General features: G+C 61.9%; 58 protein-coding genes (2 of these 58 cut by a window edge). 39 read left to right on the top strand and 19 right to left on the bottom strand.

Annotated elements, in window-relative coordinates; translation table 11 throughout:
- The 8 genes from EOI86_RS12810 to cobM form a co-directional block, all read left to right on the top strand.
- Positions 1-785: the 3' portion of an ActS/PrrB/RegB family redox-sensitive histidine kinase gene (locus EOI86_RS12810; protein WP_240035662.1), read on the top strand. It extends 544 nt beyond the left edge of the window; 785 of the gene's 1,329 nt are visible here — the last part of the coding sequence; its start codon lies off the left edge, out of view; it ends in the stop codon at positions 783-785.
- Between the two features lie 8 nt (positions 786-793).
- A complete protein-coding gene (locus tag EOI86_RS12805) occupies positions 794-1,363 on the top strand; it encodes an ActR/PrrA/RegA family redox response regulator transcription factor (protein WP_275668589.1) in 570 nt (189 codons plus the stop codon).
- A 183-nt stretch (positions 1,364-1,546) separates the two neighbouring features.
- Complete coding sequence (locus EOI86_RS12800; RefSeq protein WP_150132800.1) at positions 1,547-2,737, top strand: CbiX/SirB N-terminal domain-containing protein; 1,191 nt, start codon at positions 1,547-1,549, stop codon at positions 2,735-2,737.
- Positions 2,737-3,408 carry a precorrin-8X methylmutase gene (locus EOI86_RS12795; protein WP_127765581.1) on the top strand — a complete coding sequence of 224 codons (672 nt, stop codon included), beginning with the start codon at positions 2,737-2,739 and terminating at the stop codon, positions 3,406-3,408. Before EOI86_RS12800 ends, EOI86_RS12795 begins: the two co-directional genes overlap by 1 nt.
- Positions 3,405-4,631, top strand: a complete 1,227-nt coding sequence (gene cbiE, locus EOI86_RS12790) for a precorrin-6y C5,15-methyltransferase (decarboxylating) subunit CbiE (RefSeq protein WP_127765580.1) — start codon at positions 3,405-3,407, stop codon at positions 4,629-4,631. Before EOI86_RS12795 ends, cbiE begins: the two co-directional genes overlap by 4 nt.
- 2 nt (positions 4,632-4,633) lie before the next feature.
- Positions 4,634-5,389, top strand: coding sequence for a precorrin-2 C(20)-methyltransferase (gene cobI / locus EOI86_RS12785; RefSeq protein ID WP_127765579.1), 756 nt, complete (start codon positions 4,634-4,636; stop codon positions 5,387-5,389).
- Positions 5,386-7,200: a precorrin-3B C(17)-methyltransferase gene (cobJ, locus tag EOI86_RS12780; RefSeq protein ID WP_127765578.1), complete on the top strand. Its 1,815-nt coding sequence runs from the start codon at positions 5,386-5,388 to the stop codon at positions 7,198-7,200. The genes cobI and cobJ overlap by 4 nt, the downstream gene beginning before the upstream one ends.
- Positions 7,197-7,961 (top strand): precorrin-4 C(11)-methyltransferase, encoded by a 765-nt coding sequence (gene cobM, locus EOI86_RS12775; protein WP_127765577.1) that lies wholly within the window; start codon positions 7,197-7,199, stop codon positions 7,959-7,961. Before cobJ ends, cobM begins: the two co-directional genes overlap by 4 nt.
- A 424-nt stretch (positions 7,962-8,385) precedes the next feature.
- On the opposite strand, the gene EOI86_RS24485 is transcribed toward cobM, so the two are convergent.
- The 7 genes from EOI86_RS24485 to cobA form a co-directional block, all read right to left on the bottom strand.
- Positions 8,386-8,550: a hypothetical protein gene (locus EOI86_RS24485; RefSeq protein WP_153811694.1), complete on the bottom strand. Its 165-nt coding sequence runs from the start codon at positions 8,548-8,550 to the stop codon at positions 8,386-8,388.
- A 140-nt stretch (positions 8,551-8,690) separates the two neighbouring features.
- Positions 8,691-9,914 (bottom strand): multidrug effflux MFS transporter, encoded by a 1,224-nt coding sequence (locus EOI86_RS12770; protein ID WP_127765576.1) that lies wholly within the window; start codon positions 9,912-9,914, stop codon positions 8,691-8,693.
- Between the two features lie 4 nt (positions 9,915-9,918).
- Positions 9,919-10,671, bottom strand: coding sequence for a M48 family metallopeptidase (locus EOI86_RS12765; RefSeq protein ID WP_127765575.1), 753 nt, complete (start codon positions 10,669-10,671; stop codon positions 9,919-9,921).
- A 104-nt stretch (positions 10,672-10,775) separates the two neighbouring features.
- The gene (locus tag EOI86_RS12760; protein WP_127765574.1) at positions 10,776-11,711 is read right to left on the bottom strand and encodes a dihydrodipicolinate synthase family protein; all 936 of its coding nucleotides are present in this window, start codon (positions 11,709-11,711) and stop codon (positions 10,776-10,778) included.
- Entirely contained in the window at positions 11,708-12,277 is a 570-nt protein-coding gene (locus EOI86_RS12755) for a YcgN family cysteine cluster protein (RefSeq protein ID WP_127765573.1), read from the bottom strand. The genes EOI86_RS12760 and EOI86_RS12755 overlap by 4 nt, the downstream gene beginning before the upstream one ends.
- 25 nt (positions 12,278-12,302) lie before the next feature.
- A complete protein-coding gene (locus EOI86_RS12750; RefSeq protein WP_205032191.1) occupies positions 12,303-13,655 on the bottom strand; it encodes a cobyrinic acid a,c-diamide synthase CobB in 1,353 nt (450 codons plus the stop codon).
- 10 nt (positions 13,656-13,665) lie between these two features.
- On the bottom strand, positions 13,666-14,508 hold the full coding sequence (gene cobA / locus EOI86_RS12745; protein WP_127765572.1) for a uroporphyrinogen-III C-methyltransferase: 843 nt from the start codon (positions 14,506-14,508) through the stop codon (positions 13,666-13,668).
- A 126-nt stretch (positions 14,509-14,634) separates the two neighbouring features.
- On the opposite strand from cobA, the gene EOI86_RS12740 reads away from it, so the two are divergent.
- The 3 genes from EOI86_RS12740 (at position 14,635) to EOI86_RS12730 (ending at position 17,186) form a co-directional block, all read left to right on the top strand.
- Positions 14,635-15,714, top strand: a complete 1,080-nt coding sequence (locus tag EOI86_RS12740) for a cobalt-precorrin-5B (C(1))-methyltransferase (RefSeq protein ID WP_240035661.1) — start codon at positions 14,635-14,637, stop codon at positions 15,712-15,714.
- Positions 15,715-15,717: 3 nt separating this feature from the next.
- Positions 15,718-16,476, top strand: a complete 759-nt coding sequence (locus EOI86_RS12735; RefSeq protein WP_127765570.1) for a cobalt-precorrin-6A reductase — start codon at positions 15,718-15,720, stop codon at positions 16,474-16,476.
- A 137-nt stretch (positions 16,477-16,613) separates the two neighbouring features.
- Complete coding sequence (locus EOI86_RS12730; protein ID WP_127765569.1) at positions 16,614-17,186, top strand: ankyrin repeat domain-containing protein; 573 nt, start codon at positions 16,614-16,616, stop codon at positions 17,184-17,186.
- A gap of 7 nt (positions 17,187-17,193) precedes the next feature.
- Here the strand turns inward: EOI86_RS12730 and EOI86_RS12725 are convergent, their stop codons facing one another.
- Together EOI86_RS12725 and EOI86_RS12720 are read right to left on the bottom strand one after the other, a co-directional pair.
- Positions 17,194-17,541: a RidA family protein gene (locus tag EOI86_RS12725; RefSeq protein WP_127765568.1), complete on the bottom strand. Its 348-nt coding sequence runs from the start codon at positions 17,539-17,541 to the stop codon at positions 17,194-17,196.
- Positions 17,542-17,563: 22 nt separating this feature from the next.
- Positions 17,564-19,627 carry a transglycosylase domain-containing protein gene (locus tag EOI86_RS12720; RefSeq protein ID WP_127765567.1) on the bottom strand — a complete coding sequence of 688 codons (2,064 nt, stop codon included), beginning with the start codon at positions 19,625-19,627 and terminating at the stop codon, positions 17,564-17,566.
- 329 nt (positions 19,628-19,956) lie between these two features.
- Between EOI86_RS12720 and irrA the strand changes: the two genes are divergently transcribed.
- The 4 genes from irrA to EOI86_RS12700 all read left to right on the top strand — a co-directional run bounded on the left by irrA (position 19,957) and on the right by EOI86_RS12700 (position 23,115).
- Positions 19,957-20,370, top strand: coding sequence for an iron response transcriptional regulator IrrA (irrA, locus tag EOI86_RS12715; RefSeq protein ID WP_127765566.1), 414 nt, complete (start codon positions 19,957-19,959; stop codon positions 20,368-20,370).
- 210 nt (positions 20,371-20,580) lie between these two features.
- Positions 20,581-21,000: a rubrerythrin family protein gene (locus EOI86_RS12710; protein ID WP_127765565.1), complete on the top strand. Its 420-nt coding sequence runs from the start codon at positions 20,581-20,583 to the stop codon at positions 20,998-21,000.
- A 132-nt stretch (positions 21,001-21,132) separates the two neighbouring features.
- Positions 21,133-22,494, top strand: a complete 1,362-nt coding sequence (locus tag EOI86_RS12705) for a heterodisulfide reductase-related iron-sulfur binding cluster (protein ID WP_127765564.1) — start codon at positions 21,133-21,135, stop codon at positions 22,492-22,494.
- A gap of 30 nt (positions 22,495-22,524) precedes the next feature.
- On the top strand, positions 22,525-23,115 hold the full coding sequence (locus EOI86_RS12700) for a DUF3501 family protein (RefSeq protein ID WP_127765563.1): 591 nt from the start codon (positions 22,525-22,527) through the stop codon (positions 23,113-23,115).
- Positions 23,116-23,198: 83 nt separating this feature from the next.
- On the opposite strand, the gene EOI86_RS12695 is transcribed toward EOI86_RS12700, so the two are convergent.
- Entirely contained in the window at positions 23,199-23,693 is a 495-nt protein-coding gene (locus tag EOI86_RS12695) for an SH3 domain-containing protein (protein WP_127765562.1), read from the bottom strand.
- A 209-nt stretch (positions 23,694-23,902) separates the two neighbouring features.
- Between EOI86_RS12695 and EOI86_RS12690 the strand changes: the two genes are divergently transcribed.
- The 3 genes from EOI86_RS12690 (at position 23,903) to EOI86_RS12680 (ending at position 27,133) form a co-directional block, all read left to right on the top strand.
- Positions 23,903-24,886 carry a 2-hydroxyacid dehydrogenase gene (locus EOI86_RS12690; RefSeq protein ID WP_127765561.1) on the top strand — a complete coding sequence of 328 codons (984 nt, stop codon included), beginning with the start codon at positions 23,903-23,905 and terminating at the stop codon, positions 24,884-24,886.
- 38 nt (positions 24,887-24,924) lie between these two features.
- Positions 24,925-25,563 (top strand): MarC family protein, encoded by a 639-nt coding sequence (locus tag EOI86_RS12685; protein ID WP_127765560.1) that lies wholly within the window; start codon positions 24,925-24,927, stop codon positions 25,561-25,563.
- Between the two features lie 166 nt (positions 25,564-25,729).
- Entirely contained in the window at positions 25,730-27,133 is a 1,404-nt protein-coding gene (locus EOI86_RS12680; RefSeq protein ID WP_127765559.1) for an MATE family efflux transporter, read from the top strand.
- Here the strand turns inward: EOI86_RS12680 and EOI86_RS12675 are convergent.
- Both EOI86_RS12675 and EOI86_RS12670 read right to left on the bottom strand, forming a co-directional pair.
- Complete coding sequence (locus tag EOI86_RS12675; RefSeq protein ID WP_127765558.1) at positions 27,111-27,893, bottom strand: HesA/MoeB/ThiF family protein; 783 nt, start codon at positions 27,891-27,893, stop codon at positions 27,111-27,113. The two genes, EOI86_RS12680 and EOI86_RS12675, sit on opposite strands and share 23 nt — an antisense overlap.
- A 21-nt stretch (positions 27,894-27,914) precedes the next feature.
- On the bottom strand, positions 27,915-28,673 hold the full coding sequence (locus EOI86_RS12670; protein ID WP_127765557.1) for a prephenate dehydrogenase/arogenate dehydrogenase family protein: 759 nt from the start codon (positions 28,671-28,673) through the stop codon (positions 27,915-27,917).
- 209 nt (positions 28,674-28,882) lie between these two features.
- On the opposite strand from EOI86_RS12670, the gene EOI86_RS12665 reads away from it, so the two are divergent.
- The 4 genes from EOI86_RS12665 to EOI86_RS12650 are packed head-to-tail and all read left to right on the top strand — an operon-like array spanning position 28,883 to position 30,647.
- Complete coding sequence (locus EOI86_RS12665; protein ID WP_127765556.1) at positions 28,883-29,485, top strand: TetR/AcrR family transcriptional regulator; 603 nt, start codon at positions 28,883-28,885, stop codon at positions 29,483-29,485.
- A 10-nt stretch (positions 29,486-29,495) separates the two neighbouring features.
- Positions 29,496-29,783 (top strand): YciI family protein, encoded by a 288-nt coding sequence (locus EOI86_RS12660; protein WP_127765555.1) that lies wholly within the window; start codon positions 29,496-29,498, stop codon positions 29,781-29,783.
- Between the two features lie 18 nt (positions 29,784-29,801).
- Positions 29,802-30,410: a DNA-3-methyladenine glycosylase I gene (locus EOI86_RS12655; protein WP_127765554.1), complete on the top strand. Its 609-nt coding sequence runs from the start codon at positions 29,802-29,804 to the stop codon at positions 30,408-30,410.
- A gap of 51 nt (positions 30,411-30,461) precedes the next feature.
- Positions 30,462-30,647, top strand: coding sequence for a hypothetical protein (locus EOI86_RS12650; protein WP_127765553.1), 186 nt, complete (start codon positions 30,462-30,464; stop codon positions 30,645-30,647).
- Between the two features lie 74 nt (positions 30,648-30,721).
- Here the strand turns inward: EOI86_RS12650 and dut are convergent, their stop codons facing one another.
- The 5 genes from dut to EOI86_RS12625 form a co-directional block, all read right to left on the bottom strand.
- A complete protein-coding gene (dut, locus tag EOI86_RS12645) occupies positions 30,722-31,207 on the bottom strand; it encodes a dUTP diphosphatase (protein ID WP_127765552.1) in 486 nt (161 codons plus the stop codon).
- A gap of 35 nt (positions 31,208-31,242) precedes the next feature.
- The gene (coaBC, locus tag EOI86_RS12640) at positions 31,243-32,478 is read right to left on the bottom strand and encodes a bifunctional phosphopantothenoylcysteine decarboxylase/phosphopantothenate--cysteine ligase CoaBC (protein ID WP_127765551.1); all 1,236 of its coding nucleotides are present in this window, start codon (positions 32,476-32,478) and stop codon (positions 31,243-31,245) included.
- Between the two features lie 200 nt (positions 32,479-32,678).
- Positions 32,679-34,241 carry a 2-polyprenylphenol 6-hydroxylase gene (gene ubiB, locus EOI86_RS12635; RefSeq protein ID WP_127765550.1) on the bottom strand — a complete coding sequence of 521 codons (1,563 nt, stop codon included), beginning with the start codon at positions 34,239-34,241 and terminating at the stop codon, positions 32,679-32,681.
- Positions 34,242-34,317: 76 nt separating this feature from the next.
- Positions 34,318-35,181, bottom strand: coding sequence for a phytanoyl-CoA dioxygenase family protein (locus EOI86_RS12630; RefSeq protein WP_127765549.1), 864 nt, complete (start codon positions 35,179-35,181; stop codon positions 34,318-34,320).
- Positions 35,182-35,204: 23 nt separating this feature from the next.
- Complete coding sequence (locus tag EOI86_RS12625; protein WP_127765548.1) at positions 35,205-35,969, bottom strand: class I SAM-dependent methyltransferase; 765 nt, start codon at positions 35,967-35,969, stop codon at positions 35,205-35,207.
- A gap of 126 nt (positions 35,970-36,095) precedes the next feature.
- On the opposite strand from EOI86_RS12625, the gene mutM reads away from it, so the two are divergent.
- From mutM to dnaA, 5 genes are all read left to right on the top strand, one after another.
- Entirely contained in the window at positions 36,096-36,971 is an 876-nt protein-coding gene (gene mutM, locus EOI86_RS12620; protein WP_127765547.1) for a bifunctional DNA-formamidopyrimidine glycosylase/DNA-(apurinic or apyrimidinic site) lyase, read from the top strand.
- Between the two features lie 73 nt (positions 36,972-37,044).
- Entirely contained in the window at positions 37,045-37,470 is a 426-nt protein-coding gene (locus EOI86_RS12615; RefSeq protein WP_127765546.1) for a hypothetical protein, read from the top strand.
- 114 nt (positions 37,471-37,584) lie between these two features.
- Positions 37,585-38,361 (top strand): enoyl-CoA hydratase, encoded by a 777-nt coding sequence (locus tag EOI86_RS12610; protein ID WP_127765545.1) that lies wholly within the window; start codon positions 37,585-37,587, stop codon positions 38,359-38,361.
- Positions 38,362-38,675: 314 nt separating this feature from the next.
- Positions 38,676-38,936, top strand: a complete 261-nt coding sequence (gene rpsT, locus EOI86_RS12605; protein ID WP_127765544.1) for a 30S ribosomal protein S20 — start codon at positions 38,676-38,678, stop codon at positions 38,934-38,936.
- A gap of 713 nt (positions 38,937-39,649) precedes the next feature.
- Positions 39,650-41,080 carry a chromosomal replication initiator protein DnaA gene (gene dnaA / locus EOI86_RS12600; protein WP_127766383.1) on the top strand — a complete coding sequence of 477 codons (1,431 nt, stop codon included), beginning with the start codon at positions 39,650-39,652 and terminating at the stop codon, positions 41,078-41,080.
- Positions 41,081-41,114: 34 nt separating this feature from the next.
- Here the strand turns inward: dnaA and EOI86_RS12595 are convergent, their stop codons facing one another.
- Positions 41,115-41,894 (bottom strand): class I SAM-dependent methyltransferase, encoded by a 780-nt coding sequence (locus EOI86_RS12595; RefSeq protein ID WP_127765543.1) that lies wholly within the window; start codon positions 41,892-41,894, stop codon positions 41,115-41,117.
- An 88-nt stretch (positions 41,895-41,982) separates the two neighbouring features.
- Between EOI86_RS12595 and EOI86_RS12590 the strand changes: the two genes are divergently transcribed.
- The 7 genes from EOI86_RS12590 (at position 41,983) to EOI86_RS12560 (ending at position 50,981) form a co-directional block, all read left to right on the top strand.
- Positions 41,983-42,462 (top strand): Rrf2 family transcriptional regulator, encoded by a 480-nt coding sequence (locus EOI86_RS12590; protein ID WP_127765542.1) that lies wholly within the window; start codon positions 41,983-41,985, stop codon positions 42,460-42,462.
- Positions 42,463-42,943: 481 nt separating this feature from the next.
- Positions 42,944-44,044, top strand: coding sequence for a DNA polymerase III subunit beta (gene dnaN, locus EOI86_RS12585; protein WP_127765541.1), 1,101 nt, complete (start codon positions 42,944-42,946; stop codon positions 44,042-44,044).
- A gap of 42 nt (positions 44,045-44,086) precedes the next feature.
- Complete coding sequence (recF, locus tag EOI86_RS12580; protein ID WP_127765540.1) at positions 44,087-45,325, top strand: DNA replication/repair protein RecF; 1,239 nt, start codon at positions 44,087-44,089, stop codon at positions 45,323-45,325.
- A gap of 54 nt (positions 45,326-45,379) precedes the next feature.
- Entirely contained in the window at positions 45,380-47,851 is a 2,472-nt protein-coding gene (gene gyrB, locus EOI86_RS12575) for a DNA topoisomerase (ATP-hydrolyzing) subunit B (RefSeq protein ID WP_127765539.1), read from the top strand.
- Between the two features lie 303 nt (positions 47,852-48,154).
- Positions 48,155-48,364: a hypothetical protein gene (locus EOI86_RS12570; protein WP_127765538.1), complete on the top strand. Its 210-nt coding sequence runs from the start codon at positions 48,155-48,157 to the stop codon at positions 48,362-48,364.
- Between the two features lie 89 nt (positions 48,365-48,453).
- Positions 48,454-49,035 (top strand): LemA family protein, encoded by a 582-nt coding sequence (locus EOI86_RS12565; protein WP_240035660.1) that lies wholly within the window; start codon positions 48,454-48,456, stop codon positions 49,033-49,035.
- Entirely contained in the window at positions 49,032-50,981 is a 1,950-nt protein-coding gene (locus tag EOI86_RS12560; protein WP_161973817.1) for a DUF2207 domain-containing protein, read from the top strand. The genes EOI86_RS12565 and EOI86_RS12560 overlap by 4 nt, the downstream gene beginning before the upstream one ends.
- A gap of 126 nt (positions 50,982-51,107) precedes the next feature.
- Here EOI86_RS12560 and EOI86_RS12555 read toward each other — a convergent pair whose 3' ends face one another.
- Positions 51,108-51,998, bottom strand: coding sequence for a dihydrodipicolinate synthase family protein (locus EOI86_RS12555; protein WP_127765535.1), 891 nt, complete (start codon positions 51,996-51,998; stop codon positions 51,108-51,110).
- Between the two features lie 114 nt (positions 51,999-52,112).
- Between EOI86_RS12555 and EOI86_RS12550 the strand changes: the two genes are divergently transcribed.
- From EOI86_RS12550 to cobN, 5 genes are all read left to right on the top strand, one after another.
- Positions 52,113-52,850 carry an IclR family transcriptional regulator gene (locus EOI86_RS12550; RefSeq protein ID WP_161973816.1) on the top strand — a complete coding sequence of 246 codons (738 nt, stop codon included), beginning with the start codon at positions 52,113-52,115 and terminating at the stop codon, positions 52,848-52,850.
- A gap of 188 nt (positions 52,851-53,038) precedes the next feature.
- Complete coding sequence (gene fabA, locus EOI86_RS12545) at positions 53,039-53,608, top strand: 3-hydroxyacyl-[acyl-carrier-protein] dehydratase FabA (RefSeq protein WP_127765533.1); 570 nt, start codon at positions 53,039-53,041, stop codon at positions 53,606-53,608.
- Positions 53,609-53,858: 250 nt separating this feature from the next.
- Entirely contained in the window at positions 53,859-55,100 is a 1,242-nt protein-coding gene (gene fabB / locus EOI86_RS12540) for a beta-ketoacyl-ACP synthase I (RefSeq protein ID WP_240035659.1), read from the top strand.
- Positions 55,101-55,145: 45 nt separating this feature from the next.
- Positions 55,146-55,943 (top strand): enoyl-ACP reductase FabI, encoded by a 798-nt coding sequence (locus EOI86_RS12535; RefSeq protein ID WP_205032188.1) that lies wholly within the window; start codon positions 55,146-55,148, stop codon positions 55,941-55,943.
- Positions 55,944-55,975: 32 nt separating this feature from the next.
- A protein-coding gene (cobN, locus tag EOI86_RS12530; RefSeq protein ID WP_127765532.1) for a cobaltochelatase subunit CobN crosses the window boundary here: on the top strand, positions 55,976-56,182 show its beginning. 3,543 nt of this gene lie beyond the right edge of the window; the window shows 207 of its 3,750 coding nt (coding positions 1-207); its start codon is at positions 55,976-55,978; its stop codon lies beyond the right edge, outside the window.

Here is a 56,182-nt window from a genome sequence, read left to right as displayed (position 1 = left end):
ATGTCTGGTCGGTCGCCGACGAATCGCGCGGCCGCGACGCCGCCTTGGCCGAGGCAGAAGCGGCGCTTGCCCGCGAGCGGCATATGTCGGCGCTGGGCACCTTGGCGGCGGCCGCCGCCCACGAATTGGGCTCGCCGCTGAACACCATCGCGCTCGTTTCCTCCGATCTGGTGCGGGAGGTGCCGCCCGACAGCCCCCTGCGCGAGGATGTGGATCTTCTGAAAAGCCAGGCCGACCGGTGCCGTGATATTCTGGCCTCCCTGTCGCGCACGCCGGAACGGGAAGGCGGCCAGCCTTTCGACAGTCTGCCGCTGACAAGCCTTGCCGAAGAAGCGGCCCGTGACCATTTACCCGAAGGCGTCACCTTCAGACTGACTGTCGACGACAGGTCGACGGGGGCGGAACCGGTCGTCATGCGCAGCCCCGAATTCCTTCAGGGAATCGGGAATTATGTGCAGAACGCCGGGCAGTTCGCGCGGTCGGCGGTGGAGATGTCGCTGTATTGGTCGGATGAGGAGGTCCGCCTTCGCATCCTTGATGACGGGCCGGGTTTTGCCGGTTGGATGATCGATTCGCTGGGCGAGCCCTATCTCTCGACAAGGGCGGGGAAGTCCGGGCATATGGGCCTGGGTATCTTCATCGCGCAAACTTTGCTTGATCGGATCGGCGCCGAAACGGCGTATAGCAAGAAGAAGACGGGCGGCGCTTGCGTCGACGTGATTTGGCCTAGATCCGTCCTGGACGTGGCCCAATTGATAAAGAGCGACGAGAGCGACAAGAATTGAGTGACCTGATGCAAGAAACGACAATGGTCCGCCCCGGACCGGCCGAGACAGACAAGACTTTGCTGATCGTGGACGACGATCGCCCGCTGCGGACCCGCCTGGTCCGCGCGATGGAACAGCACGGCTTCCTGGTCCGCGACGCCGAAGGCGTGGTCGAGGCGATGACCATGATCGCCGATCGACCACCGGCCTATGCGCTGGTCGATTTGCGCCTGGAAGACGGCAATGGGATGAGCGTCGTCGAAGCGCTGGCCGAAGCACGGCCCGATGCGCGCATCGTCATGCTGACCGGCTATGGCAACATCGCCAATGCGGTCACTGCGATAAAGGCGGGCGCGGTCGACTATCTGCCGAAACCGGCCGACGCGGACCAGATTGTCAGGGCGCTGTTGAACTCAGCGGAAGAAGCCCTGCCCCCGCCGCCGGAAGACCCGATGTCCGCCGACCGCGTGCGGTGGGAACATATCCAGCGCGTCTATGAGCAATGCGGGCGCAACGTGTCGGAAACCGCAAGGCGGCTGAAAATGCACCGCCGCACCCTGCAGCGCATCCTCAACAAACACGCTCCCCGGCCCTGATCGTCTTTTCACTTTTACCCGTCTGTTCAGTCCGCTTCCCGAACATCCCCTGTCGCAAATCGGGCTGACGGGCCGGGTCAGGCCTGTTAGAGACTAGCCCCAATGAGAACCCGACTGGGCGGGGGCAAATTCGTCCGGGACGTTAGTAGGGTATGAGCACCCGCAGACAGGACAGGGGCAAATATGTCTGATACGACGACCGGCCGCGGCGACGCGGCCCCAGCAGTATCCCATTCGGACGCGCACCGTTTTCCCGAACAACCGGGCGAAAAACTCGGCATCATGATTTGTGGCCATGGCAGCCGCAGCGTTGACGCGGTGCGTGAATTCGAACAGGTCGCCACCAGCATGAAGGCGCGGTTTCCGGACCATCCGGTGGAATACGGTTTCCTTGAATTCGCGACGCCGATCATCCGCGACGGCCTGGACAAATTGCGCGAGCAAGGCGTGACCCGCGTGCTGGCAGTGCCAGGCATGCTGTTCGCGGCGGGCCATGCGAAGAACGATATCCCCTCGGTCCTGAACACCTATGCGGCGCAGAATCCGGGTATGAAGATCGAGTATGGCCGCGAATTGGCGGTCGACCTGAAGATGCTGCAGGCGGCGGGCGACCGGGTTGAACAGGGCCTGGCCCTGGCGAAAGCGGGGGTCGACGTGCCCCGGCACGAGACCATGCTGGTCGTGGTCGGGCGCGGCGCGTCGGACCCGGACGCCAATTCCAACGTCTCCAAGGTGACCCGCATGTTGTGGGAAGGGATGGGCTTCGGCTGGGCCGAAACCTGTTATTCCGGCGTCACGTTTCCACTAGTGGAACCGGGCCTCGAACACGCGGTGAAGCTGGGCTACAAGCGGATCGTCGTCTTCCCGTATTTCCTGTTCACCGGCATCCTGGTCGACCGGATCTACAGCTATGTGGACAAGGTCGCTGCCCGCCATCCCGATGTCGAGTTCATCAAGGCCCCCTACCTGAATGACCATGCGAAAGTCTTCGATACGTTCGAGGAACGGCTGTGGGAAATCCTCGACGGCGCCAACACGATGAACTGCCAGATGTGCAAATACCGCGCCCAGGTCCTGGGATTCGAGGCCGAAGTCGGCATGGCCCAGGAAAGCCACCATCACCATGTGGAAGGGATCGGCACCGGAACGGCGGAGCCGGAACACGGGCATGACCACAGCCATGACCACGATCATGGGCACCATCACCACGGGCACGAGCACGGCCATGCCCACGATCACGACCATGGGCACGCCCACGGCCACGATCATGGCCACGGGCATGGACATGACCACGGGCATCACCATCACCCCTATCCGCATGCGGACCATCCCTTGGGCCCGAAATCGATGCAGGCGGACAAGTCGGGCGATTGATGGTTGAGGGTAGTGTCGTGACGGCCAAGCGCTACGATTACATCCGCGATCCGAAGGCGATCTATGCGGAGTCCTTCGCCCAGGTCCGCGCAGCGGTCGATTTGGCGCGGTTTCCGGCCGGCTTGCATCCGGTCATCGAACGCTTGGTGCATTCCTGCGCCCGTCCGGATATTGCCGGTCAGTTGGTCTGGGACGGGGATGTCGCGGACGCCGGCTGTGCGGCGTTGCGGGGCGGCGCGCCGATCCTCACCGATGCCGAAATGGTCGCGCGCGGCGTGACACGCACGCTGCTGCCGGCGAACAATCCGGTGATGTGCCGGTTGAACGACGCGCCGGTCCCCGGCTTGTCGGAAACCCTGGGGACGACAAGGTCGGCGGCGGCAATCGAGTTGTGGAAGGACGATCTGGACGGCGCCGTCGTCGCCATCGGCAATGCCCCCACCGCCCTGTTTCATTTGTTGGAGCGCCTGCATGACGGGTGGCCCCGGCCGGCCGCGATCCTCGCCTTTCCGGTCGGTTTCGTCGGCGCGGCGGAATCGAAAGATGCGCTGATGCGGGCAGACCTTGGAATTCCCTATATCACCCTGCCCGGCCGCGACGGCGGCAGCGCGCTTGCGGCGGCGGCGGTCAACGGCTTGTCGGTTGCTTGCGTAAACGGGGGAAGGGCATGACGACCGCGCCCTGGCTCACGATCGTCGGTTTGGGTGAGGACGGTATGGATGTCCTGCCGCCCGCTGTGCGGATGCTGGTCGACGACGCGGCGGTGGTGATCGGCGGGGCGCGCCATCTGGCCATGCTGCCGGAAACCCATGCCGCCCGGCGCATGACCTGGCGGTCGCCGTTGCGCGATACCATCGCCGATATCCGCGCGCTGGAAGGACAAAAAGTCTGCGTCCTCGCGACCGGCGATCCGATGAGCTACGGCATCGGGGTCACCTTGGGCCGCGAATTCGGGCGCGACGCGCTGACGGTCATCCCGGCGCCTGGCGCCTTCACGCTGGCGGCCGCACGGCTGGGCTGGCCGTTGGAAGCGGTGACCCGGCTGACAGTTCACGGGCGGCCGCTGGACCTCGTTTCCCGCCACCTTTATCCCGGTGCCCGGCTGTTGATTCTGTCGGAAGACGGGTCCACGCCCGCCGCCCTCGCCGGGTTGCTGGCCGAACGGGGTTATGGTCCGTCGCGGATGACAGTGTTTGAGCATATGGGTGCGCCGGATGAAGCCCAACTAACTGAAATTGCGGGAAAATGGGGCGGTCGTGCGGTCCGGGACCTGAACACGGTCGCGGTCGACTGTGTCGCCGCAGAAGACACTCTTCCACTCAGTGCCGTGCCGGGGTTGCCGGATGAGTCATTTTTGCATGACGGGCAGCTGACGAAACGGGAAGTCAGGGCGGCCACTTTGGCCGTTCTGGGACCGCGCCCGGGTGCGCTTCTATGGGATGTGGGCACCGGAAACGGGTCCATCGCCATCGAATGGATGCGCGCCGGCGGCCGCGCCATCGCTATTGAGCCGGATTCGGAACGGCGCGACCGGGCGGCCCGCAATGCCGCCGTTCTCGGCGTGCCCGACCTGTCCATCGTCGCGGGCCGCGCGCCCGAGGCCCTGGCGGATTTGCCCCGGCCCGATGCCGTCTTTGTCGGCGGCGGTGCCGGTACCGAGGGCGTGCTGGAAACCTGCTGGGACGCCTTGGCTCCCGGCGGGTGCCTTGTCGCCAATGCGGTGACGGTGGAAAGCGAAATGCGCCTCGCCGCGTTTCGGGAACGCGTGGGTGGCGACATGGTCCGCATTGCCGTGTCGCGGCTGGATGCGGTCGGCCCCTATCACGGCTGGCGGCCCTTGATGCCGGTGACGCAACTGTCTGTTCGCAAGCCCGTCGGGCGGGAAGGAAATTGAGCATGGCGGAAGGGGTGCTTTATGGCGTCGGGGTCGGCCCCGGCGACCCGGACCTGATCACCGTGAAGGCGATGAAACTGCTGCAGCGGGTGCCCGTCGTCGCCTGGCCCGCGCCGCTTGAGGGCGAGTCGCTCGCCCGCCGGATCGCCGCGCCCCATCTGCCGGACGGGGCCGTCGAAATCCCGATCCGCATGCCGATGGTCGAGGCGCGCTTCCCGGCGGAACAGGTTTATGACGCCGCCGCGGAACAAATATCGGAACACCTGATCGCGGGCCGGGACGTTGCCGTGTTGTGCGAAGGCGACCCCTTCTTCTACGGCAGTTTCATGTATCTGTTCGCCCGGATGACCGAACGCCACCAGGTGGAGGTAATCCCCGGCGTTTCCAGCCTGACCGCCTCGGCGGCGATGACGGGCGCGCCGCTGGCCTCGCGCAACGATGTCCTGACCATTCTACCCGCCCCATTGCCGGAAGACGATCTCGCCCGGCGCCTGAAAGCGGCGGATGCGGTCGCTTTCATCAAGGTCGGCCGCCATTTCGACAAGGTGCTGCGCCTGCTGGAAGCGGAAGGCATGGCCGATAGCGCCCTCTATATCCAGCACGCGACGATGGAAAAGCAGATGATCCTCCCCCTGCGGGACGCGCCGTCGGGCTCGATCCCCTATTTCTCGATGATCCTGGCCCATCGGCGCGGCGATGCCTGGCGCAAAACGGAAGAAGAAGCTGTCTTTAAGGCGGCGGGGAGCGCTAATCCATGACCGCTCTGATCGCCTTGACCGAAGCAGGCGCACGCACCGCGCGGCAGCTGCAGAAAACCCTGCCCGACGCGGTTCTGTACGGCCGCTCCGCCCGCGTGACGGACTTGGACCAAGCTTTCGAGGATACCGGCGCGCTGATCCGCGATCTGTTCCTGCAGGGAACACCGATCGTGGGGGTATGCGCCGCCGGAATTCTGATTCGCTTCGTCGCGCCGCTCTTGGCCGATAAACATGCGGAACCGGCAGTGGTCGCCTTGGCTGAGGATGGGTCCAGCGCGGTGCCGCTTTTGGGCGGACATCACGGGGCGAACAGGCTGGCGCAACAGATTGCCGCTGCGCTCGGCGGACAGGCGGCGATCACGACGGCGGGCGATCTGCGCACCGGCCCGGCGCTGGACGATCCGCCGCCAGGCTGGATGCTGGGCAATCCGGACCGTGTGAAACCGGTGACCGCCGCCCTGCTGGCCGGCGACCCGGTCGCGCTGACGGTCGAGGCTGGCGATGTTTCCTGGCTGGAACCGGCGCGTTTCTCGGCCTCCGGTGTGGAAAGCGTTTTGGTGACCGACCGCGTGGTTAAAGACGGAACCGACGCCCTTGTCCTGCATCCGCCCGTTCTGGCGGTGGGGATCGGCGCGGAACGCGGCGTGCCCGCGGAAGAAGGCGTCGAAGCGGTGCGCCGTGTATTGACCGAGAACGGGCTGGCAACGGCCTCGGTCGCCGCCGCAGGGTCGATCGATATCAAGGCGGACGAGCCCGCGGTGCTTGCCGCGGCCCAGTGTCTGGGCCTTGATCCGCGTTTCCTGACCGCCGCGGATTTGGAGGCGCAAGCGCCGCGCCTCGCCAACCCGTCGGACATCGTCTTCAAGGAAACCGGCTGTCACGGCGTGGCGGAAGGGGCCGCTTTGGCCTTGGCCGGCCCGGATGCGGAACTGGTGGTGCCAAAGGTCCGGTTGGGCCGGGTCACCGTCGCGATTGCAAAGGCCAAGGACCGGGTCGACGGCCAAGCGGGCCGGACCGGCGGGCGCCTCTTTGTCGTCGGCATCGGTCCGGGCCAACTTCCCTGGCGCACGCCGGAAGCGGTCGCAGCGCTGCGAAATGCCGATGATGTGGTTGGGTACGATTTGTATCTCGATCTTTGCGCCGATCTGATCGGCGGCAAGGAACAGCACCGTTCGCCGCTGGGCGATGAGACGGGCCGCGCCTTGAAGGCCCTCACACTCGCGGCCGAGGGGCGAACCGTTGCGCTCGTCTGCTCCGGCGATCCCGGAATTTACGCCTTGGCCACCCTGGTTTTCGAACAGGTCGAGGCCGCGGAGGACCGGGCTATCCGGGGCGTCAACGTCACCGTGGTTCCCGGCATTTCAGCCTTCCAGGCCGCCGCTGCCCGTTTGGGCGCGCCGATGGGGCATGATTTCTGCCTGATTTCCTTGTCCGATCTTTTGACCCCGCGCGACGTGATTCGCCGGCGGCTTCAGGCGGCTGCGGCGGGCGATTTCGTCATCGCCTTTTACAATCCGCAAAGCCTGCGCCGACGGACCCTGCTGGGCGAAGCGCGCGGCATCTTGCTCGGCGAACGCCCTGACACGACGCCGGTCGCCATCGCGCGGAACCTCGGCAGGCCCGGTGAGCAGGTAACGGTCACGACCCTGGCCGAATTCGAACCCGAAGCGGTCGACATGCTGTCGCTGGTCGTCATCGGCAATTCCGAAAGCCGGATTCTCGACCTGCCGCAGGGGACGCGGATCTACACCCCGCGCGGATATGCGCAAAAAAGCGAAACCACCCAACAGATAGGAAAGGTCCAGGGATGACCGTACATTTCATCGGCGCCGGCCCCGGCGCACCCGACCTGATCACGGTGCGGGGGCTGAAACTCATCCAATCCTGTCCTGTCTGCCTGTATGCGGGCTCGCTCGTTCCCGAAGCGGTGGTGGCGGAAGCGCCCGAAGGCGCACGGGTCATCGATACCGCGCCGATGCATCTGGATGAGATCATCGCGGAAATCGCCGCCGCTCATGAAAAGGGCCAGGACGTCGCCCGCGTTCATTCCGGCGACCCGTCGCTTTATGGCGCGGTCGCGGAACAGATCCGCCGGTTGGAGGCATTGGGCATTGATTTCGATATCACGCCGGGGGTTTCCGCTTATGCGGCGGCAGCGGCGGAATTGAAGACGGAATTTACCCTGCCCGGTATCGCGCAATCGGTGATTCTGACCCGCACGGCGGTGCGCGCGTCGGCCATGCCCGAGGGTGAGGATCTGACGACCCTGGGAAAAAGCGGCGCGACCCTGGCAATTCATCTTTCCGTCAACAACCTGGCCAAGGTCGTGCGCGAGCTGACGCCGCTTTATGGCGCGGATTGCCCTGTCGTCGTGGCCTATCGCGTTACTTGGCCGGATCAGGTGATCATCCAGGGTCGGTTGGTCGATATCCGGGAAAAAGTGAAGAAATCCGGCATCACCCGAACCGCTTTGATTCTTGTGGGCCGGGTGCTTGAACAATCGGATTTTGAGGATAGTCGCCTTTATGCCGCCGATCACAGCCACGTTCTGCGTGACGCGGCGACCGGGTGAGGCGTTCTCCGTCCGTCTGGGCGGTGTGGTCTTTTCAACCTTGCTTGCCCATACGGACGGAGCGACCAGGGGAGGTCTGTTCTGGGGTCAGTGCGTCTCTGGAAACTGTGCGTCTCAGGACTTTGTACGTCGGGTCGTTCTGTTTGGATGGTGTTGCACCGCTGAGACGGCTTCTCCGCCCGTGGGTTCGGTACCTCCCTTCTGATTGGGAGGGAACCACCATCGATGTTAACGTATTGCCGAAAAGAGCTCCCGCCCCTTTTTTGCCGGCAAGCCGTATCCAAGTGTCGTCGAGGTTTCTCCGGCGATTCCCCTACCCCGCAGGCGACCAACCCAACCGTTTCCGGAAAGGCGGCCTCAGCGGTGCAACACCATCCAAACAGATCCGCTACTGAGGTAACGACCGGATCGAAACAGGGTTGCCCTAGAACAGTGTGGCCAAGATGTCCGCATATCCGAAGACGGCTTCCGAACAGAACGCCAGGATACCTGTGAAAACACCGGCAAAAGCGCCAATCAGAAGATTTCGGACCGTTCCAAGGACCCCCGTTTCCTGGACGTCCATGACCTGCATACCCCTCATTTGCATGACCAATCTCCTTCTCTTCTGGTGCCCACGATAGGAAGGAGTCGGCCTATCCGATGTGATGAGCCGCACACTCAGAAAAATTTATTAAAATTTGTTAACCTTTTTGACGCGCAGGTTTGAGGCGTCGAGGTCGCAGGGCCTCAGTGATGCTGTTCTTTGGGGTCCGCTTCGACCGGCACCATGGTGAAAAATATCAGTCCGGCGGCCACCGTCACAGTCAACAGGACCCAGCCCAGCGCATGGGCGCCATCCCCGTGATAGAGCCCGGCGGCGATGACGCTGGACACCGCCCCGCTGAACATCTGGATACAGCCCATGCTGGCCGATGCGCTGCCGGCGATCCGTGGGAAGGGTTGCAAGGCGCCGGCGATCCCCTGCGGCAGGACCATGCCGAAGCCGAAGAAATAAAGCATCATCGGCCCCAGCACGCGGATCAGGGACAAATCGTCCGCCAGTATGCCAAGCAAAGCCGCGCCGGCCAGCGTGCAGGTCACGCCGATGCCGATCAATTGCCGGCCTTTCATGCCGCGCATGCGCAGCCGGTTGCTCAGAAAATTGCCGGATACATAGGCCGGAACGGTCACCAGGGCGATCAGCGCGAATTGCGACGGCCGCAGACCCAGTTCCGCGATGAACAGAAAGGCGGAACTGACGTGATAGGCGAAGACGCCGGAAAAGATCAGCGCGTTGACCAGAACATAGCCCATGAATGTCCGGTTGGTGACCAGCGAGAAATAGTTCCGTAGCACGGCGCGCGGCCGCGCCGCGTCCAGGTTCAGGTTGGTATTGCTCTCCCCCAGGAAGACCAACACCAACAGCAGGACGGCGGAACCGAGGATCGCGACGGCCAGGAAATTCGCCGGCCAGCCGAAGGCTTCCTGCACCAGACCGCCCATCATCGGCGCGACGGCGGGCCCAACGGCGACCGCTGCCCCTATGATGGCGAAGGCCCTTGCCATGGCGACGCCGTCAAACAGGTCGCGCACGATGGCGCGCCCCAAAATCGGTCCGCAGCAGGCGCCGAACCCTTGCAGCATGCGCATGCCCTGCAATTGTTCGACACTGGTGGCGAAGGCGCAAAGCACGCTGGCGGCCAGATAAATCAGCAACCCGACGGTCAGGACCGGCCGGCGCCCGAACCGGTCGGACAAGGGCCCATAGATCAGCTGCGCCAGGGCGAATCCGATCAGATAGGTCGTCATCGTCGCCTGAACCGCGCCGATCGGCGCTTGCAGACTTTCGGCGATCGCCGGCATCGAGGGGACGTAGAAGGAAATCGTCATCGGGCCGATCGCGACCAAGGTGGTCAACAGGGCGATCAACCATTTGCCGGTGAGATGCAGGGAGGATTGTTTGGCGACCAAGCGGCTATCCGATTCGGTGCAGCGCCGCGCCGTGTTCGCGCAGCCAGGCACGAGCCTTGCGGGAACCGGGGGCCAATTCCTCCGTCAGGGACCAGAAGGCGGGGGAATGGTTCATATGGCGCAGATGCGCAACCTCATGCGCGACGACATAGGTCAGGATGTCCGCTTTGGCGCAGACCAGCCGCCAATTGAAGGATAGATTGCCGTTTGCGGCGCAGCTGCCCCAGCGGCTGACCTGGTCCCGCACGGTGATTCGCCCGGCTTTCAGGCCGGCTCGTTCGGTCAGGATGTCGACCTGTGCGCTGATTTCCCGGCGGGCCTCCGCCTTCAAATGGTCACGGACCCGGCGCGGAACATGCGGGCCATCGCCGCCAACCAGCAGGACATCGCCCTCGACCCGGCATTTGCCGCGATGAGTGGGATCGTGAAAAATCGTTACGGTACCGTCCAGTAACGGAACGTCGATACCGTGCTGGAAGGGAATCCGGGGCGGCAAGGCGCGGAACGACTCGACCAGCCAGGTCGTGTGTTCGTCCAGGAAGGCGCGCATCCGGCGCATCCCGGTTCCTGTCGGAACGGTTAAAACCGCTTGGTCGTTGTGCGAATCGAGCCGTAGGGTCATCCGCCGCGCCTTGGGATTTCGCCGAATTTCAACCGGAATGAAGCAATCGCCATCCCGCACCGCCAGATCTTGATCCGGTGGCACCTTGTCGAACCGCCTGGCAAGGGGGTCGGCGAAAGAGGGGAAGAAGCGCATGCCCCGACTTAGCCGGATTCAGCCCCGAATGGCGAGTGCAATCCGCGTCAACTGTGCTTGGACGGACGGTTTGAAAGCGTCCTTCAACCGGCCCGGCAGAACGCTCAGGCGGCTTCGGATACCGGCATGGAGAGCGAAAAGTCTTCCGCTTTCAACGCCGCGACCAGGGCGGCCTGCTTTTCAGCGGGAAGGCTGGTCAGTGGCGGCGATACCCGGTTCCATTCCTGGTCGCCGCTGAACGCCGCCAGCACCGCCTTGACGGCTGCGATGATCGGATAGCCTTCCATGATGGTGCGGATGGCGGAAACCTTGGCGTTCAATGCGTCGGCCTCCGGCTTGTCCCAGACATCGATCAAGGCGCGGATGGCGCGCACATTGATATTGGCGCTGGCGCTGATGCAGCCCGCCCCACCGATCTTCAGCGCATCGACGGCGCGGGATTCGGAACTGGGGAAGGTGTGCAGGCTGGGGAAGTTCTTGATGACGGCTTCCGTGTTCGACCAATCGCCGGAACTGTCCTTCAGGCCCGCAACGGTCTGCGGATAGGCCTTCAACAGCCGATCGATGACGCCCATGGGAATGCCGACACCGGCCATCTGCGGGAAATGATACAGATACAGCTGCAATCGACTGTCGCCGACGCGCTCGATGATCTCGGCGAAGCTGGCGTACAGCCCGTCCTCGCTGGCATTCTTGTAATAGAAGGGCGGCAGGACCAGCACGCCGCCACAGCCCAGTTCCACCGCGTGCCGCGTCAATTCCACGCTGTCGGCAAGGGCGCAGGTCCCCGTACCCGGCAACAGCTTGGCCGCCGGAACGCCGCTTTCCACCAGGCCCTCGGTCATCCGCATCCGGTCTTTCATGCCGACGGAATTCGCTTCGCTGGTCGTGCCGAAAATGGCGAGACCATCAGCGCCTTCGTCCAACAGCCAGGCGCAAAACCGGTTGAACCGGGCCGAATCCGGCGTCAGGTCCGCTTTGAACGGCGTGGAGGCGGGAACCAGGACACCGCGAAAGCGGTCGGGGGTGGCAGCGGTCATCGATGTTTCCTCTTCTGGGCCGGTTTGTTTCGGGCCGGCTTGCGGTTGCTTTTGGGCTTATCCGCCCCTGAGGCGCTTTGCCGGCGTGCTTCTTTCTGGCGCCATTCCAAGGTCGCCCGATTGGCATTCAGCCATCCGGTGACGTGGTCTTCAAGATCGCTGACGGATAATTCCGAGACGGCCCTGCCCCGCACGGATATGCCGGCCCGGTGGACGCTGTCCGGATCGCCGGTGATCAATGGGTGCCAGTCCGCAAGGTCCTTGCCCTCGGATAGCACGCGATAGGCGCAGGTTTCTGGCATCCAGTGCAGGCTGCCGACATTGGCGACCGACAGGGCGACGCAATCGGGCACGTTCACCGCCCGGTTCGCATAGTCGATGCAACGGCACTTCTCTATGTCCAGGAACGCACAGGCGACGTCGGTGACGGCGACCGCACCGGTATCGCTGTCTTCCAGCTTGTGCAGGCAGCATTGGCCGCAGCCGTCGCACAGGCTTTCCCATTCCGAATTGTCCATTTCGGCCAGGGTCTTGGTCTTCCAGAAAGGCGCGGCATTCGTGGTCATGATGTTCCTTTGGGCGCCCGGTCTATCAGGTGCAGGCCCGGTCTATCAGGTGCAGGAAGGACCCGGCAACCGATCCGCGAACAAGGCCCGTATTCGCAGGGTTTTCGCGCCGTGCGTCGGTCACGGCGAAAAGCGGGTCGCCCGGCCCCTCGGCGATCACGGTGGCGTAGTGAAATTCATGCGCGGCGAAACCGCTGCCGGCCGGGCCCAGAATCGTGGGGCTCAAGGTTTGGGCGCGGCGATAGCCCAGATGCCGTTTGCGCGCCGCGAAGCTGGTGGTCAACGGCAACAGGCCCGCCATGGGGTGGCTGGCGCCGTCCGCGTCGATCAAGGCCTCGCCCAGGACCATATAGCCGCCGCATTCCCCGAAAACCGGCTTTCCCGTCGCGGCGCAGTCTCTTAACCCATTCAGAAAAAACGAATTTCCGGCTAGACGCCCGGCATGCAATTCCGGATAGCCACCCGGCAGATAGACCGCGTCCGCGTCCGATGAAGGTGCTTCATCCGCCAACGGAGAGAAGAAAGAGACCGAAGCGCCCTGCGCCTGCCAGGCCAGGGGCACGGTATCGTAACAAAATGCAAAAGCCCGATCCCTGGCGATGGCGATATGCTGCCCCAAAACAGGCAATCCCGGCCCGTTCGCCGTTTGGGGCGCGGCGCGGGGGCTTGCGCCGGATGCTGCCGCCTGTTCCCCAAGGGATCGCAGCAGGTCCAAATTCACATGTTTCTCAACAAGATCGGCGGCGCGTTCAAGCAATGCGTCCAGGTCTTGGTGTTCTTCGGCCTGAACCAATCCCAGATGGCGGGACGGAACCGAAATGAATTCGTCGCGGGGGATCGCCCCCAGGATCGCCGGCGGGGCATGCAGGGTCGCGACGGCGTCGGCGATCATGCTCGCATGACGGTCGCTGCCGGTGCGGTTGAGGATCACGCCGGCGATGGACAGGCCGGGCCGGAACCGGCGGAAACCTTCGACAATCGCGGCGGCTGACGTGGATTGACCCATCACGTCCAGCACCAGGATGACGGGCCAGCCCAGCGCTGCGGCCAGGTCGGCGGTCGATCCACGGCCGTCGGCGGCCCCGTCGAACAGGCCCATGACCCCTTCGGCGATGGTGATATCCGCCCCGGCCCCGGCTTGATCGGCAAGGGCGCGCAACCGGTCGGGCGGCATCGCCCAGGGGTCCAGGTTGAAACAGGGTTTGCCGGTCGCGGCACGGTGGAAGGCCGGGTCGATATAGTCCGGTCCGGTCTTGATCCCGCGGGCCGCGACGCCTTGCCGGGTCAGCGCCCGCAACAGGCCAAGCGTGACCAAGGTCTTGCCCGATCCGCTGGACGGCGCGGCGATCACCAGGCCTTTTGTCGGTTTGATTGGCACTGGGAGGGAACTAGCCGGCTTCCCGGTCGGACCGGTTGCCGAGCGGGTCAGCTTCCAAAACGGTCCCGGTTAGCGCCCCCAACCAGTTCAGCGCCGGGCGCAGACGGACGACATCGCCGATCACGACGATGGCGGGCGGATCCAGCGTTTCGGCGATGGCGGGCGCGTCGGCCAGCGTTGTGACGGCGACCCGCTGGTTTTCCGTCGCGGCGCTGCAAACCAGCGCCGTCGGTTCGTGAGGCGACCGGCCGCCCTCGATCAGGCGGCGGGTGATCTCGCCCATATGTTTCAGAGCCATATAGAGGATCAGCACAGGGGATCCCTGCGCCAGCGCCTGCCAATTCAACCCGTCGGGCACGTCGCCGGTGACGCCGTGGCCGGTCACGAAGGTGACGGCGGAATTCGTGTCGCGATGGGTCGCCGGAATCCCGGCATAGGCCAGCCCGCCGATCCCCGCGGTGATGCCGGGAACGACGCGGAAGGGGATGCCGGCATCGACCAGGTCCAGCGCTTCCTCCCCGCCTCGGCCGAACACGAAGGGATCGCCGCCCTTCAGGCGAACGACCTTGCGGCCGTCCCGCGCCAGGTCCACCAGGCGGTTGGAAATCGCGCGTTGTTTGGGCGACGGTTTGCCGCCGCGTTTGCCCGCGTGGATCATTTCCGCATCCGGCGCGGCCAGCGCCAGAATCCGGTCGTCGACCAGGGCGTCATAGACAACAGTGTCCGCTTGGGCGAGGCCGTTCAGCGCATGCAGCGTCAACAGGCCGGGATCGCCCGGACCGGCGCCGACAAGCCAGACCCAGCCCGGTTCAAGGACCGGCAGGGAAGAAGGAAGAACAAGCGAAGATGTCATGGCGGGGACCATAAACGGACGGCCCCCGCTCGCCTAGCCCGAAAGCGACCCGCTTCGCACGCTTGGCGGCGTGGCACCGTGCTCTATAAGGTGCGTTTGAAAATCACGATTTGGGTGGGGCCCCGATTGACCAGAAAACCCGACGGCCCGTTGCGGAAAGGCTGGACGACCGGCGCCTGTGCGGCGGCGGCGGCGAAGGCTGCCTTCGAAGGCCTGCTGACCGGACAGATCCCGGACCGGGTCACCATCCGCCTGCCCAAGGGACAATTGCCTGAATTCCCCACCGTGGCGGCGGATGTCGCCGGCGGCACGGCGCAATGCGGCGTGGTCAAGGATGCGGGCGACGACCCTGACGTGACCCATGGCGCGACCATCATCGCGGCGGTCGAACCCGGTCCCGCCGGGTCGGGCATCACATTTCGCGGCGGGCCGGGGGTCGGAAAGATTACCAAGCCGGGCCTGCCGCTGCCGCCCGGCGAACCGGCGATCAACCCGATGCCGCGCCAGATCATCCACGACAATCTGGCGGACCTTGCCGACCGGCGGGATGCGCCCCTCGACCTGATCGTTACGATATCGGTACCCGGTGGGGAGGAGATCGCGAAGAAAACCTGGAACCCGCGCCTGGGCATCCTCGGCGGCATCTCTATTCTGGGGACGACCGGCATCGTCGTGCCGTTTTCCTGCAGCGCCTGGATCCACTCGATCCATCGCGGCATAGACGTGGCGCGGGCGACCGGCCTCACCCATGTCGCGGGCGCCACGGGGAATGCGTCGGAAGCGGCGGTGCAGAAAAAGTTCGACCTGCCCGATCAGGCCTTGATCGACATGGGTGATTTCGCGGGCGGCATGTTGAAATATCTGCGGGCCCATCCGGTGCCGCGCGTCACCATCGCTGGCGGTTTCGCGAAACTGGTGAAGCTGGGCCAGGGCAAGCTCGACCTGCATTCCTCGCGCAGCCAGGTCGATTTCGCCGATTTGGCCAAGCTGGTTGCGGCCGCCGGTGGCGGCGCGGCATTGGTCGGCAAGGTGCGCAAGGCGAATACGGCGGCCGAAGTCCTGACGCTGGCTGAAGGATTGCCGCTGGCGGAACTCGTCGCGCACCGGGCCCGGTCCGTCGCCCTGGCGACGCTGGGCGGCGGCGCGATCGACATCCTCGTCGTCGACCGGAACGGGGTCGAACTTGCTTTCACCGCGCGGGAATAAAGCATGGCCACGGTGTCCAAGGTTTTGATCCTGGGTGGAACGGGTGAAGCGGTGGCGCTGGCACAGGCGCTGGACGCGGCATTCGGCCCGGCCCTGGCCGTCGTCACCTCGCTTGCGGGGCGGACCAAAGCGCCGACCCGTCCCCTGGGCGATATCCGCGTCGGCGGGTTCGGCGGCGTTCCGGGCCTGACGCAATACCTGCGGGACGGGGGCATCGACGCGGTGATCGACGCCACCCACCCCTTCGCGGCCCGGATCACGGCAAACGCGGTCGCGGCCTGCGCGGCGACGGGTGTGCCGCGCCTGCGGCTGGACCGGCCCGCCTGGACCCCTGCCCCCGGGGATGATTGGCGGCTTGTTCCCGATCTGCACGCCGCGGCGGCGCTGCTGCCGGCGCTTGGCGGCCGGGCTTTCCTGACGGTGGGGTCGTCGGACCTGGGACCGTTCAAGGAAGTGCCGGACGTTCGGTTATGGGCGCGGATGATAGAACCGCCCGCACCCGAAGACTTGCCCAAGGCCTGCACCGTCATCCAGGGGCGCGGACCGTTTTCGCTGGCGGATGAGGAAGCCTTTCTGCGAGAAAACCGGATCGATATCCTGGTGACGAAAAACAGCGGCGGCGCGGCGGCGGCGGCAAAACTGACGGCGGCGCGCGGGCTAGGTCTTCCGGTCGTGATGGTGGACAGGCCGCCCTCGCCGCCGGGTGACAGCGTGCCGACGGCCGAAGACGCGGTCGAATGGTTGCGACCATTGGTCCCTTAACCCATATCGACCTCGAAACATCACGGATCGCGACTTGAATACGCGACGATTCCCTGCTGAATCAGGGGACGGAGATGACCGTGCCGTCGACTGCAGGCCTTGGTCTGCAAAGGTGGCGACAAGGGGAGGGATCCTGAATGCAGCTCGCGATTTTCAAACGCATCCTGGCCATTGCCGTCATGTGTGCGGTTTTGGCGCCGTTCGGCGCAGGTGCCCAAACGATTCTGGGCCTCGACGAACCGGCCATGCAGGCGGTCAAGGACGGGGACTATCAAACGCTGCGCAACGAGTTGTTCAAGGGCGCCAACCCGAACATGGCGGATAATGACGGCCTGACACTGCTGATTTATGCGGCGCGGGACGAATTCATCGATTTGATAGAGCTGCTTGTCGAAAATAACGCGAAACTCTCGGCGTCGGACCGCGACGGGAATACGGCGTTGCACTGGGCCGTTATCCAAGGCCGCTACGGTTCGATCGAATCTCTCATCGGATTGGGCGCAAGCGTGAACGCACAGAACCGGCGCGGGGAAACACCGCTCATGGTCGCGGCGCGGGAAAGCGATCGGGATATCCTCGGCCTGCTGCTTAAGGCAGAACCGGACTTCTCGCTCAGGGATTATTCTGGCCGTGGCGTATTGGACTATGCGCGCAACAACCGCGACCGCCGGGTCGCCGAACTGCTCCAGAAAGCAGGCGCCACGCAATAGCCTCCCGTCAGGACAGGGTTTTCGCGACGACGACGACCTCGATCAAGTAGCCGTCGTCGAGGTCGACTCCGACACAAGCCCGTTGCGGCCAGTTTTCCACCGGACCAACCCAGTCACGCCAAACCTTGTCCATTGCTGGTTTTTCGGAAACATCGCTCAAATACACCGTTGCCTGCAGCAAGCCGGATTTCCCGCTTCCGGCCTCGACGAGCAGTCTTTCAAGGTCCTGCAAGGTGTTCCGCGTTTGATCGGCGATGCCGTCCGCACATTCCGGGTCGGTTGCTACGGCGTAGACCAACCCCTCCGAAATGACCGCACTGCAACGGCCGTTCTTCGGTTCCAATATCTGTTTCATATTGCTTTCCCCAACTGGATGGTCAGCGCCTGCCGCTGTTCTCCTGGATCGTATCGATGCGCTCCGATTCCTCCACGGTGGAACCGCCCTCCGAGTCTCCTCCCTCGCCGAAACTGAACAAACCGCCAAAAAGTTTTGGCTTGGGAAACGGCATCGGGGAATCGGGCAAACCGTCGGTCGCGGCTTTCATGAACGCCCCCCACATCCGTGCAGGCAATCCGCCGCCGGTGATCCGTTTGGTGGGCGATCCGTCATCGTTGCCGATCCAGACCCCGACGACCAGATCGGGCGTATACCCGACGAACCATCCGTCGCGGTAGTCCTGCGATGTGCCGGTTTTGCCGCCGGCGGTGCGGCCGATTTGGGCGTTCTTGCCCGTGCCGTATTCGATCACAGAGGCAAGCAGGGAATGCATGGTCCGGGCGACGTCGGGCGCCAGCACGGCGGCGGTGTCCCGCGGCGGCCGGACGTAAAGCGTTTCGCCGCCGCGCTCGGCGATCCTGGTGATCCCATAGGGCAGAACCGCATCGCCGCGGTTCGGCAAGGTCGCATAGGCCCCGGTCAACTCAATCAAGGTGACGCCGTGCACGCCAAGCGCCAGGGACCGGTCCGGCGACAGGTCGGAAGTGATGCCAAGGCGATGGGCGAGGTCGATGACCTTGGACCGCCCCGCTTTTTCCGCGACGGCGACCGACACCGTGTTGAGGGATTTTGCGAAACCGTCACGCAGGCTGACGGGATGGTCAGGCGTCTTGCCGAAATCGCGCGGTGTCCAGTCGCCGATCGTCCCGTCGCGGGGGTCGATCATCGTATCCGGGGTAAGGCCGGCCTCCAAAGCCGCCAGATACGCGAAATATTTGAAAGTGGATCCGGTTTGGCGATAGGCGTGAACTGCGCGGTTGAACTGGGTTTTTTGCCAATCCGACCCGCCGACCATGGCAACGACCGCGCCGTCCGGACGCATGGCGATCAAGGCGGTCTGCGACGCGCCTGCCTTTTTGATGGCGGGAAGGTGCTGCGCGACGACCTTTTCCGCCAAATGCTGTAGCCCCGGTTCCAGCGTCGTGGCGATGACCAGGTCGCGGCTCGACCCGCCGGCGATATCCGCGGCCCGTCCCACCACCCAATCGGCAAAGTACCGGCCATACCGTCCGCGGGTATCGGCGCGGACCACCGGAACGGTCGGGCGTTTCGCGGCATCCGCCTGTGCCTGGGTCAGCACGCCGTTGGCGACCATGGCATTGAGGACGATCGCCGCGCGTTGCGCCGCCAGTTCCGGGTCGGCGACCGGGTTGTACCGGCTGGGCGCCTTGGGCAGGCCCGCCAGAACCGCTGCCTGAAACAGCGTGACATCGCTTGCCGGCTTGCCGAAATAGGTCCGCGCGGCGGCGTCGATGCCATAGGCGCCCGCGCCCAGATAGACGCGGTTCAGATAGATCTCCAGGATCTGGTCCTTGCTCAAATTCGATTCCAGCCACACGGCCAGCAGGACTTCCTGAATTTTCCGCCGCAAGGTGCGATCCGGCGACAGGAACAGATTCTTGGCCAGCTGCTGGGTCAGCGTGCTGCCGCCCTGGCGGACGCCGCCGGCCAACAGATTGGTCCAGGCAGCGCGGGCCAGACCGATGACGTCGACGCCGGGATGGTCGTGGAACCGGCGGTCCTCGATGGCGATCAAGGCTTCCGGCAGGTAGGGGGGCAGATCGGCAAGCGTGACATGGTCGCCGTGGACCGTGCCCGTCCGGGCGACCAGATCTCCGTTCGAATCGATCACGGCAAAACCCGCCCCACGGGGGTCGTCTTTGTCGATGCCGGTAACGTCCGGCAGGGTCCAACCGTAATAGACGAGAACCGCCGTAAGCGCGATCACGCCCCAGATGGCCAGGCTGATCAGGGCCTTGGCGGCCCGCCACAGGAAGGGACCGCGGCTGCGGGCCTGTTTGTCCGTGCCGCTCGCCGGCTTGGAAGCGGCGCGTTTGCGGGTTTTATTGGACGCAGTTTTACGCCCGCCAGAGGTTTTGGCGGTTTTCTTCGTCGCGGAGGCCTTTTTGCCTGCGCGGGATCGCGTTTTACCGGTTTGAGCCATGCGTTTCTCTGTTCCAGGGCATGTAGGTGTATCAGAGTCGCCCGGCTGAACAGCGTTGAAATATCGCTGCGGCGCGCTTGGGATCAATGGAGTTCGAACTGCACATTTGAAATATTAAAAAGTAATCGCTACATTATTGGTGCGTATTTATAAACGGCATGCGCGAATATGTGGGTATGTCCTCTCTGTTGCGCCAGTCCCAAGTTCGGTTCTGTTGAACCGCGCAGTAAATTAGAGAGACATGACGAAGCATGATATGGTTTGGTCGATGCGGATAACCGACCCGAAAAACGGCGGCCTGCATCCGGCACGTGATTGAAGGGTATAAGATGGATAGGCCTTACGGAAAAGTTCTGGACAAGCTTCGGGGCGCGGGATTGCGTCCGACACGGCAACGTCTGGCCCTGGCGCGTCTTCTGTACGATTCCGGCGACCAGCATGTGACGGCGGAACATCTGTATGCATTGTCGAAATCGGCCGATGCAAAAGTGTCCCTTGCGACGGTCTACAATACCTTGCATCAGTTCAAGGAAGCGGGGCTTCTGCGGGAAGTGGTCGTCGAACCGGGCCGATCCTATTTCGACACGAATATCGACAATCACCATCACTTCTACGATCCGCAAACGGGTGAGTTGATCGACATCCCGTCCAGCCATGTGACCTTGGCCAGCCTGCCCACGCCGCCAAGCGGTAAAAAGGTCGACAGGGTCGATGTCGTGGTGCGCCTTTCCGGCAGCGATTGATAATTATCCGAAAGAAAATCGACCTAGATCAAAAATCTTAGAAACGTTATTGGAACGTTTCTAAAATAATTGACTCCTTAATTCCCCCGTCCCATATTGTACGCAACCAACAATCCTGGGCCAGACTGACAGCCCATGTTGGTGTATGTCCGGCTGGGCGGGTGCACTGCCCGAACCCGGCACAATGGGAGAGAATAAAAGGAGGGTTCCATGTCGCTCCAAGGCAGCAAAACCGAAAATAATCTGAAAGATGCGTTCTCCGGTGAAAGCCAGGCGAACCGCCGATACCTGTATTTCGCTCAGAAGGCCGATATCGAAGGCTACAACGACGTCGCCACCGTTTTCCGCTCGACCGCGGAAGGCGAAACCGGCCACGCCCACGGTCATCTCGAGTTCCTCGAAGAAGTTGGCGACCCCGCGACCGGTGAGCCGATCGGCGGGACCTCCGACAACCTGAAAGCCGCAATCGCCGGGGAAACCCACGAATACACGGATATGTATCCGGGTATGGCGCGCACGGCGCGGGAAGAAGGCTTCGACGAAATCGCCGATTGGTTCGAAACGCTTGCGAAAGCGGAAAAGAGTCATGCCGGCCGATTCCAGAAAGCCCTGGATTCCTTGGACGGCTAAATACTAGCAGGGTGACCGGCGGCGCGGGACGGCGCCGCCGGTGATCTTCCGTTCAGTGACCGTTCGCGCCCACGCGACGGGGCGGCGGACGGGCACGGTCTCGATAACCAAAGAAGATATGAGGCGTGCGCGATGGCTGAAGGTAGCCGGGAAGGCAGTTTGGATGCCCCCACACGGCATCCGATCGATTGGAACAACCCCGAATTCTACGACGAAGCGAAGCTGGATGATGAGCTTCGACGGGTGTTCGACATCTGCCATGGATGCCGGCGCTGCTTTAATCTGTGCGACAGTTTTCCGCGTCTGTTCGATCTGATCGACGATTCGGAAAGCGGTGAACTCGACACCGTCTCATCCAAGGATTTCAAGCCGGTCGTGGATGCCTGCACGCTCTGCGACATGTGCTTCATGACCAAGTGCCCCTATGTACCGCCGCACGAATTCAACCTGGATTTCCCCCATCTGATGCTGCGCTACCGCGCCGTAGAAAAGAAAAAGGGCGAAATCGGCGGTGGCATGGAAGCGCAACTCACCGAAACCGACCGCAACGGCAAGCTGGGGTCCAGCTTGTCCGGCCTGGCCAATTGGGCGACCGACCGCAAGAACGGCCTGACCCGCGGTGTGATGCAAGGCGTGGCCGGTGTCCATAAGGATGCCGCCTTGCCGAAATTCGCCGGCAAGACGTTCGAAAAGCAGGCGGCGGAAAACCCGCCCGCCGTCAACGCATCCGCCCCCGCGCATGGCCGCAAGGCGGTGATCTACGCCACCTGTTACGGCAATTACAACAACCCGGAAATCGGTACCGCCGCCCTGGCGATCCTGGCCCATAACGGTGTCGAGGCGGAAGTCGTCTATCCCGAATGCTGCGGCATGCCGCAGATGGAACAGGGCGATCTGGCCCGCGTGGAAACCAAGGCGAAGAACATCGCCAAGACGCTGAAGCCCTATATCGAAAAAGGCTATCACGTGATCTCGCTGGTGCCGAGCTGCACCCTGATGCTGAAATTCGAATGGCCGCTGATCTCACCCGATGACGAAGACGTAAAACTGCTCAGCGGGTCGACCTTCGATATCAGCGAATACATCGTCGATATTTCCAAGAAGGAAGGCCTGGCCGAGGGCTTGAAGCCGCTGGACGGCGATGTCTCGGTCCATATCGCCTGTCATGCGCGGGCGCAGAATATGGGTCAGAAAGCCGCCGAATTGATGAAACTGGTGCCCGATACCAAGCTGCACGTGGTCGAACGCTGTTCCGGCCATGGCGGGTCCTGGGGCATCAAGAAGGAATTCTTCGAGGTCGGCATGAAGGTCGGCAAGCCGGTCTTCCGGCAGGCCTTGAACAAGGGTCAGGCGAAATACGTGGCCAGCGAATGCCCGCTGGCGGGCCTGCATATCGCCCAGGGCATGGAGGCGACCGGCAGCGACAACCCGCTGCCGGAAACGGTGCCGCACCCCGTGGTGCTGTTCGCCCGTGCTTATGGGCTGAGCTTCTAGAAGGAATTGTGAGGTTTGGAGATGATTGCGATGCCGATCAAAACGGAAATCACCGCGGCCGACATCATGCCGATCGACGCGTATACGAAGGTCCGGAAGGAACGCCGCACGGCGATGATGCCGGTGAAGAAAGCGCGCCGGATGGATATCGGCCCGGTCGCGACGGCCTATTTCGAAAATTACGAGACCATGCTCCACCAGGTGCATGAGATGCTTTATATCGAAAAGGGCGGGGACGAACAGCTGAAGGACGAATTGGCGGCCTATAACCCGCTGATCCCGAAAGGCCGCGAACTGGTCGCGACCGTGATGTTCGAAATCGACGACCCGATCCGCCGCGCCAATTTCCTCGGTCGCCTGGGCGGAGTCGAGGAAACCATGTTCCTGAAATTCGGCGAGCATGAGGTGAAGGGCCGGCCGGAAGAGGATGTCGACCGCACCAACGCCGCCGGTAAGGCCAGCAGCGTCCAGTTCATCCATTTTCCGATGAGCGATGACGAGGCCGAAGCCTTCAAGACCGAAGGCATCCAGGTCATCATCGGCTTCACCCACCCGGAATACGCCCATATGACGATCATGCCGGAAGCCACGCGCGCTGCGCTGGCGGGCGATTTGGCTTAGGCGTCACGGGCTTCAAACGAAAGGCCGGCGCGGAATATCCGGCCGGCCTTTTTCTTTTCCGTTTCGCAGAAGGGGACCGCGTTCTAGTTCAGCACTTCGCTGTCATAGAGGCCCCAGACATTCTTGCGGGTGATCCAGCCTTCGAAGCCTGCGGTGCGGACCTCGCACCAGGCGCTGTCGCATTTTTCCACCACGGCGACCATGCCGCTGCCCAGGCGGGCGAGGACCGGTGAGCCGTCATCCGGTTCGCGCCGCATGATGATTTCCTCGGCTTCGACGACGACGCCGCGGCGGCTGGACAGCATGGCGCGGTGGATCCACCCCTCGGTGCCTTCCACGTCGCGGACCTTCCGCCAGGTGTCGTGTTCTGCAATGACCTCAAGCGGCATGTAGCGCCGCTGATAGACCCATTCGACCGGATAGCGGACGCCGGGTCCGCTCCGCATGTTGACCTCGTCGGCGTTCAGCGTGACGAAGCGGGGAATCGGTTGGCCGCTGGAAGCCGACTGCGCATGACCGGGTGCCGTTGCAACGACGCCAGCCACGACGAGACAGGATAAAAGCAGTTTTGCTTTCATGTTTCTCGATCCATTGATTTTTGTGACGTCATGGAATCGGATACCCTGCGTCGCCTTCTCGCGGCAAGGGATACCTGAAGAGTTTTCCCGAAAGCCTAAAGAGAATGCCAAAAGTTTGTGCAAAACCACGTGCCGCGCGGTATGACAGAACCATATCGCACCCGGTGCAGACCCTTATTGAACAATAACGCTTAATGTGTGAGTGCGGGATGAACCAGAGACCACGCGTCATCGTGACCCGAAAATTGCCCGACATCATCGAAACGCGGATGATGGAACTGTTCGACTGTCGGCTGAATCTGGACGACGAAGCCATGAGCCGCGAGGAGTTGATTGCCGCGGTCAAGGAAGCCGATGTCCTGGTGCCGACCGTGACGGACCGGATCGACCGCGAGGTGATTGACGCGGCCGGCGATCAGTTGAAACTGATCGCGTCCTTCGGCACCGGTGTCGACCATATCGATTTCCAGGCCTGCAAGAAGCGCGACATCATCGTCACGAACACGCCCGATGTCCTGACCGAGGACACCGCCGACATGACCATGGCGCTGATCCTGGCCGTGCCGCGCCGGTTGACCGAAGGGGAACAACGCGTCCGGTCCGGCGAATGGACGGGTTGGAGCCCGACCGGCATGCTCGGCCACCGGATTTGGGGCAAGCGCCTGGGCATCATCGGCATGGGCCGGATCGGCCAGGCGGTGGCGCGGCGCGCCCGCGGCTTCGGTCTGTCGATTCACTATCACAACCGGAACCGCGTCTATGAAGATGTGGAGCAGGAACTGGAGGCGACCTATTGGTCCAGCCTGGATCAGATGATCGCCCATATGGACATTATCTCGATCAATTGTCCGCACACGCCGGCCACCTATCACCTGTTGAATCGCCGTCGCCTGCAGCTGATGAAATCACATGTCTATGTGGTCAATACCAGCCGTGGCGAAGTGATCGACGAAAGCGCCTTGATAGAGGCGCTGACCCAGGAACAGATCGCCGGTTGCGGGTTGGATGTCTATGAACACGAACCGGCGGTGAACCCGAAACTGCTGAAGCTGCGCAATGCCGTGCTTCTGCCGCATATGGGCTCGGCCACCATCGAAGGCCGGATTGCCATGGGTGAAAAAGTCATCATCAATATCCGGACGTTTGCCGACGGTCACAATCCGCGCGACCGCGTCATCGATACGATGTTCTGATGGCGAACCGTCCAACAAGATAGAAGCGGATCGATTTTTTGGACCCCCTCGCCTTCGTCGCCTTCACGACTTTTTTCGCGACCATCGGGCCGGTCGACGTGGCGGCGATGTATGCCGGGCTGACCGCGGGACATACACCCGGCAATGCCCGGGCCATGGCGGCCAAGGGCGTGGCGATCGGGTCCGGCCTGCTGCTGCTTTTCGCCTTCGGCGGCAATGCGGCCCTGTCGCAATTGGGGATCGGCCTGCCGGCCTTGCGGACCGCGGGCGGCATCCTGCTTCTGCTGGTGGCGATCAACATGGTCTTCGCCAAATCCAGTGGCGGGACCTCGACGACCGACGATGAAACCGAAGAAGCACGGCACAAGACGGACCTGTCGGTCTTCCCCCTTGCGACACCGCTGATCGCCGGTCCCGCCGCCATGGGCGCGGCCGTGCTATTGATGGCGGATGCGGGCGATGACTGGACCAGAAAGGCGATCGTGATCGGCGCCCTGTGCGCCAATCTCGCCCTCGCCTTCGTCTTGCTGATGGTGGCTTCCTGGATCCAGAAACTGCTCGGCGTCACGGGGCTTAACGTGATCTCTCGCGTTGTTGGCGTCTTGCTGGCCGCCCTCGCCGTGCAGTTCATGTTCGACGGCATTGCGTCCAGCGCGCTGTTCGCGGCGGTGAAGTAGACGACGATTGTCGTCCAAGAATTTGGTCCATGCGTATTATGATGGTGAATGGCTGATATATAAGTGAAAAAGGTTGCGACTATCGCTTGCGAACGAACCCGGTGAATGCGATCAAGGGTCTGTAAGCGTTGGCAAATAGCGCGGTTTTTTTGGAACATATAAAAAAATGCAAACTGCGGGTGATCAGGACTGGCTGACAAGCCGGTTGAAACGTCATTTGGGTGAGTTGATACGACTGGCAATGCCCGTTATCGGGTCGCGCGCGGGTATCCTTGTCCTGATGACGGTGGACCTCGCCTATCTCGGCCGGGCCGGCGCGGATCAGACGGCTTTCTACTCCCTGGGCTCCTCGCCCTTCGTCATTCTGATGGTGATCGGCATCGGCCTGATGATGGGCACCATGGTGACGGTGTCCCACGCTTTCGGGGAAGGCCAATACAAGGAATGCGGCGCGATCTGGCGGCGGTCCCTGCCCTGGGCCCTGCTCTGCGGCCTTGGATTGACGCTATTGCTGCTGCCGGTAGAGGATTTCTTCCTGGTCACCGGCCAAAACCCGGGTCTGGCAAAAGGCGCGGCGGGCGTCACCTTCATGATGAGCCTCAGCCTCGCGCCGACGCTGATCTATGTGACCAGCGCCTTCTTCCTGGAATCTCTCCGGCGTCCCTTGCCGGTCCTGTTCGCAATCGGTTTCGCGAACGTGATGAATCTCGTCCTCAATCCGCTCTTCGTGTTCGGTATCGGGCCGATTCCGGAAATGGGCGCGGAAGGGGCTGCGCTCGCGACGTCCATCGCCCGGACAAGCATGGCGCTTTTCCTTGTCCTTTATTGCTGGTTCCTGAAAGACCATCAAACCTTCGGCATCCGCAAGCCGCTCGGTTTCGGCTGGTGGCGGCAATTCGCGAACCAACGCCGATACGGCTATGCGACCGGCCTTTCCCACGGGTTCGAAAGCCTGGGTTTCGGCGTGATGCATATCTATGCCGGTTGGCTGGGCGTTAATTCATCGGCCACTTTCGGCATGGGCATGAACCTGACCGCACTGGTTTTCATGGTCGCGCTGGGCTTGGCAAACGCGACCTCGGTCCGGGTCGGCATCGCCCATGGCCGGCGCGACCTGCCCGACCGCGAATTGGCGGGCTGGGTCGGCGTGGGGGTGACCTTTGCTTTCATGACGGTCTTCACCGCCGTTCTGGTGATGGAACCGGAATGGGTGGCGCTGACCTACACGAACGAGCCCACGCTGGTGGCGATGCTGACGGCCTGTGTCGTGATCGTCGGCTATGTCGTCATCTGCGACGGTACCCAGATCGTCCTTTCCCACGCGATCCGCGCGGCCGCCGATCCCTGGACGCCGACCGTGCTTAATTTCGCGGCCTATTTCGTGGTGCAGATTCCGCTGGGCTATGCCCTGGCGATCCATATGGGGCGCGGCGTCGTCGGATTGTTCGAAGCGATGTTGATCGGCTCGGTCGTTTCCTGCGCGATTCTGGGCATCCGCTGGATGATGCTGAACCGGAAGGAAATCCGCCTCAGCCGTGCGGCGATCGTTAACCCCCCGGCCGCAGAATAACCGGCTTGTCCCCGCACAGCGGGCAGGCCGGATTCTTCGGCGTCTTGATCATCCGCATGTCGTTGTCGAGCGCGTCGTAAAGCATCAACCGTCCGACCATGCCGGTGCCCAGGCCCAGGATCTGCTTGATCACTTCGGTCGCCTGCAAGGTTCCCATCACCCCGGCGACGGGCCCCAGGATTCCGGCGGTGTCGCAGCGCGCGACGACCCCTTCCGCCGGTGCTTCGGGAAAGACGCAGCGATAACAGGCCCCGCCTTCATAGGCGCGGAAGGTGGATAATTGTCCCTCGAACCGCACGACCGATGCGCTGACCAGCGGCTTCTTCGCGAAAAAACAGGCATCGTTCAACAGGATGCGGATCGCATAATTGTCGGTGCCGTCGACGACAAGGTCATAGGGCGCGATCACCGATTGAATGTTTTCCGCGTCCAGCTTCGTCTCAAGCGCCTCGATGGCGATGGTCGGGTTCAGCGCGCGGGCGCGCGCAACCGCGCTTTCCACCTTGGACGTGCCCACGCTGTCTTCCGTATGGGCGATCTGCCGTTGCAGGTTGGTGCGGTCGACGGTGTCGAAATCCACCAGACCGATCCGCCCGATCCCGGCAGCGGCCAGATACATCAGCACCGGGCTGCCCAAACCGCCGGCGCCGACGATGCAGACCTTGGATTGAAGCAGGGCGACCTGCCCGTCCTCGCCGATCTCGTCCAGGATGACGTGGCGGGCGTAACGCTCCAGATCGGCGTCAGACAGGTCGTCCATCGGTTCCATGTCCCTGCTGGTTCAGTCGGAATCCGTTTTCGGGCCCGGCCGGGCCAGGCGTTCCTCGATGGTGCGGGCCGCGTCGAAGAACTTCTCGCGCGTCTCGCCGACGAACCGGTTGCGGTTTTCGATCGCCCGGAAAAGCTCCTCGGAATCGTAGCGGACCGATTCGACCATCTTCATCATGATGTCGAAGGTCTCGGTCGTATGGTCCAGCACCGGCATGTCCATTTCCACGACGATCTTGGACATCAAATGGGTCAGGCCCTGCACATAGGCAAGCTGCCGGTCGTGTTCCTCCGCCGTCGTGATGATGGTCTTAAGCCGCAATTCCTTCGACAGAAACGCTTCGACGCAGTCCAGCCGGTCGCCGCGCACATTGCATAGCGCAATCCGCAGCCCGGTGATGCCGTTGGCGCCGGTCTGCGGCCCGAACAGCGGATGCGTGCCGACAATGTCCACATGGTCCGGCAGATTTTCCAGCATGGCCGTTATCGGCTCTTCCTTGACCGAACAAACGTCCAGCACCACCGCGCCGGGTTTCAGGTAGGGGGAAATCTGGCGGCAGACATCGGCCATGCGTTGCACCGGCATGGCCAGAATGACGATATCCTTGGCGGCGACCTCTTCCAGGGATTCGGGGACGACGGCCCAGCGTTCGCTCAAAGGCTCCAGGTCGCGCACCGGGTCATAGGCGCCGATCCGGCAATGGGGCAGCAGATAGGGCAGCATGAACTCGCCGAATGCCCCCACGCCGATAAGTCCCACCGATGCACGCATGACCCTGATCCTTGTTTTTCCGTGTTTTTGACCAGACGGGCTTATAGGCCCTGCACGCGGCTCCGTCGATACCGGGCGTTCCCTTCCGCGTCCCTCGCCGCGTTCCCTCCTCCGATGTGGGCGCTCTTGACGCTCTAGGACAGTTGTCCTAAACACGGAAATAGGACAATTGTCCTAAATTGTTTCATAGGTTCGGAAAGGGATTGGCCGTGAGCGGAAAGGCCACACGCGATCAGATCGTCGAAGCGGCGGACCTGCTGTTCTATCATCAGGGGTTCGACCACACCTCTTTTGCCGATATCGCGGGGACGGTGAAAATCTCCCGCGGCAATTTCTATTACCACTTCAAGACCAAGGATCAGATTCTGGACGCGGTGATAGACGCCCGCCTGACCAAGACGGAAACGATGTTGGACACGTGGCAGGCGGCGGGCGACACCCCCGCCGACCATATCCGCAGCTTCATCGACATCCTTATCGTCAACAAGGCGGACATCATGCGGTTCGGCTGCCCGGTCGGCACCATGACCACCGAGTTGTCGAAACTGGGCCATCCGTCCCAACCGGGCGCTTGCCGGGTCTTCACGCTGTTCCGCCTTTGGCTGCGCCGTCAGTTCGACGCCTTGGGCCGGGTGGAGGACGCAGACGCACTGGCGATGCATGTCCTGGCCCGCAGTCAGGGCGTTGCGACACTCTCGACCGCCTTCGGCGACGAAGACTTCGTCCGCCGTGAAGTTCAAGCAATGCATGACTGGCTGGCCTCGGTGATCGAGGGAACCGACAGGCCCGCACCAGGTCCGACACAACATTGAGGAAATTGAAATGTTCGTCATTCTGCTCAAATTCGGCGCCAACAAGGCGATTGCCGGCGACTTCATGGAAGCCCACAAGGCCTGGATCAAACAGGGCTTCGACGACGGTGTTTTCGCCATGGTCGGAAGCCTGAAACCCAATTTGGGCGGCGGCCTGCTGGCAATGGGAGAGAGCCGGGAAGAAATAGAAGCCCGCGTCCAGGCCGACCCCTTCGTCGCCGAAGGGATCGTTGAGGCGGAAATCCTGGAAATCGATCCGGCGCGTGCGGATGACCGCCTCGCTTTTCTAGCGGCATAGTGCAGGAAGGAAGAAAACATGAGCGAAACGATTGAAGGCCCGGACGGCAAGCCGCGATGCAAATGGGCCGGGTCCGCGCCGGACTTTTTCCGTTACCACGACACGGAATGGGGTTTCCCGGTCGGTGACGACATCCGTCTTTTCGAGAAGATTTGTCTTGAAGGGTTTCAGTCGGGGCTGAGTTGGCGGACCATTCTGGACAAGCGGGAAAACTTCCGCGCCGCCTTCAAGGGGTTCGACTATCACAAGGTCGCCCGCTTCACGGAGAAAGATGTGGAGCGCCTGGTGCAGGATGCCGGAATCATCCGCCACCGGGGCAAGATCGAAGCGACCATCAACAATGCCAAACGCGCGGTCGAGATGGAGGAGAAGGAAGGCTCGTTGGCCGCCTTCTTCTGGCGCTATGAACCGGACCCGGCTTCCCTTGGCGCACCGCAGACAGCGTCCACCTCGCCCGAATCCGTGCAACTTTCCAAAGACCTGAAAAAGCGGGGCTGGAAATTCGTCGGGCCGACCACGGTCTACGCTTTTATTCAAGCCATGGGCTTGATCAACGATCATGTCGAGGGATGCATTATCCGCACAGAAGTCGAAAAAGCGCGGAAGGCTTTCAAGAAGCCGGTCTAAGCCCGCGCGCGAGCGGGTCCCCTATCGTAACGATCCTGAAAAGGCTGCCGGATGCGGCCGAAAACGACCGACGGCGGCCGGATACCCGGTGACGCTTGCAGCAGCATCAAGGCGCATAGGCGCTCTGCTTTGGACCCGACGGCTTTGCCGACCGCGGTCCGCCTGTCCCAAGAATGCCGATACCACGACGATCCGGTTGATGCCGGTGAAGCGAAGTCCGACAATCGTTCCGCTTAAGGAAAGGGGTGCCGACGCCCGCCTTGGGAATCGGCGCGTGGCGGCGAAATCCGGTCTGAATTCGGGTCTGAAAACTAGACGCCGGTCGAACCGAAGCCGCCGGAACCGCGTTCCGTCTCGTTCAGGTCGTCTACGATCTGCCACTGTAGTTGCGTCACGGGCGCGATCACGATTTGGGCGATCCGCATGCCCCTTTCGACCGTGAAATCCTCCGCGCCGAGGTTCGCCAAGATGACGCCGACCTCGCCGCGATAGTCCGCGTCGATCGTTCCCGGCGTATTCAGGCAGGTAATTCCGTTTTTCAAGGCCAGGCCGGAACGTGGGCGGACCTGGGCCTCGTAACCCATTGGTAATGCGATGGAAAGTCCTGTCGGCACCAAAGCGCGGCCACCCGCTGGAATGACCGTATCCGCCGTCACCGCGGCCAAAAGGTCGGCACCTGCACTCAAGGCGGTCTTGTATTCGGGCAGGGCCAGACCCTCCCCATGGGGCAGAACCTTGACGGCGACTTCAATCGTAGTTGGTTGGGCCGCGGCAGTGTCGGACAGGGGGGCAGACATGGTAAAACTTCCTTCGGAACGGGTCGATTTCAGGGTCAGGTGGTGGTGCCGGCGAAATGCGCGGCGATTTTTTCGGTCAGGGTCGTCGCGACCTCAACCTTCGTCGAGTCGGGCCAATCCTGATGCCCGTTCTCGTCGATGAAATGGATGCGGTTTCGGTCGCCGCCGAAGGTACCGGTCCCCTCGGAAACATCATTGGCCAGAATCCAATCGCAACCCTTCCGCTTCCGTTTCGCCATGGCGTGCTCCAGTACCGCTTCCGTTTCGGCGGCAAAACCAACCACCAGGGCGGGGCGGGTGGAACCGGTCTTGGACAGGGTGGCCAGGATGTCGGGGTTCTCGGTGAGGGCGAGTGACGGTAACGATCCCGAATCTTTTTTCAGCTTCTGATCGGCCTTGCCGCTGACCCGCCAGTCGGCGACCGCCGCGGCACAGACGGCGATGTCTGCGGGCAAGGCGGTGAGGCAGGCGTCCAGCATCTGTTGCGCGGTTTCCACATGAACCGTTTCGACCCCGGCGGGGTCGGCCAGACGGGTCGGGCCGGAGACGAGCGTGACCGCCGCGCCGGCCTGTGCCAGCGCCTCGGCGATGGCATGGCCCTGCCGGCCGGACGACCGGTTTGCGATATAACGGACCGGGTCGATGGGTTCATGGGTCGGGCCGGATGTAACGATTGCCGAACGGCCCGCCAGGGGCTTGGCCTGCGCACCTGTTGCGGCGTGCAGACGGGACAGGATGGCGGATGCAATCTCGGCCGGTTCCGACATCCGCCCATAGCCGAATTCGCCGCAGGCCATGTCCCCTTCCACCGGGCCGATCATCTCTACCCCGCGCTGTTTCAGGGTCGCGATATTGGCTTGGGTCGCGGGGTGGTCCCACATCCTTACATTCATCGCCGGCGCGGCCATGACGGGCTTGTCGGTGGCCAGCAGAACGGTCGTTGCGATGTCGTTCGCGTTGCCATGCGCCATGCGCGCCAGGATGTCGGCGGTGGCCGGCGCGACCGCCAGAAGGTCGGCGCTGCGGGACAATTGGATATGACCCATCTCCGCCTCGTCGGTCAGGGAGAACAGATCGGTATAGACCTTGTCCTCCGACAGGGCGGCGACGCTGAGCGGCGTAACGAATTCCTCGGCGGCCTTTGTCATGACGCACCGAACGGCGACACCTTCCCGCCGCAAGGTGCGGATGAGCTCCAGGGATTTATAGGCGGCGATGCCCCCGCTGATGATCAGCAGGACGCGCTTCGGTTCCGATAGCGTCTCGGACATGGACTCGGCCTCTCAGGCTCAATCTCTCGGTCGACAGGACCGTACTGACGGCGATCAACTACGGCAAGCATCCAACAACGGAACCGGAATCGGAACGGTTTTCGACGATTTGACTAAAATTGTAGTTAACGGCGGGCGCGGATCGCCGGCGTGAAGCCGGGAAACGGAAAAACGGTTTACTTAAAGAGGGTTAGGGTCTGTCAGGATGCGAAGGCGAGAAGGAACAAGACGGCCAGGACGGCGATCATGGCCGGCCCCCAACCGTTCCGGACACCGGATTGCCAGACCCGGTTCGGCCCGGACCCGCCTTTTCGGGCCTGTTCGGAAAACCGGGCGACGACCGCCGGGTCGATATCCGACAGCATCGCCAGCACATCTTCCGCCCGCCGCAGGGTGCCGGGCAGGCGCTGCAGGGCGTCGATGGTCTCGCCGACCGCATCGCGAATACGCGCTTCCGGGCCGCGGTTAGCGAGCATCCAATCCTCGATCAACGGTTGGGCCATGGTCCACATATTCACCGACGGGTTCAGTTTCCGGCCGACGCCCTCGGCGACCAGCATGGTTTTCTGCAACAGCAGAAGGTCCGGCTGGGTTTCCATGTCGAAATCTTCGGTCACCTTGAACAGCTGCGCCAGCAGGCGGCCGACGGAAATTTCGTTCAAGGGCTTGTCCAGCACCGGTTCCCCAACCGCGCGGATCGCCTGGGTGAAGGCCTCCTTGGATTTATGCGGCGGCACGATGCCGAAATCGAAATGCACCTGGGCGACGGTCTTGTAGTCGCGCTGCAGGAAGCCGACCAGAAGATCGGCCAGGAAAATCCGCGTCCGTTTGTCGACCCGGCCCATGATGCCGAAATCGACGGGGCATAGGTTTCCTTCCCCATCGACGAACATGTTGCCGGGATGCATATCCGCATGAAAGAAACCGTCGCGGAAGACTTGCAGGAAGAAAATGCGGGCCGAGCGTTCCAGCAGGTCGTTCACGTCGAAACCCGCCGCGGTCAGGCCCGTGATATCGTCGATCCGCAAACCCCGAACCCGTTCGGTCGTCAGAACCCGCTGCGCGGTCCTCTGCCAATCCACGGCGACGACACGGAACCCTTCGTCGTCACGACTCAACCCGGCCAATTCGGATGCCGCCGCCCCTTCCAGGCGCAGATCCATTTCCGTCTCGACCCATTCCTTGAAGGTCTCGACGACCGCGACCGGACGCAGGCGGCGCAGGCCCGGGACGAAGCGTTCCCCCTGCTCCGCCAGCCAGCGGAACAAGGCGATATCATGCTCGAACCGGTCTTCGACATTGGGCCGCAGCACCTTCACCGCGACGTCGTGCCCATCGGGCGTCACCGCGAAATGGACCTGGGCGATGGAGGCCGCCGCGACGGGTTTTTCCTCGAAGGAGGCGAAAAGTTCAGAGATCGGCGCTTCCAATTCCGCTTCGATCGACGCGCGGGCCTTTTCGGTCGGGAAGGGCGGCAGGCTGTCCTGCAATTGGCTCAAGTCCTGGGCGACCTGGTCGCCGACAAGATCGGCACGGACCGATAGGGCCTGTCCCAGTTTGATAAAGCTCGGCCCCAAAGCGGTCAGGGCCGAGGCCAGCCGTTCACCTTCCCGGCCCGGCCGGCGGCGGCCCCAGAGCAGCCGGATCACGCCAACGGGAAACCGCAGGGCCTTGATTCGGCGGGCTGGCCACAAGGCGTCGTGGCGCGCCAGTGTCCGGGCAATACCGATCAGTCGGAAACAGTTGTGGATGCCTGTAATCATCAGGTGCGGGTTTAGAGCAATATGTCCGCTTGGGAAATCACGGATTTGTCCCGACGGCTCACAAGCGCCGCGCGTGTCACGCGTCTTCCTGCTGTTCGAAGAAGGACGTTCCCTGCGGCAATTCGGGCGCCTGCAGGTCGAAGGCGACGGACCGGATCCGCCCGGTCGGTCGGCCGCGGACCACGCGGCCCTCATCCACATTCGGCATCGGATTGGGCGACAGGGGAATGGCGTCTTCGGCGGTGAAGACGAAGATCGACAACACCCGGCGCTTTTCCGAATTGTTCGGGGCCGACCCATGGACCACCCGTGTATGCATCAGACAGGCATCGCCGGCCTTGCCCATCACGGGCACGGCGTCCTTCGCCAGTTCCGCTTCGATGTCCGGGTCGACGGCGCCGGTGAACTTGCCCCCGTGCCATAGGCTCAGCAACGGCCCCTTATGGCTGCCGGGAACCACCATCAGGCAGCCGTTTTCCGCGTCCGTGTCGTCCAGCATGACTAGGGCCGTCACCACATCCGCATTGCTGTGTGGCGTGTAAGTGAAGTCCTGGTGGTACTTCACCTCGGTATTCGTGCGCGGCAGTTTTGAATTGATCTTGCTGTGATGGAATTTGACGTTCGGGCCGATCAGGTCCGCGACCGCGTCCGTCATCCGGCTGTCTTCCATGGCGGATCGATAGGCGCTTCCTGCCTCCACCGGCGCGTTCACCCGGCGCAGGCGCGGATGGTCCGCGGTATGGCCGGGTTCCAGGTCGAAGCGCGGCTTGCCGTTGATCGTCTCGCCGAAGTTATTGCTATGGGTGCGGCTTTCCTCGACCCAATCGGCGAACTGGGCCCGCATGGCCGCAAGTTGGTCGGTGTCGACCGCATTCTTCAGCAGCAGAAAGCCATCCCGCTCGAAGGCCTCGATCTCATCCTGGGTCAAGGTCAAAGGCATGGTTGCCGTCCCCTCTTCAAGGTTTAAACCCGCCAGCCGGAATGGATCGCCGCGATGCCGCCGGACAGGTTCTGCCAATCGGCGCGGGCAAGGCCGGCATCCGCCATCTTGGCGGCCAGGGTCTTCTGGTCCGGAAACATGCGGATGCTTTCCACCAGATATTGATATGACTCCCGATCGTTCGCCACCGCCTGGCCCAGGGCCGGCAGAACGCGGAAGGAATAGGTATCGTAGATATCGTCCAGCACGGGCAGCACCACATGGCTGAATTCCAGGCACAGGAAATGCCCGCCCGGTTTCAGGACGCGCCGTGCCTCGGCAAGGGCGGCGTCGATATCGGTCACGTTGCGCAGGCCGAAGGCGATCGTATAGGCATCGACCGAGCGATCCGCCAAGGGCAGGCCCTGCGCGTCGCCGACCAACCAGTCCACCTTGCTCAGAATGCCGTGATCGATGGCGCGGTCGCGGCCGACGCGGACCATCCCTTCGGTCAGGTCGCAGACCGAAACCTTGCCGCCGCCGGCTTCCATGAAGCGAAAGGCGATGTCGCCCGTGCCGCCTGCCACATCCAGCAAATGCATGGATGGGCGCGGCTTAAGCCGGTCGATCAGGGCGGATTTCCAAAGCCGATGCACGCCGCCCGACATCAGATCGTTCATCAAATCGTAGCGGCCGGCCACGGATTCGAACACGCCCTGAACCAGGGACGGTTTTTCCTCGGGCGCCACATCCTGGAACCCGAAGCTTGCGGTTTTGCCGCCGTTGCTTTCAATGCTGTCTGTCGCCATGTGGCGCACGATAGCCGAGGCCGATCCCGAAAGCCATATCGGGAAAGGCTTTGGAACGGCGATGCGGCGATTTGTTCAAGACACCCCATATGAAGGGCTTTACCGCCCGGTTTGAAGAGGGGCCGAATGCCTGAATTGCCTGAAGTAGAGACTGTCCGACGGGGTCTGGCGCCGCATATGGAAGGGCGCCGTATCGTCTATGCCGAACAGAACCGCCCGAACCTGCGCTTCCCCTTTCCGCCGGGTTTCGTTTCGCGCCTGGACGGCAACCGGGTGGTCAGCGTTGGCCGGCGCGCGAAATACCTGTTGATCGAACTGGCGGATGGGTGGACCTGGATGGTGCATCTGGGCATGTCCGGCCGGTTCACGATCAATCCCGGCACCGAAACGATCGTCGCGACCTCCGGTCAGGTCGGCCATAACTCCGGTTGGGCCTTGGCCGAGAAACACGACCATGTGCGGGTAGAGATGGAAGGCGGCGCGCGCCTCGTCTTCAACGATGCACGCCGTTTCGGTTTCATGGATCTGATCCCGCCCGGCGGCTTGGAAACCAATCCGCATCTGGCCGGACTTGGCCCGGAACCGCTGGACGACGCGTTCAGCGTGGCGGGGTTCTCCGCCGCGATCGCGGACAAGAAAACCCCGATCAAGGCGGCGCTGCTGGATCAGTCGGTGGTCGCGGGGCTGGGCAATATCTATGTCTGTGAAGCGCTTTGGCGAGCGGCCATCAGCCCCAAGCGGCTGGCGCGGACCATTCCGGGGCGGCGGGCCGAACGGCTGGTGCCCGCGGTGAAGGACGTGATCGCCGCGGCAATCGAGGCGGGCGGTTCGTCCCTGCGCGACTATGTGCAGGCGGATGGAGAGCTCGGTTACTTTCAGCATTCCTGGGATGCCTATGGGCGGGAAGGCGAGCCTTGCCGGAAACCGGATTGCGGGGGCATTCTGCGCCGGATCGTGCAATCGGGCAGGTCGACCTTTTTCTGTCCCGGTCATCAGCGCTAAAATCGCCGGATGGAGGGCGCCTTTTGCGCATCACTTGTACAACCACAGAGAATAACGCCTGACAGGGGGGCACATGACCGACCGTAAAGGTCCGACACGAACACCGTTTCGCCTGACACTATTGACGGCGCGCATGGCCGCGCTACTTCCGGCGATCACCATGGCAATTGCCTTGGTTTTCGTGGCGGCCTCCGTGCAGCCGGCTTCCGCCCAGACTTTTCTGGCCGGGTTCGAGGACGTCCCCCTGATGGACGGGCTTACCGCGGACGAGGATGCCGGGTTGGTATTCGATTCACCGGCCGGTCGGATTGTCGAAGCCTATGCCGTCGGAGAGGTTGCGTGGCCGGACGTGATCACCTTTTATACGGCGACTTTGCAATCGCTCGGCTGGCGCACCCTGGGACAGGGGCGTTTCGCCCGGGAGGGGGAAGAGCTTCATATCGACCGTTTCGGACGAGACGGTGATTTAACCGTCCGGTTCACCTTGGCGCCCAATTGAGTGCCCATCGGGATCCCGATGAAGGATACGGGTAACGAAACGGCGACCGAATACACTGGAAATACCGAAACCAAATAAGGACCCGGCTGTGCCGGGGATTAGGCGAGGGTTAGAATGGCATACGAATTCATCTTAGTCGAAACGCGCGGGCCGGTCGGTCTGATCACCTTGAACCGTCCGAAGGCGTTGAACGCGCTTTGCGCGGGTCTGATCGCGGATCTCGGCAAGGCATTGGACGACATGGAAGCGGACGACAATATCGGCGCGATCGTCCTCACCGGGTCGGAAAAGGCTTTCGCCGCCGGCGCGGATATCAAGGAAATGTCCGGCAAGTCCTATATGGACGTCTACCTGCAGGACTTCATCACCAAGGGGTGGGAGCGGGTGACGACCTGCCGCAAGCCGGTGATCGCGGCCGTGTCCGGCTATGCGCTGGGCGGCGGTTGTGAAATGGCGATGATGTGCGATTTCATCCTGGCCGCCGAAACCGCCAAGTTCGGCCAGCCTGAAATCACCATCGGCACCATCCCGGGCGCCGGCGGCACCCAGCGTCTGACCCGTTTCGTCGGCAAGTCGAAGGCGATGGAAATGAACCTGACGGGCCGCATCATGGATGCGGAAGAAGCCGAGCGCGCCGGCTTGGTCAGCCGCATCATCCCCGCGACAGAGCTGATCAGCGAAGCGGTCGCCACCGCGGAAAAGATCGCAGGGCTCTCCCGGCCGGTCGTCATGATGGCGAAGGAATGCGTGAACAAGGCCTATGAAACGACCTTGTCGGAAGGCGTGAAATTCGAACGCCGGGTCTTCCATTCGACCTTCGCGACCGAGGACCAGAAGGAAGGCATGGCCGCTTTCGTCGAAAAGCGGACGCCGAACTTCAAGAACCGCTGATTGCGGGACGCGGATTTCGTGGGATACGGAACTTTCGAAGGGTGGGCACATCGCCTGCCCTTCGATCGTTTTCGCCCACCCCTCCTTCGGATCATTGCCCCGCAACAGGCTTTGCGGTCTTGACGCTGCAACGCCGGACCCCTATAAGCGCGCGGTCGCCGGGACGGGACGCACTTAAGTGGTGTCGCCCGATAAAAGTCCGAGGCGGAAAAGAAGACATGGTCCGCTGGTTGCCGCACCCTTGACCGGGTTGCCCCGAAGGGTGGTATGGCGCGGCGAGATCGATTTGGTTTTGAAATATACGGAAACTGACAATGGCCAATAACCTGCAAGCCAAGAAGCGCATCCGGCAGATCGAAAAGCGGACCGTGCGTAACAAGGACCGCGTCAGCCGCATTCGCACCTATGTGCGCAGTGTCGAGCGGGCGATCGAAACCGGCGACAAGGCTGCTGCCGAAACCGCATACAAGGCTGCTATGCCGGAAATGCACCGTGGCATCACCAAGGGCGTCCTGCATCGCAACACGGTTGCGCGCAAGCTGTCCCGCCTGTCGGCCCGGATCAAATCCCTCTAGGGACGCCGGTTTTGGTAGGGCGGTAATTTTTTACCGCTTTGCCGAATTGACGGTTATCAAGACGCCGTCCGCATCTGCGGGCGGCTTTTGGTGTTTGCGGACAAAAAAAGACCTCGAGCCTGGAGCGCGCATCGCTCGCACTTGATTGCGCCGGTCCGGCCCAGGCGTTGAAATACTGGGTCGGATTTCCATTCAAAAAGCGTAAAATTTTTTCTATTCCAGGAAAGAATGCGGATTCCAAAAGCTTAGAAAGATCGCGCCTTCGGGGAAGCCCGAGACGAGCAATGTCAACGGTTTTATTTGCGCGAATCGGTCTTTTGATTCCTTGTCACCGGAAACCCGTCTAGCTACAGTTCTGGCGGCAGGGAGGTCCCCAGACCGAATGCCGATGAGCTGCCGGGCAGGGTGTTGGAGCACCGCACTGTCCGGATCGGTTCGCAGGAGTGGCGGTAAAACAAGAGCTTAAAATAAACTCTCTCGGCTACTTCTTTACATAGATTGAACTTTTTAATTTTCGCGTAAGCCGCGAAACGGAATTTGCTGTGGCAGATACCGATGGGAAAGCTTTGACCGATGGCCTTGGTATAGAGGGGCGGGTTGAGCGGGCGGCTTCGGGTTGGTCAGGAATGAGTGTCGACCGCAGCATCCGCAGCGGTCGTCGGGTGTTGATTTCGCGTTGAGGCAATCGAGACGGACGGTTGGTTCAGATGCTGATGAATTTGGGTGGAGCAATGGAACAAAGGCTGTCGGCGCAATGGGCCCGGGTACGGGCGCGTATGCGGAGCGAATTCGGGGAAACCGCGTTTCAAAGCTGGCTCAAGCCTCTCACCTTCAAAGGATTCCACAACGGCGTCGTCCACTTGTTGGTGCCGACCCGGTTCATGCAGAACTGGATCGAGTCTCAATATGGCGACCGGCTGTTGGAACTTTGGCGCAGCGAGAACCCATCCGTCACGGCGATTGACGTCGTCCATTCAGCGACCTCATCCGCCAGTCATTCCGCTGGTCATTCGGGCGGCCATTCCGCGACGCATGGCGCATCGGGTTTTTCGGCGCACGGACGTGACGGCGCCGCGGCGCCTTCCGCCAATACCGATGCGCTCAACAGTTTCGATGCCGGCTTGTGCGCACCGCTGGACCCGCGTTTCCGGTTCGATAATTTTATCGTCGGCAAGCCGAACGAATTGGCCTTCGCCGCGGCGCGCCGTGTCGCAGAGGCGGACAATGTTCCCTTCAATCCGCTGTTCCTGTTCGGCGGCGTCGGATTGGGCAAGACCCATCTGATGCATGCGATTGCCGCGCAGCTGCGTGAATCCGCGCCGGAAAAACGTGTCCTTTATCTGTCCGCGGAAAAGTTCATGTACCAGTTCATCCGCGCGCTTCGCTATAAGGACACGATGGCCTTCAAGGAACAGTTCCGGTCGGTCGACGTGCTGATGATCGACGATGTTCAGTTCATCGCCGGCAAGGACAATACCCAGGAAGAGTTCTTCCACACCTTCAACGCATTGGTGGATCAGAACCGCCAGGTGGTGATTTCGGCGGACAAGTCCCCGGCGGAACTGGAAGGAATCGAAGACCGGATGAAATCCCGCCTCGGCTGGGGTCTGGTCGCGGAAATCCATTCCACCACCTATGAACTGCGCCTTGGCATCCTGCAGTCCAAGGCTGAGCAGATGAGCGCGGATATCCCGCCCAAGGTGCTCGAATTCCTGGCCCATAAGATCACCTCCAATGTCCGTGAGCTGGAAGGTGCGTTGAACCGCTTGGTTGCTTACGCGAACCTGGTCGGACGGTCGATCACGCTGGAAACCGCTCAAGAGGTCCTGCACGATCTGCTGCGGGCCAACGATCGTCGCGTGACGATCGAGGAAATCCAGAAACGCGTTGCCGAGCATTTCAACGTGAAGCTTTCGGAAATGCATTCGGCCCGGCGCAGCCGTGGCATCGCCCGACCGCGCCAGGTGGCGATGTATCTCTCCAAGCAGCTGACCGCGCGGTCCCTGCCGGAAATCGGCCGCAAGTTCGGTGGCCGCGACCACACCACCGTCATGCATGCGGTGCGCAAGGTGGACGAACTGAAACAGTCGGACAGCAGCTTTGCCGAAGACGTGGAACTGCTGCGCCGGATGCTTGAAGGCTAGGGGGCCGTCTCCCGCCGGGTGATGCCTCTCTCGCTCAGCGAATAGCTGTGGCGATCAGTGCCGTCGACGGAATTGGTAAGGTTTTTTTGGTGCCGGCCATACGGCGAACCTCGTCGATCACGTCGGATTTTTCCTTGGCGCTCAGGCTGGTCCAATCGGGCGACAAGCCGAACAACAAATCGGGCTCGTCGAGGTCCTGGATTTCCAGAATGAAATCATAGGTAACGCTCTCGATCCTGGGATCGCGATAGCCGGCCTCGACCATGGCTTGGGCCAAAGCATCAGGCGTCCTCATGGCTAACACCCCTTCCGGCATTGTCATCGCATCGCGATCTGGGAACAGCTTTTGCCGTATTTGCCCAAGAAGCAGGAAGGTTGCCGCCCCCCGCTCCTTCCATGTGGCCACCACGCCGAATCCGCCGGGACGCGTGACTCTGCACATTTCCGCCAGACCCTTGCGCCAATCGGGGAACATTATGACGCCGAATATGGAAAAGACCGCGTCGTAGCCAGCATCGGGCAGATCGAGCGCCTGTCCGTCCATCAGCCTGGCTTCAATATTGGGAACCTGTTCGGCCGCAATGGATGCAACCATTCCCGGCGAAAAGTCCGTTGCCAGTACCCTCGCCCCGGTCTGGGCCGCGGCCAGCGCCAGCGCTCCTGTCCCCGCGCCCACATCGAGAACGCGGCTTGCCGGGTTCAGCGGAACATGCCGCAAGGACGCCTGTGCAAACAATTGGGTGAAAGGATGTGCCATTTGCCGGTAACGCTGGGCGGCAATGTCCCAGTGGTCCGCATCATCGAATTCACGCATTGCATTCAGCTTTCCAACATATGTAACTTTAAAAGTAACGAAAGATGCTTGGCTTGCCAAGGCGCTTTGGTTTGCAAACTATGTCGGGATGCGAAAAGACAGCCGCCTTTCCCGGATGCTGCATGTGCTCCTTCATATGGCGCGGCATGACGGCCCAATGACGTCCGAGGCGCTGGCGGCGATGCTCGGAACGAATTCGGCGGTAATACGACGGACGATGTCGGGGCTTCGCAAGGCCGGTTATGTGCGGTCCGAAAAAGGCCATGGCGGCGGTTGGGAGATCGTTTGCGATCTGGAGAGCGTGTCGTTGCTGGACGTTCATCGCGCGGTTGGCGGTCCAACGATCTTCGCAATCGGCAACCAACATGAAAATCCGGATTGCGCGGTTGAATTGGTGGTAAATGAAGCGTTGGAAGAGGCGTTGCGCAATGCGGAGGATTTGCTGATTGCCCGGCTTGGCGCAGTCAGTCTTGCCGATCTGAGCCGGACTTTCGATGCACACCTAAATACCGTGCTCGGCGGAGCCGCGCGGCGGCGCGAAAATTTGTCTAAACAACCGATTCGCTAAATTGCCCCATTTCGGCCTCGGACGGCGGGCGATGACCCGGCCATGTTTCGCGCGGTGTTTCGGGCTCGCTGAAAAGTCGTAAAAATACATCAATGAAATCAGGGGGTTATTAACCCTCCTCAAAACGTTTTTTTTGCCCGGCGCGCAACGGCGTTTGTGCGGCAAAACACTGGGCTTTCCGGGCTGAGGTGATATAGTTTTTTCCCGTTCGCGGGGGGCCGAATTCCAGGCTTTCCGTTCCCCCTAGCCAACCTTGGGCAAACAATGCCCGGATGGTGTCTGGAGCGGCTCCTCCCAGGTCCCGAATTGGGGCTGTTGGTGTGGGGCTTCCGGGTTGGCGCCGCCGAACGGGGGGCTCGGTGGGGCGGCATTGCCGTCCGTGTCGCCGGCCATATCGTAGCAAACGCGGACCTGGATCCGCGAAACCAGAATTATGGGGTGGGGCAACCCGCTCCGGACAGAAACGGATCATCGACGACCCATGAAGCTGACCATTGAACGCGCCGAACTGCTCCGCTCCCTGAACCATGTGCAAAGCGTAGTCGAGCGTCGGAACACAATACCCATCCTGTCGAACGTCCTGATCGAGGCGTCGGGCAGCACCTTGCGCCTGACCGCCACGGATATGGACATCGCCATCGTCGAATCCGTCGCCGCGTCGATCGGCACGGAAGGGGCGACGACGGCGCCGGCGCACACCTTGTACGACATCGTCCGAAAGCTGCCCGACGGCGCGCAGGTCGAACTCGGCAAGGAAGAGGATCGCCTGGAACTGCGCAGCGGCCGCTCGCGCTTCACTTTGCAGACGCTGCCGACTGAAGATTTCCCGGTCATGACCGGTGGGGATATGCCGCACACCTTCAACCTCAGCGCGGATATCCTGCGCGGGATTGTGGACCGCACACGTTTCGCCATCTCCACCGAGGAAACCCGCTATTACCTGAACGGCATCTATGTGCATGCGGCAGACGGCATCATGCGCGCCGTGGCGACGGACGGTCACCGTCTGGCGCGGGTGGAAACACCGCTTCCGGAAGGGGCGGAAGGTATGCCGGGCGTGATCATGCCGCGCAAAACGGTCAGCGAGTTGCGCAAGCTGATCGACGAGTCGGAAGGCGATGTCGAAATCGCGCTGTCGGACACCAAGGTCCGTTATGCCTTCGACAAGGTCGAACTGACCTCGAAGCTGATCGACGGGACCTTCCCGGATTACGAACGCGTTATCCCGTCGGGCAATACCAAGATGATGCAAGTGGATTGCAAGGCGTTCTCCAACGCGGTCGACCGTGTGTCCACGATTGCGACGGAAAAGATGCGGGCCGTGAAAATGGCGATCGCGCCGGGCACGATGACGTTGTCGGCCTCCAGCCAGGACAGCGGATCGGCCGTGGAAGAAATCGAAATCGGTTATGACGACGACGCGATCGAAATCGGCTTCAACTCCCGTTATCTGCTGGATATTTCCGGACAGATCGAAAGCGGTCAGGCCCGCTTCGAAATGGCGGACGCCTCCTCGCCGACAATTGTGCGTGACGTGGAAGACGACAGCGCGCTCTATGTCCTGATGCCGATGCGGGTCTAAGGCACGCGTGGCGCGGCGCCGGCCTGCCGGAAAGATTATTTGATGATAGCAGCCGAAAGACTGGACCATACCGGGGCAACCGGTACCGGTGATACCCGGTCTGCTCCCGGCGAAACTGTGGCCGTCCGGCGGCTGACATTGACCGATTTCCGGAACTATACGGCCCTGCGCCTGGACTTGGAGCCATCGCCGGTCGTGCTGATCGGGCCGAACGGGGCGGGCAAGACGAACCTTTTGGAGGCGGTCTCTCTGTTGACGCCGGGGCGCGGTCTGCGCCGGGCCCGGATCGCCGACATGGATCGAATTCCCGACACCGGCCGGCGTGACGGATCGGTCGGCATTTCCGGTGCCGGATGGGGGGTCGCCGCCGAAGTGGACAGCATCGTCGGTCCGGTCCAGATCGGCACGGGACGGGAAGCGGGAAGCGACCGGCGCTCGGTCAGGATCAACGGCGCGCCGTCATCCGCGCAGGCCTTGTCCGGATATCTCGGCGCCGTTTGGGTCACGCCGCAGATGAACCAGATCTTCCTGGAATCGGCGGGCAGCCGGCGGCGGTTCCTGGACCGTTTGATTTTCGCGACCGATCCGGCCCATGCCGGGCGTGTTTCCTCCTACGAGCAGGCGATGCGCGACCGGGCGCGGTTGCTGAAGGATCGCGGCCCTGATGGGGCCGACAAAACGTGGCTTTCCGCGCTAGAGGCGCAGATGGCGGAACGCGGCGTGGCCGTCGCCGCGGCGCGCCTGGATATGACGGACCGGCTCGGCCGGGTCGCGGCGGAAGGCTTCGGGCCTTTCCCTGGCGCGGTGGTCGCCATCGAGGGCGATATCGAAGCCTTGCTGCGGGATGGTCCGGCGCTGGCGGCGGAAGACGCGTTCCGGGAAAGATTGGCCGCGGGCCGGGCGCAGGATGCCGTGGCCGGCGGCGCGGGGGTCGGCCCCCATCGCTGCGATTTGCGGGTTCGGCACCTGGAAAAGGATATGGATGCGGATCAATGCTCGACCGGTGAGCAGAAGGCCTTGCTGATGGCCTTGGTCCTGGCGCATGCCCGTCTGTTGTCGGCGGAACGGGGCGCGGTGCCCTTGCTGCTGCTGGACGAGGTTGCAGCCCATCTGGACGAAACACGGCGAGCCGCCTTGTTCGAGGCGATCGTCGAATTTGGAACGCAGGCATGGCTGACGGGAACCGATGAATCGGTTTTCGCACCTTTGGCGCAATCCGCGCAGGCCTACCGCGTGGCCGGTGCTTCCCTACAAGCAATGGGACAGGCAACGGGACCATGACGGATCGATTTGGCGTATAGTATGAAAATCAATGGAAGACGGGTTGGTTAACCGATGAGCGATACCACGGACGACACGAACCAGGACGGTGGCCAGGATAGCGGCCAGACCGGTGGACAAAGCGCGGAATACGGCGCCGAGTCGATCAAGGTTCTGCGCGGGCTGGAGGCGGTCCGCAAGCGGCCCGGCATGTATATCGGCGATACCGATGACGGCACCGGCCTGCATCACATGGTCTATGAAGTCGTCGACAACGCGATCGATGAAGCCCTGGCTGGCCATTGCGATACGGTGACCGTAACCCTGAACGGGGATGGTTCCGTTACCGTAACGGATAACGGCCGCGGCATTCCGACCGATATTCACGGCGAAGAAGGTGTTTCCGCCGCCGAGGTCATCATGACCCAGCTGCATGCCGGGGGTAAGTTCGACCAGAACTCCTACAAGGTTTCGGGCGGGTTGCACGGCGTCGGCGTTTCCGTGGTGAACGCGCTGTCGGTCTCGTTGAAATTGAAGATCAAGCGCGCCGGCAAGGTGCATGAAATGTCCTTCACCCATGGCGATGCGGACGGCCCGTTGGAAATCACGGGCGATTCCGGCGGCGACACGGGCACGGAAGTGACTTTCCTGCCATCGACCGAAACCTTCACAATGACCGTCTTCGATTTCGGCACGTTGGAACACCGGCTGCGCGAGTTGGCGTTCCTGAATTCCGGCGTGACGATCAAGCTGACCGATGCGCGTGAAGCAGACCCCAAGGTCGTGGAGCTGCATTACGAAGGCGGTGTCGAGGCGTTCGTCCGGTGGTTGGACCGCTCCAAACAAGCACTTCAGGACACGCCGATCGTTGTCACGGGTGAACGCGACGGCATCACCGCCGAGCTCGCGATGCAGTGGAACGACAGCTATCACGAAACGACGCTGTGCTTCACGAACAACATCCCGCAGCGGGACGGCGGCACGCATCTGGCCGGTTTCCGTGGGGCGCTGACACGGCAGATCAACAACTACGCCGCCAGTTCCGGCGTTGCGAAGAAGGAAAAGGTATCGATCACCGGCGACGATGCGCGCGAAGGGCTGACCTGCGTGCTGTCGGTGAAGGTGCCGGACCCGAAATTCTCCAGCCAGACCAAGGACAAGCTTGTCTCGTCGGAAGTTCGCCCCGTGGTCGAGGCGATCGTGAACGAAAAGCTTGCGGAATGGTTCGAGGAACACCCCCAGGACGCCCGCAAAGTGGTGCAGAAGGTGGTCGAGGCCGCCGCCGCCCGCGAAGCCGCCCGCAAGGCGCGCGAATTGACCCGCCGGAAGGGCGTGCTCGATATCGCCTCCCTGCCGGGCAAGCTCGCCGATTGCCAGGAACGCGATCCGGCGCTTTCCGAACTGTTCATCGTCGAGGGCGACAGCGCCGGCGGTTCTGCGAAGCAGGGCCGAAACCGGAAGTTCCAGGCCATTCTGCCCTTGAAGGGTAAGATTTTGAACGTGGAGCGGGCGCGTTTCGACAAGATGCTCAGCAGTCAGGAAATCGGCACGATGATTACCGCGCTGGGCACCGGCATCGGGCGCGACGATTTCAACATTGAAAAGTTGCGGTATCACAAGATCATCATCATGACGGATGCGGATGTGGACGGAAGCCATATCCGAACCCTGCTGCTGACGTTCTTCTACCGCCAGATGCCTGAACTGATCGAACGCGGCTATCTCTATATCGCTCAGCCGCCGCTCTATCAGGTGAAGCGGGACAACAAGTCCGTGTACCAAAAAGACGACGGCGCTCTTGAACGGTACCTCATGGACAACATGCTGGGCAGCGGCGTGTTGACCGCGGCGGACGGCGCCCAGCGGGGTGGTGCAGATCTGAAAGCCATCATCGAAGATGCCCGTCAGGCCTATCGCCTGATCGAACCCCTGGTGCGGAAAGCGCGTCGTTGGGACTTCGTCGAACAGGCGGCAATCCTCGGCATGCTGGACGTGTCGAAGGAAAAAAGCGCCGACCAGGCCCAGCAAGATGTCGACGCGCTGGCCAAGCGGCTCGACGATTTGCAGCCTGAGGCGGAACGCGGCTGGCAAGGCGAACTCCTGCAAGATGGCGGGTTTGCCATCACGCGGGTTTTGCGCGGTGTGACCGAACGGTGTGTGATCGACGCGGATTTGCTGCGCTCAGCGGAAGCCCGCCGATTGAGCACGATGGCGGGTGCATTCAAGGCCCTGTACTGGCCCGAAGCGACGCTGACGGTAAAGGACAAGGAACGCAGAATCGATGGTCCGGTCGGCCTCTATGAAGCGGTCATGACCGACGGTCGCAAGGGCTTGTCGATCCAGCGCTATAAGGGCTTGGGCGAAATGAACCCGGATCAGTTGTGGGAAACCACGTTGGACCCCGAAGTTCGCTCCCTCCTGCGTGTGCGGGTCGGCCATGGGGACGATGCCGACGATGTCTTCTCCACCCTGATGGGCGACGTGGTCGAACCGCGCCGCGAATTCATCCAGGAAAACGCCTTGAAGGTCGCCAATCTGGACGTTTAGCGCCGGGGTCAACGCCACTATTTCCGGCCAACTTTTCTATCCAGTGTTCTTCGTCGTGTGACGCGTCTCCCGTTCGGGGGACCGTTACGCGACGCCTGAACATGCGCCTGCACCGATGCCGGCACCGATGCCGGCACGTGGCCAACACCCGTGTGATCAACGTCATAACCAATTTCCCAAGAACACGTAATAGTCATAGTCTAGATCGCTCTCCATGGACTGGGCTCATGCCGCACGCCACAACCGTCCTGAAACCTGCGGCAACGCCGCCCTGTCGGTGCGGATAACGAGGATGGCCCATAGGTGAAGACATTGATCGTTTTGCTGCTGATCGCGGGCCTTCTGGCGATTGCATTCGGATATTGGGGCCTGAACACGGTCCAAGGCCGCGCAAGATTCGATGAAATGGCGGGCATGATCCCGCTTTTTGCCGGAATCGCGGGGGGTGTAGCCACTCTCTTGGCCCTGATCCTGGCCGCCTTTCGGCTGTGGAGCGCCCGCAATCACGACTGATCGGGATTTAAAGGCTTTGTGAGACTGAACACTTCCGCGCGCCCTGAAATATGCTGCGCCGGACAGAAACACTGAAAAGGAGACAGGCCTTGGGGGGCTACGGATTTTATATTTTCGCCGCCGCGATTGTGATCGCCATCGGCTGGGCCATCACGCTCTACAACCGGCTAGTCGCCGCCAAGCAACGTGTTTCGGAAGGGTGGAGCGGCGTGGATGTTCAGCTTCGCCGACGCTCGAACCTGATCCCCAATCTTGTGGATACGGTCAAAGGGTATATGGAGCACGAGCGGTCCACCCTTGAGAAGATCACGGAACTTCGGCAGCAAAGCGCGAATGCCGAAAGCAAACGGGACGATGCCGAGCGGGCCCAAGCCGAAGGGATGCTTTCAGGCTCGCTGCTTCACCTCTTCGCGGTCGCTGAGAATTACCCCGACCTCAAAGCAAATCAGACCTTCCAGGATCTGCAAGAAAATCTTGCTGAAATCGAGGAGCAGATCCAACTCGCCCGACGCTATTTCAACGGCGCGGTCCGGGACAACAACATCTTGGTCGAGACCGTCCCCAGCAACATCGTCGCCAAACTGTTCAGCTTCACGACCGCGGCCTATTTCGAAGTGGAGGACGCTTCCGAGCGTGCGGTGCCGAAGATCGAATTCGGGTCGAAAAAGTGAGGGTCTGCGCCTGCATTCTAGCAAGTTTTCTGCTGCTCGGCTTGGCGTTCAATGCTGCTGCTGAGGAGCGGATCACTGACTACGATATCCAGATTATCGTTGAAGAGACCGCCGACCTCACTGTCACAGAGACGATCCAGGTCGTTTCTGAAGGCGTCCAAATCCGACGCGGCATCTTCCGCGATCTGCCGGTCGTCCACAACGCGGCCGCCGGCCTGTTCGATTTGGTCGATTACGAGGTTCTCGCGGTGACGCGGGACGGCAACCCTGAACCCTATTTCACCGTCCCCGAAGGTGAGTTCTTCCGAATTTATATCGGCCATGAGAATCGTTTCCTGGAAGACGGACCGCACAGATACAAGATCACCTACCGCGTCGGCGGTCAGATCCGGTTTTCCGAAAACAGTGATGAACTTTACTGGAACCTGACCGGCACAAACTGGGCATTTCCGATAGAGAATGTCACCGCCAGCATTGTCCTTCCCAAGGGCGCGGCAGTCGTCGACATGTCGGGCTATACCGGTGGTTACGGCGACACCGGAAGCGATTACGAAATCCTGAATTCCGCCGGGAATAAGGTCTCCCTTCGGGCGACCAGACGCCTTGAAAGCGGTGAAGGTGTTACAGTCTCCGTCAGTTGGCCGCCGGGATTTCTTCCTGTCCCGGGTGTCATCGACCGCGCTTCGGACCTGCTGACAGATAACCCGGGCGCCGCCATCGGCGCCGCCAGCTTGGCCTTTCTCGCGGGCTATCTTTTCCTTGTCTGGTGGCGTGTCGGGCGCGACCCGCAAGCGGGGACCATCATTCCGCTGTTCGAGCCCCCGGAAGGGTTCTCGCCGGCGGCTATCGGCCATATCTACGCCCGGGGGTTCACCGACGGCATGGCGCCGGCCCGGGCGCTGACCGTTGGGATAACAAGCTTGGCGGTCAAAGGGTTCATCACCGTTGAAGACCTGAATAAAAACACCGGCACGCGTTATATCCTGCGCCGAACGGATAAGCCGGCGGACGATTTGCCAAAAGGTGAGCTGGCCTTATTGAACCGGTTGTTCAGCGGTGACGAGGGCGAGGAAGTCACGCTGGGGTCGAAATACGATGCGACGCTGGGCGCAGCCAAAAATGCGTATATGAAGGCCGTCGGCGATGAATATTCGACAGCCTATTTCCGCAAAAATAACGGCAAGTGGTTTTTGGGCGTCGTGTTCGCGGCGGTCGCCTCCATCGGCAGCGCCGTCTTGAATGCGCCCGGCGGGGAAGACGGAAAGGTCCTGGCGGGCGCCTTGGCCTTGTTCTTCTGTGTGCTCGTTAGCGTTTTCTATTGGACGGTGCGGAACTGTTGGGCGCAGAGAGCGCGGTTGGGCGGGGCCGCCCGTCGCAAGCGCTTTCTCGTCGCCTTCCTGATCATGCTGATTGCTGCCGCCCCGGCCGGGTTGTTTGCCGCCGGCGTGATCCTCACGGCCTCTCTGCCGGTCGCCTTGATGATCGCGGCGATGATCGGTCTGGTCTTCGGCTCCTTCGATGTGCTCGATTCTTTGACGGTCCGCGGCCGCGCGGTCATGGACGAGATTGAAGGCTATATCGTCTTCATGACCACGACCGACTGGGACCGGATGGAGGCAATCGGGGAAATGCCAACGCCAAGCGAGGCGATGTTTGAAAAAAACTTGCCCTATTCCATCGCACTCGGGGTCGACGATGCCTGGACCCGGACGTTCCTGGCCTATGCAAAGGCGGCCTCGATACCGGTCGGGGATCATAAAGCGTCCTGGTATCGCAGCACGGATAGTCGCATGACGCGTCCGACTGATTTTTCGAAGTCGTTTTCGTCCCGCATGGTGAGCACGATGGCATCGGCATCATCGCGCCCGTCGTCGAGCAGCAGCGGGTCGCGCAGCAGCGGTTCTTCCGGCGGCGGTGGCGGCGGCGGTGGCGGTGGTGGCTGGTAAGGCGGTGACTGGTAAGGCGGGCGGAGAGCCCAGGCCAAATCGGCGGAACTGCCACCTACACAGGCTCAGAACACCAAGCCCGCCCAGTTCACGCCACGTTGCGGGTCGGCCGTGATATCCCTGGGTTTAGCTGCCTGGGACGAGTCCCAGTCCTGCCAGCGCGCGCCTGACATGTTCCTTCTGTTCCGCCGTGGCCGGCGACGTCGGTCTTCGCGACAGGCCGACATCGATGCCTTGAAGCGCCTGTGCGTATTTGCATAGGGACGGCATATTGTCTTGGCCGATCGCATCCCATAACGGCATCAATCGCTCATGAAGATCCCGTGCCGTGTCCCAATCTTGGCGATGAACGGCGTCCCAAAGCTTCACCGACGGCCCCGGCGCCGCGGTCAGGATCGCGGCAATCGATCCCGGCGCACCGAGTTGATAGGACGGATAGAGTAAGGCATCCACGGCGCTGAAGATCAGGTTGGCCGGTTTCGCACGTCTGACCAGATCGGCGAACAGCTTCATGTCGCCTGCACTCTGTTTGACGCCGAGCACACCCGGCACTTCGTCCATGATCCGCAACAGCAGGTCCGGTGAAAGATAGCACCAGGGCACGACATTATAGATCAGAATCGAGATGCCGCAGGCGGCGTGGATTTCCTGGAAGTGCCGCACCATGGAATCGTCGTCGGGCCTGAACAAGTACGACGGCGGCGTGATTTGCAGGGCAGCGACCCCCAAGTCGCGGACAAGCTTGCCCCTTGCGATCACCTCGTCCGTGGAATTTGCGATGATGCCGGCGACAACCGGGATACGCCCGCTGACCACTTTGACGGTTTCCGCCAATAACGCACCGTATTCATCCCGGTTCAGCGCATGGCCCTCACCCGTGCTGCCCCCGGCGGCCAGACCGTGAACCCCGTTTTCCAGAAGCCACTCCACTTGCCCCGATACCAATGAGAGGTCGATCGACCCCGCTTCGTCGAACGGTGTCGTGAAAGGGGAAATTATTCCGTGTAGTTCGCTCATGCTGGCCTCTCGCATTCCGAATGGTGGATTAGATGGGATGAATCTATGGTTAGACTTAGCGAACCGGCAAAGGATAACCTTCCTTGTTCCACATACCGGAATAGGCAGCCCTTTATGAAGTCACTTCACAAAGTCTCACGGATCCTGGATTGCTTCTCGGCGGAAGAACCGCGGCTTGGGTTGAACGACATCGCCGAGAAAACAGGTCTGCCGCGGACGACGGTCCATCGCGTTCTGTCCAGTCTCAAGGACATCGGATTGATCGTTCAGGATCGGAATCGCGATGATTATCGGCTCGGTCTGCGGTTCCTATCCATAGGCGGCATAATTCTGTCCGATCTGGACGTCCCCAGGCATGCGCGCGAACCGGCTGCGGCCTTGATGCACCAGACTGGCGAGGCGGTTCATATTTGCGTTTTCGACGGGGGCAATGTCGTGTCGATCGATCGGCATGAAATGGACGGCAATCGCAATGAAATTGTAAGGCAGGAACGTGAACCGCCTTATTGCACGGGGACCGGCAAGGCGATTTTGGCGGCACTTCCAGACGAAACGGCCCGAAAGCTGGTGGTGAAGGAATGGAAGAAATTCACCGAAAACACGATCACGCAGGAAGATCGTTTGTTTCATGAATTGGCGATCATCCGGGCTCGCGGGTATTCTGTCGATGATGAAGAACGGCAAAATGGTATACGGTGCGTCGGGGCGGCTATCCGCCATCAAGCCCGTGTTGTCGGCGCAATCAGTGTTACCGGGCCAAAACAGCGATTTCCGGAATCGCGTATTCCCGTTCTGGCCGATCTTGTGACCGCGACGGCAGCTCGGATCGGATTGTCGATCGAACAAGGATGAAAGGGTGTCCTTCGAATTCATTCTTGAAAACGCCTTGTAGGTCGCCAAGGTCGACGGTTAGGGTGATGGAATGATTGCGGGGGTCCCTGTATTCACCGCTTCCCTGTCCGCTTGTGAAGATTCGGGGTGTGGTATAGGGTCCGTCGCGAAAAATTGGGTCGCAATTCAAACGAGGGGACGCGCGGTACATGAGCGCACAAGATTCGGCCAAGGCTGCGGAAGGAGCGGCTCCAGGTCTTACGGACAAACACAGCTTCTCTTACGACGAACTGATTGCTTGCGCCAAAGGCAAGCTGTTCGGACCCGGGAATGCGCAGTTGCCGTTGCCGAACATGCTGATGATCGACCGGATTACCTCCATCACCCAGGATGGCGGCGAGCACGGCAAGGGCGAGATCGTCGCCGAGTTCGACATCAAGCCGGACCTCTGGTTCTTCAAATGCCATTTCGAGGGCGATCCGGTGATGCCGGGCTGCCTGCAGCTCGATGCCATGTGGCAATTGGTCGGTTTCTTCCTCGGCTGGCTCGGTCAACCGGGCCGGGGCCGCGCGATTGGCGTTGGCGAAGTGAAGTTGCTGGAACAGATTTTGCCGACCGCGAAGAAAGTCACCTATCACATTACGTTGAAACGGGTGATCGCGCGGCGCTTGATCATGGGAATCGCAGACGGCGTCGTGAAGGTGGACGGCAAGATTGCCCAGGAAGTGCGCGACATGAAAGTCGGGCTTTTCCAGCCTGCCGAGCCTGCCCAAGCTTAATTTTCCGTGCCTTGGACGCATAGGGCCCGGCAATTCCGCGAAAGCGGGTGATTGCGGGGGCGCGTATGCTTGACGGGTTGGCAACTGGCGTTCAAAACACCAATTAGCACATAGGATTGCGGCGGGGCTGGCGACACCCCACGCTATTTGCCGCTTCTGGCCGGATATCTCGGAAGGAAGCGGGTGCGAGAAACATGAACCGGGTGGCCGTCGCCGCAAGGCCGTCTTAAAAGGCCGGTTGGGAGTAAACATGAACGGACCCAGCATGAACGGACGCCGGCGCGTCGTTGTTACCGGAATGGGCATCGTCTCGTCGCTTGGGAATAGTCAGGCGGAAGTCGTGGATTCCCTCAAGGAAGGGCGCTCCGGAATCAAATTCGTCGAGGAATATAAGGAGCGCGGATTCCGCAGCCATGTTCACGGCGAAATCGATATCGACCTGGAAGAGCATATCGACCGAAAAGTCCGTCGCTTCATGGGTGACGGCGCGGCGTATAACTACGTCGCCATGCAGCAGGCGATCGAAGATGCGGGGCTGACCGAACAGGAAATCAGCCACGAGCGCACGGGCCTGATCATGGGGTCCGGCGGTCCGTCGACCCGCGACTTGGTCGAATCGGCGGATATTTCACGGGAAAAAGGCGTCAAGCGGATCGGCCCGTATCGGGTGCCGCGCGCCATGTCTTCCACCAACTCCGCGACGCTTGCGACGCCCTATCACATCAAGGGTGTGAACTATTCGATCAGTTCGGCCTGTTCCACCAGCGCGCATTGCATCGGCAATGCCAGCGAATTGATCCAATGGGGCAAGCAGGACATCGTCTTCGCCGGCGGCGGGGAGGAGTTGAATTGGACCCTCACCGTGCTGTTCGACGCGATGGGCGCATTGTCCTCGAAGTATAATGATGACCCAGGCCGGGCCAGCCGCCCGTTCGACCAAGACCGCGACGGTTTCGTGATTTCCGGCGGCGGCGGTGTCGTCGTGCTGGAAGAATTGGAACACGCCAAGGCGCGCGGCGCGAAGATCTATGGCGAATTGGTCGGCTATGGTGCTACGTCGGACGGGTATGACATGGTCGCCCCGTCAGGCGAAGGCGGCATCCGTTGCATGAAGATGGCGCTCGACGGGTTGAACGACCCGATCAGCTATATCAACGCCCACGGCACGTCGACGCCGGTTGGCGACATGGCGGAAATCAACGGTATCCGTGAGGTTTTCGGGGACAACATGCCCCGAATTTCCTCGACCAAATCGCTCGCCGGCCACTCGCAGGGTGCAACCGGCGTGCATGAGGTAATCTACTCGCTTCTGATGCTCAATCACGACTTCATAGCGGCCTCCGCAAACATCGAAAATCTGGACGAAGAGGCTGCCGGTGTCCCGGTCGTCACGGAACGGATCGACAATGCGGGGCTGGATTGCGTGCTGTCCAACAGTTTTGGGTTCGGCGGCACCAATGCCTGCCTTGTATTCCGGCGGTATGATTCCTGATCACTGCCCGTCCTTCCTTTTGCGACTTGCCGAGGTATCCGAAAAATGGGGTCCAGTTCGACTCAACTGATGAAAGGGAAGCGGGGCCTCATTATGGGCGTCGCCAACGATCACTCGATTGCCTGGGGGATCGCGTCGGCGCTGGCCAAGCATGGCGCCGAGCTCGCATTCACCTATCAGGGCGAGGCCTTCGGTAAGCGGGTCGCACCGCTTGCCGCGCAGTTGGGGTCGAAATTCTGCGTCTCCTGCGATGTCGGTGTGGACGGTTCCGTCGCCACCGCCTTCGAACAGATCGGCAATGAATGGGACTCGATCGACTTCGTCGTCCACGCCATCGCCTATTCCGACAAGAATGAGCTAAAGGGCCGCTATGTGGATACCAGCCGGGCGAATTTCGGCCGGACCCTGGAAATCTCCTGCTATTCCTTCACTGAAGTCGCGCGCTGCGCCGAACCCTTGATGACGAATGGCGGCAGCTTGCTGACGCTTTCCTATTCGGGGGCCGAGCGTGTCATGCCGTCCTACAACGTCATGGGCGTCGCCAAGGCCGCGCTGGAAGCCAGCGTTCGCTATCTGTCCAGCGATCTCGGCAAGGCCGGCATTCGCGTGAACGCGATTTCCGCCGGGCCGATGCGGACCCTGGCCGGCTCCGCGATTGCGGGTGCCCGGTTTGTTTACAATTGGCAGGGTGAAAACTCGCCCCTGCGCCGGAACATCACCTTGGACGATGTCGGCGGATCGGCGCTTTACCTGCTGTCGGACCTGTCGGCCGGTGTGACCGGCGTGGTTCACCATGTCGATAGCGGCTATCACGTCATCGGCATGGCGGCGCCACCGCTGTAACCCCTTCCCACGTTTTCTGAAAGCGGCCCGTCATGCACCTCCTGGCAGCACAACCGGGCGGTATTGACGATGGCTCCGAGGCCGTAGACCTCGGCCAGACCCCCGGCGATATCGTCGTCATCACTGCCGCGGATACGGAAATCGCCTGCCTTGCCGCCGCGCAGGCGCGCCGTTTGGCCGATCCTGCCGGCGGCGCCGGTGCGCCCAGCTTGCGCTGTGCGAACCTCATGCATCTCGGT

The organism is Hwanghaeella grinnelliae (genome assembly GCF_004005845.1).
Lineage (GTDB): Bacteria > Pseudomonadota > Alphaproteobacteria > UBA8366 > Aestuariispiraceae > Hwanghaeella > Hwanghaeella grinnelliae.
Note: the sequence above shows the minus strand (reverse complement) of the source record. Positions and strands in the feature narration are given on the sequence as shown.

Bases quoted from the DNA above. Each gene is read 5' to 3' on its own strand.
- EOI86_RS12705 (WP_127765564.1), top strand. From the start codon at position 21,133: ATGGCTGAAGGTAGCCGGGAAGGCAGTTTGGATGCCCCCACACGGCAT.
- EOI86_RS12630 (WP_127765549.1), bottom strand. From the start codon at position 35,181: ATGCCTTTGACCTTGACCCAGGATGAGATCGAGGCCTTCGAGCGGGAT.
- EOI86_RS12595 (WP_127765543.1), bottom strand. From the start codon at position 41,894: ATGCGTGAATTCGATGATGCGGACCACTGGGACATTGCCGCCCAGCGT.
- recF (WP_127765540.1), top strand. From the start codon at position 44,087: ATGATAGCAGCCGAAAGACTGGACCATACCGGGGCAACCGGTACCGGT.
- cobI (WP_127765579.1), top strand. From the start codon at position 4,634: ATGGCGGAAGGGGTGCTTTATGGCGTCGGGGTCGGCCCCGGCGACCCG.
- rpsT (WP_127765544.1), top strand. From the start codon at position 38,676: ATGGCCAATAACCTGCAAGCCAAGAAGCGCATCCGGCAGATCGAAAAG.
- dut (WP_127765552.1), bottom strand. From the start codon at position 31,207: ATGTCTGCCCCCCTGTCCGACACTGCCGCGGCCCAACCAACTACGATT.
- EOI86_RS12765 (WP_127765575.1), bottom strand. From the start codon at position 10,671: ATGCGCTTCTTCCCCTCTTTCGCCGACCCCCTTGCCAGGCGGTTCGAC.
- EOI86_RS12550 (WP_161973816.1), top strand. From the start codon at position 52,113: ATGAAGTCACTTCACAAAGTCTCACGGATCCTGGATTGCTTCTCGGCG.
- EOI86_RS12655 (WP_127765554.1), top strand. From the start codon at position 29,802: ATGAGCGAAACGATTGAAGGCCCGGACGGCAAGCCGCGATGCAAATGG.
- ubiB (WP_127765550.1), bottom strand. From the start codon at position 34,241: ATGATTACAGGCATCCACAACTGTTTCCGACTGATCGGTATTGCCCGG.
- EOI86_RS12735 (WP_127765570.1), top strand. From the start codon at position 15,718: ATGGCCACGGTGTCCAAGGTTTTGATCCTGGGTGGAACGGGTGAAGCG.
- EOI86_RS12610 (WP_127765545.1), top strand. From the start codon at position 37,585: ATGGCATACGAATTCATCTTAGTCGAAACGCGCGGGCCGGTCGGTCTG.
- EOI86_RS12690 (WP_127765561.1), top strand. From the start codon at position 23,903: ATGAACCAGAGACCACGCGTCATCGTGACCCGAAAATTGCCCGACATC.
- EOI86_RS12675 (WP_127765558.1), bottom strand. From the start codon at position 27,893: ATGGACGACCTGTCTGACGCCGATCTGGAGCGTTACGCCCGCCACGTC.
- EOI86_RS12535 (WP_205032188.1), top strand. From the start codon at position 55,146: ATGGGGTCCAGTTCGACTCAACTGATGAAAGGGAAGCGGGGCCTCATT.
- EOI86_RS12590 (WP_127765542.1), top strand. From the start codon at position 41,983: ATGCGAAAAGACAGCCGCCTTTCCCGGATGCTGCATGTGCTCCTTCAT.
- cobJ (WP_127765578.1), top strand. From the start codon at position 5,386: ATGACCGCTCTGATCGCCTTGACCGAAGCAGGCGCACGCACCGCGCGG.
- EOI86_RS12725 (WP_127765568.1), bottom strand. From the start codon at position 17,541: ATGAAACAGATATTGGAACCGAAGAACGGCCGTTGCAGTGCGGTCATT.
- EOI86_RS12695 (WP_127765562.1), bottom strand. From the start codon at position 23,693: ATGAAAGCAAAACTGCTTTTATCCTGTCTCGTCGTGGCTGGCGTCGTT.
- EOI86_RS24485 (WP_153811694.1), bottom strand. From the start codon at position 8,550: ATGCAAATGAGGGGTATGCAGGTCATGGACGTCCAGGAAACGGGGGTC.
- EOI86_RS12700 (WP_127765563.1), top strand. From the start codon at position 22,525: ATGCCGATCAAAACGGAAATCACCGCGGCCGACATCATGCCGATCGAC.
- EOI86_RS12795 (WP_127765581.1), top strand. From the start codon at position 2,737: ATGGTTGAGGGTAGTGTCGTGACGGCCAAGCGCTACGATTACATCCGC.
- EOI86_RS12625 (WP_127765548.1), bottom strand. From the start codon at position 35,969: ATGGCGACAGACAGCATTGAAAGCAACGGCGGCAAAACCGCAAGCTTC.
- cobM (WP_127765577.1), top strand. From the start codon at position 7,197: ATGACCGTACATTTCATCGGCGCCGGCCCCGGCGCACCCGACCTGATC.
- EOI86_RS12720 (WP_127765567.1), bottom strand. From the start codon at position 19,627: ATGGCTCAAACCGGTAAAACGCGATCCCGCGCAGGCAAAAAGGCCTCC.
- EOI86_RS12710 (WP_127765565.1), top strand. From the start codon at position 20,581: ATGTCGCTCCAAGGCAGCAAAACCGAAAATAATCTGAAAGATGCGTTC.
- cobA (WP_127765572.1), bottom strand. From the start codon at position 14,508: ATGACATCTTCGCTTGTTCTTCCTTCTTCCCTGCCGGTCCTTGAACCG.
- mutM (WP_127765547.1), top strand. From the start codon at position 36,096: ATGCCTGAATTGCCTGAAGTAGAGACTGTCCGACGGGGTCTGGCGCCG.
- EOI86_RS12800 (WP_150132800.1), top strand. From the start codon at position 1,547: ATGTCTGATACGACGACCGGCCGCGGCGACGCGGCCCCAGCAGTATCC.
- dnaN (WP_127765541.1), top strand. From the start codon at position 42,944: ATGAAGCTGACCATTGAACGCGCCGAACTGCTCCGCTCCCTGAACCAT.
- EOI86_RS12760 (WP_127765574.1), bottom strand. From the start codon at position 11,711: ATGACCGCTGCCACCCCCGACCGCTTTCGCGGTGTCCTGGTTCCCGCC.
- fabA (WP_127765533.1), top strand. From the start codon at position 53,039: ATGAGCGCACAAGATTCGGCCAAGGCTGCGGAAGGAGCGGCTCCAGGT.
- EOI86_RS12755 (WP_127765573.1), bottom strand. From the start codon at position 12,277: ATGACCACGAATGCCGCGCCTTTCTGGAAGACCAAGACCCTGGCCGAA.
- EOI86_RS12660 (WP_127765555.1), top strand. From the start codon at position 29,496: ATGTTCGTCATTCTGCTCAAATTCGGCGCCAACAAGGCGATTGCCGGC.
- fabB (WP_240035659.1), top strand. From the start codon at position 53,859: ATGAACGGACCCAGCATGAACGGACGCCGGCGCGTCGTTGTTACCGGA.
- EOI86_RS12730 (WP_127765569.1), top strand. From the start codon at position 16,614: ATGCAGCTCGCGATTTTCAAACGCATCCTGGCCATTGCCGTCATGTGT.
- EOI86_RS12680 (WP_127765559.1), top strand. From the start codon at position 25,730: ATGCAAACTGCGGGTGATCAGGACTGGCTGACAAGCCGGTTGAAACGT.
- coaBC (WP_127765551.1), bottom strand. From the start codon at position 32,478: ATGTCCGAGACGCTATCGGAACCGAAGCGCGTCCTGCTGATCATCAGC.
- EOI86_RS12615 (WP_127765546.1), top strand. From the start codon at position 37,045: ATGACCGACCGTAAAGGTCCGACACGAACACCGTTTCGCCTGACACTA.
- irrA (WP_127765566.1), top strand. From the start codon at position 19,957: ATGGATAGGCCTTACGGAAAAGTTCTGGACAAGCTTCGGGGCGCGGGA.
- EOI86_RS12805 (WP_275668589.1), top strand. From the start codon at position 794: ATGCAAGAAACGACAATGGTCCGCCCCGGACCGGCCGAGACAGACAAG.
- EOI86_RS12650 (WP_127765553.1), top strand. From the start codon at position 30,462: ATGCGGCCGAAAACGACCGACGGCGGCCGGATACCCGGTGACGCTTGC.
- gyrB (WP_127765539.1), top strand. From the start codon at position 45,380: ATGAGCGATACCACGGACGACACGAACCAGGACGGTGGCCAGGATAGC.
- EOI86_RS12555 (WP_127765535.1), bottom strand. From the start codon at position 51,998: ATGAGCGAACTACACGGAATAATTTCCCCTTTCACGACACCGTTCGAC.
- cbiE (WP_127765580.1), top strand. From the start codon at position 3,405: ATGACGACCGCGCCCTGGCTCACGATCGTCGGTTTGGGTGAGGACGGT.
- dnaA (WP_127766383.1), top strand. From the start codon at position 39,650: ATGAATTTGGGTGGAGCAATGGAACAAAGGCTGTCGGCGCAATGGGCC.
- EOI86_RS12670 (WP_127765557.1), bottom strand. From the start codon at position 28,673: ATGCGTGCATCGGTGGGACTTATCGGCGTGGGGGCATTCGGCGAGTTC.